Origin of the sequence: Lyngbya aestuarii BL J (assembly GCF_000478195.2) — a bacterium.
Taxonomy (GTDB): domain Bacteria; phylum Cyanobacteriota; class Cyanobacteriia; order Cyanobacteriales; family Microcoleaceae; genus Capilliphycus; species Capilliphycus aestuarii.
This window is the reverse complement of record NZ_AUZM01000042.1, coordinates 1-57024: the sequence shown is the minus strand read 5'-3', so window position 1 is coordinate 57024 and position 57024 is coordinate 1. Positions and strand designations below refer to the sequence as shown.

The 57024-nt window shown below is 41.4% G+C and carries 42 protein-coding genes and 2 pseudogenes; 24 read left to right on the top strand and 20 right to left on the bottom strand.

The window, feature by feature from the left end; all coding sequences use genetic code 11:
• The 3 genes from M595_RS17410 to M595_RS17400 all read left to right on the top strand — a co-directional run.
• A partial coding sequence (locus M595_RS17410) for a ShlB/FhaC/HecB family hemolysin secretion/activation protein (protein ID WP_023067652.1) occupies window positions 1-1033 on the top strand: 1033 nt, incomplete at its 5' end.
• A gap of 868 nt (window positions 1034-1901) precedes the next feature.
• Window positions 1902-3026 (top strand): THUMP domain-containing class I SAM-dependent RNA methyltransferase, encoded by a 1125-nt coding sequence (locus M595_RS17405; protein ID WP_023067662.1) that lies wholly within the window; start codon window positions 1902-1904, stop codon window positions 3024-3026.
• Between the two features lie 13 nt (window positions 3027-3039).
• A complete protein-coding gene (locus M595_RS17400) occupies window positions 3040-3798 on the top strand; it encodes a carbonic anhydrase (RefSeq protein WP_040484271.1) in 759 nt (252 codons plus the stop codon).
• 105 nt (window positions 3799-3903) lie between these two features.
• On the opposite strand, the gene M595_RS17395 is transcribed toward M595_RS17400, so the two are convergent.
• The gene (locus M595_RS17395) at window positions 3904-5136 is read right to left on the bottom strand and encodes an RNA-guided endonuclease InsQ/TnpB family protein (RefSeq protein WP_023067644.1); all 1233 of its coding nucleotides are present in this window, start codon (window positions 5134-5136) and stop codon (window positions 3904-3906) included.
• A 260-nt stretch (window positions 5137-5396) separates the two neighbouring features.
• Here M595_RS17395 and grxC point away from each other — a divergent pair, with 260 nt between their 5' ends.
• The 6 genes from grxC (at window position 5397) to M595_RS17365 (ending at window position 12459) form a co-directional block, all read left to right on the top strand.
• The gene (gene grxC, locus M595_RS17390) at window positions 5397-5654 is read left to right on the top strand and encodes a glutaredoxin 3 (protein ID WP_023067629.1); all 258 of its coding nucleotides are present in this window, start codon (window positions 5397-5399) and stop codon (window positions 5652-5654) included.
• Between the two features lie 103 nt (window positions 5655-5757).
• Window positions 5758-6729, top strand: coding sequence for a glutathione synthase (gene gshB, locus M595_RS17385; RefSeq protein WP_040484270.1), 972 nt, complete (start codon window positions 5758-5760; stop codon window positions 6727-6729).
• A 46-nt stretch (window positions 6730-6775) separates the two neighbouring features.
• Window positions 6776-7888 carry a Gfo/Idh/MocA family protein gene (locus tag M595_RS17380; protein WP_023067660.1) on the top strand — a complete coding sequence of 371 codons (1113 nt, stop codon included), beginning with the start codon at window positions 6776-6778 and terminating at the stop codon, window positions 7886-7888.
• A 229-nt stretch (window positions 7889-8117) separates the two neighbouring features.
• Window positions 8118-9065, top strand: coding sequence for an ABC transporter ATP-binding protein (locus M595_RS17375; protein ID WP_023067655.1), 948 nt, complete (start codon window positions 8118-8120; stop codon window positions 9063-9065).
• 38 nt (window positions 9066-9103) lie between these two features.
• A complete protein-coding gene (locus tag M595_RS17370) occupies window positions 9104-10870 on the top strand; it encodes an ABC transporter permease (RefSeq protein ID WP_152983591.1) in 1767 nt (588 codons plus the stop codon).
• Window positions 10871-10926: 56 nt separating this feature from the next.
• On the top strand, window positions 10927-12459 hold the full coding sequence (locus tag M595_RS17365; protein ID WP_023067666.1) for a hypothetical protein: 1533 nt from the start codon (window positions 10927-10929) through the stop codon (window positions 12457-12459).
• Here the strand turns inward: M595_RS17365 and M595_RS33090 are convergent.
• From M595_RS33090 to M595_RS17350, 4 genes and pseudogenes are all read right to left on the bottom strand, one after another.
• A pseudogene (locus M595_RS33090) lies at window positions 12456-12803 on the bottom strand (globin domain-containing protein); the annotation flags it as partial. The gene M595_RS17365 and the pseudogene M595_RS33090 overlap by 4 nt on opposite strands.
• A gap of 111 nt (window positions 12804-12914) precedes the next feature.
• Window positions 12915-13241 (bottom strand): annotated as a pseudogene (locus M595_RS33085) (cupin domain-containing protein); the annotation flags it as partial.
• A gap of 243 nt (window positions 13242-13484) precedes the next feature.
• A complete protein-coding gene (locus tag M595_RS17355; protein ID WP_023067633.1) occupies window positions 13485-15617 on the bottom strand; it encodes a pentapeptide repeat-containing protein in 2133 nt (710 codons plus the stop codon).
• 36 nt (window positions 15618-15653) lie between these two features.
• Window positions 15654-15980: a hypothetical protein gene (locus M595_RS17350; protein WP_023067673.1), complete on the bottom strand. Its 327-nt coding sequence runs from the start codon at window positions 15978-15980 to the stop codon at window positions 15654-15656.
• Window positions 15981-16262: 282 nt separating this feature from the next.
• On the opposite strand from M595_RS17350, the gene M595_RS17345 reads away from it, so the two are divergent.
• Window positions 16263-16676: a hypothetical protein gene (locus M595_RS17345; protein WP_023067659.1), complete on the top strand. Its 414-nt coding sequence runs from the start codon at window positions 16263-16265 to the stop codon at window positions 16674-16676.
• 180 nt (window positions 16677-16856) lie between these two features.
• Here M595_RS17345 and M595_RS17340 read toward each other — a convergent pair whose 3' ends face one another.
• Window positions 16857-18806 (bottom strand): heavy metal translocating P-type ATPase, encoded by a 1950-nt coding sequence (locus M595_RS17340; protein WP_023067646.1) that lies wholly within the window; start codon window positions 18804-18806, stop codon window positions 16857-16859.
• Between the two features lie 361 nt (window positions 18807-19167).
• Here M595_RS17340 and M595_RS17335 point away from each other — a divergent pair, with 361 nt between their 5' ends.
• The 3 genes from M595_RS17335 (at window position 19168) to M595_RS17325 (ending at window position 23058) form a co-directional block, all read left to right on the top strand.
• A complete protein-coding gene (locus M595_RS17335) occupies window positions 19168-20445 on the top strand; it encodes a hypothetical protein (RefSeq protein WP_040484275.1) in 1278 nt (425 codons plus the stop codon).
• A 204-nt stretch (window positions 20446-20649) separates the two neighbouring features.
• Window positions 20650-21240, top strand: a complete 591-nt coding sequence (locus M595_RS17330) for a TIGR04376 family protein (protein WP_023067631.1) — start codon at window positions 20650-20652, stop codon at window positions 21238-21240.
• A 183-nt stretch (window positions 21241-21423) separates the two neighbouring features.
• Window positions 21424-23058 (top strand): alpha-D-glucose phosphate-specific phosphoglucomutase, encoded by a 1635-nt coding sequence (locus M595_RS17325; RefSeq protein ID WP_023067651.1) that lies wholly within the window; start codon window positions 21424-21426, stop codon window positions 23056-23058.
• A gap of 142 nt (window positions 23059-23200) precedes the next feature.
• Here M595_RS17325 and M595_RS17320 read toward each other — a convergent pair whose 3' ends face one another.
• Window positions 23201-27667 carry a PAS domain S-box protein gene (locus tag M595_RS17320; protein ID WP_023067640.1) on the bottom strand — a complete coding sequence of 1489 codons (4467 nt, stop codon included), beginning with the start codon at window positions 27665-27667 and terminating at the stop codon, window positions 23201-23203.
• 424 nt (window positions 27668-28091) lie between these two features.
• On the opposite strand from M595_RS17320, the gene rbp reads away from it, so the two are divergent.
• The gene (rbp, locus tag M595_RS17315; RefSeq protein ID WP_040484269.1) at window positions 28092-28394 is read left to right on the top strand and encodes an RNA-binding regulator; all 303 of its coding nucleotides are present in this window, start codon (window positions 28092-28094) and stop codon (window positions 28392-28394) included.
• 89 nt (window positions 28395-28483) lie between these two features.
• On the opposite strand, the gene M595_RS17310 is transcribed toward rbp, so the two are convergent.
• From M595_RS17310 to M595_RS17300, 3 genes are all read right to left on the bottom strand, one after another.
• Entirely contained in the window at window positions 28484-29206 is a 723-nt protein-coding gene (locus tag M595_RS17310) for a hypothetical protein (protein ID WP_023067668.1), read from the bottom strand.
• A gap of 97 nt (window positions 29207-29303) precedes the next feature.
• Window positions 29304-29660: a hypothetical protein gene (locus tag M595_RS17305; protein ID WP_023067635.1), complete on the bottom strand. Its 357-nt coding sequence runs from the start codon at window positions 29658-29660 to the stop codon at window positions 29304-29306.
• Window positions 29661-29815: 155 nt separating this feature from the next.
• Window positions 29816-30217, bottom strand: coding sequence for a COG3650 family protein (locus M595_RS17300; protein ID WP_023067630.1), 402 nt, complete (start codon window positions 30215-30217; stop codon window positions 29816-29818).
• A gap of 210 nt (window positions 30218-30427) precedes the next feature.
• Between M595_RS17300 and M595_RS17295 the strand changes: the two genes are divergently transcribed.
• Window positions 30428-30766, top strand: a complete 339-nt coding sequence (locus tag M595_RS17295) for a hypothetical protein (protein ID WP_040484268.1) — start codon at window positions 30428-30430, stop codon at window positions 30764-30766.
• Here M595_RS17295 and M595_RS17290 read toward each other — a convergent pair whose 3' ends face one another.
• Window positions 30767-31906 carry a quinone-dependent dihydroorotate dehydrogenase gene (locus tag M595_RS17290; RefSeq protein WP_023067647.1) on the bottom strand — a complete coding sequence of 380 codons (1140 nt, stop codon included), beginning with the start codon at window positions 31904-31906 and terminating at the stop codon, window positions 30767-30769.
• Window positions 31907-32064: 158 nt separating this feature from the next.
• Between M595_RS17290 and M595_RS17285 the strand changes: the two genes are divergently transcribed.
• From M595_RS17285 to pip, 6 genes are all read left to right on the top strand, one after another.
• Window positions 32065-34872, top strand: coding sequence for a GAF domain-containing protein (locus M595_RS17285; protein WP_040484267.1), 2808 nt, complete (start codon window positions 32065-32067; stop codon window positions 34870-34872).
• 337 nt (window positions 34873-35209) lie between these two features.
• Window positions 35210-36871: a signal recognition particle-docking protein FtsY gene (gene ftsY, locus M595_RS17280; protein ID WP_023067639.1), complete on the top strand. Its 1662-nt coding sequence runs from the start codon at window positions 35210-35212 to the stop codon at window positions 36869-36871.
• A 183-nt stretch (window positions 36872-37054) separates the two neighbouring features.
• Window positions 37055-38560, top strand: coding sequence for a PP2C family protein-serine/threonine phosphatase (locus M595_RS17275; RefSeq protein WP_023067672.1), 1506 nt, complete (start codon window positions 37055-37057; stop codon window positions 38558-38560).
• On the top strand, window positions 38547-38771 hold the full coding sequence (locus tag M595_RS17270) for a hypothetical protein (RefSeq protein WP_056041137.1): 225 nt from the start codon (window positions 38547-38549) through the stop codon (window positions 38769-38771). Before M595_RS17275 ends, M595_RS17270 begins: the two co-directional genes overlap by 14 nt.
• Before the next feature lie 75 nt (window positions 38772-38846).
• The gene (gene argH, locus M595_RS17265; protein ID WP_023067656.1) at window positions 38847-40241 is read left to right on the top strand and encodes an argininosuccinate lyase; all 1395 of its coding nucleotides are present in this window, start codon (window positions 38847-38849) and stop codon (window positions 40239-40241) included.
• A gap of 187 nt (window positions 40242-40428) precedes the next feature.
• Window positions 40429-41370 (top strand): prolyl aminopeptidase, encoded by a 942-nt coding sequence (gene pip, locus M595_RS17260; protein ID WP_023067664.1) that lies wholly within the window; start codon window positions 40429-40431, stop codon window positions 41368-41370.
• A gap of 291 nt (window positions 41371-41661) precedes the next feature.
• Here the strand turns inward: pip and M595_RS17255 are convergent, their stop codons facing one another.
• The 4 genes from M595_RS17255 to pheT all read right to left on the bottom strand — a co-directional run bounded on the left by M595_RS17255 (window position 41662) and on the right by pheT (window position 45852).
• Entirely contained in the window at window positions 41662-42042 is a 381-nt protein-coding gene (locus M595_RS17255; RefSeq protein WP_023067665.1) for a DUF2780 domain-containing protein, read from the bottom strand.
• Window positions 42043-42118: 76 nt separating this feature from the next.
• The gene (locus M595_RS17250; protein WP_040484266.1) at window positions 42119-42538 is read right to left on the bottom strand and encodes a hypothetical protein; all 420 of its coding nucleotides are present in this window, start codon (window positions 42536-42538) and stop codon (window positions 42119-42121) included.
• A gap of 505 nt (window positions 42539-43043) precedes the next feature.
• Window positions 43044-43313, bottom strand: a complete 270-nt coding sequence (locus tag M595_RS17245; RefSeq protein ID WP_023067653.1) for a YciI family protein — start codon at window positions 43311-43313, stop codon at window positions 43044-43046.
• 73 nt (window positions 43314-43386) lie between these two features.
• Complete coding sequence (pheT, locus tag M595_RS17240) at window positions 43387-45852, bottom strand: phenylalanine--tRNA ligase subunit beta (protein WP_023067643.1); 2466 nt, start codon at window positions 45850-45852, stop codon at window positions 43387-43389.
• Between the two features lie 418 nt (window positions 45853-46270).
• On the opposite strand from pheT, the gene M595_RS17235 reads away from it, so the two are divergent.
• The gene (locus M595_RS17235) at window positions 46271-47914 is read left to right on the top strand and encodes a serine/threonine-protein kinase (RefSeq protein WP_023067675.1); all 1644 of its coding nucleotides are present in this window, start codon (window positions 46271-46273) and stop codon (window positions 47912-47914) included.
• A gap of 23 nt (window positions 47915-47937) precedes the next feature.
• On the opposite strand, the gene M595_RS17230 is transcribed toward M595_RS17235, so the two are convergent.
• From M595_RS17230 to M595_RS17215, 4 genes are all read right to left on the bottom strand, one after another.
• Entirely contained in the window at window positions 47938-48519 is a 582-nt protein-coding gene (locus tag M595_RS17230) for a serine O-acetyltransferase (RefSeq protein ID WP_023067637.1), read from the bottom strand.
• 77 nt (window positions 48520-48596) lie between these two features.
• A complete protein-coding gene (locus tag M595_RS17225) occupies window positions 48597-49589 on the bottom strand; it encodes a glycosyltransferase family 2 protein (protein WP_023067648.1) in 993 nt (330 codons plus the stop codon).
• Between the two features lie 160 nt (window positions 49590-49749).
• A complete protein-coding gene (locus M595_RS17220; protein WP_023067649.1) occupies window positions 49750-50397 on the bottom strand; it encodes a sulfotransferase family 2 domain-containing protein in 648 nt (215 codons plus the stop codon).
• 290 nt (window positions 50398-50687) lie between these two features.
• A complete protein-coding gene (locus M595_RS17215) occupies window positions 50688-51545 on the bottom strand; it encodes a sulfotransferase domain-containing protein (protein ID WP_338041652.1) in 858 nt (285 codons plus the stop codon).
• Window positions 51546-52169: 624 nt separating this feature from the next.
• On the opposite strand from M595_RS17215, the gene M595_RS17210 reads away from it, so the two are divergent.
• Window positions 52170-53861, top strand: a complete 1692-nt coding sequence (locus tag M595_RS17210) for an alkaline phosphatase family protein (RefSeq protein ID WP_023067661.1) — start codon at window positions 52170-52172, stop codon at window positions 53859-53861.
• A 633-nt stretch (window positions 53862-54494) separates the two neighbouring features.
• Window positions 54495-56669: a calcium-binding protein gene (locus tag M595_RS30200; RefSeq protein WP_023067638.1), complete on the top strand. Its 2175-nt coding sequence runs from the start codon at window positions 54495-54497 to the stop codon at window positions 56667-56669.
• Window positions 56670-56813: 144 nt separating this feature from the next.
• Here M595_RS30200 and M595_RS17200 read toward each other — a convergent pair.
• On the bottom strand, window positions 56814-57024 hold a 211-nt coding region (locus M595_RS17200; protein ID WP_023067669.1), incomplete at its 5' end, for an IS200/IS605 family transposase.

Sequence of the window (57024 nt, the reverse complement as noted above, 5' to 3'; positions counted from 1 at the left end):
CGCAGATACCTTTAGTTTACAACTAATTGCTGATAATGGTCGGATTCCGAGTGTGGGAAGTTTTCGTCGAGGTTTGAGTGTTACAGAAGCTAATTTATTGGGATTTGGCGATCGCATTAATACTGCTTATACGAATACCGATGGTAGCGATCGCTATGATATCAACTACACTTTTCCAATTAATGCCCGCAATGGTACAATTCGTTTTGATTATTATGGCACAGATTCGGAAGTTATTGAAGAACCATTTGATCGCCTGAATATCACCGGAGATTCTGATCGCTTTGGGTTAACGATTCGTCAACCGATTTATCAAACTCCGACTCAAGATATTGCGGTGGGATTAACCCTTTCTCGGGAAAATAGCCAAACCACTATTTTAGGAGAAGAAGAACCTCTTTCTGTGGGTGCTGAAGAAGATGGAAGCACCAAAATTTCGGCAATTCGTGTGTTTCAAGAATACACTCGAAGAACTTCAAGATCGGTTTTGGCTGGGCGATCACAGTTTAGTTTAGGTGTGGGTGCATTTGATGCGACAATTAATAATGAACCGCCCGATAGTCGATTTTTTACTTGGCGAGGTCAAGGTCAATATGTGCGATTATTAGCGCCCGATCTGTTGTTGGTGGTGCGATCAGATATACAATTATCGACTAGAGCGTTGGTGCCGTTAGAACAGTTTCCTTTAGGGGGTTATCAGAGTGTGCGAGGCTATCGTCAGGATGTTTTATTAACGGATAATGGTGTGTTTTTCTCTGCTGAAGCTTTGTTTCCAGTCGCTCGTTTTGGCGAAGGAAATGTATTGCAAATTGTGCCGTTTTTTGATTTGGGTCGAGGCTGGAATGTTGAGGAAGAAGATAGCCAAGAAAATGATACGATTGCCGGGATTGGATTGGGTTTACAATTGCGTTTAGGAGAACGGTTTAACGCTCGAATTGATTATGGAATTCCGTTCAATGAAGTTGATGATCGAGACGAAAATTCTTTACAAGAAGCCGGGGTTTATTTCTCAATTACTTATACGCCGTTTTAATTGAATGAAGGCAGAATAATTTAGGCAAAAGGCAGAAGGTATAGCGCGAAGCGCTCTCGCAATAGGCAACAGCTCATCTGGCAAAAGTGAGACTAGAAAAGATTTTCAGCTTCTTAAAAAGTTAGGCGGGACAGAAACCGACACCGCCACGGCAGTTGCTAAGATTACGAAGTTCCTACAACGGGGGGAACCCCCGCAACGGACTTCGCGCTCCACGCAGGCGTGACCCCAAGACCGCACTGCCTCAACTTTCAGCTTTTACTAATGTCCTAACCATAATGCGTAGTGCTATAAGATCTCCCCCAACGGGATAGCCATTCCCCATCTCCCCATCTCCCCATCTCCCCATCTCCCCATCTCCCCATCTCCCCATCTCCCCATCTCCCCACCTCCCCACCTCCCTACCTATACAATTTGTTGTGGACTTCAGGGGAAATGGCTGTCTGTTGTCCCACTTCCGAGGCGGAGTCAATCTTTAACTGAGAGTTTCCCTGCAACTACAACAGTGATGATATAAGGATTTTAGGATCTTGCCCAAAAAAATCCTGATGAGAGTATTGACAAAAGGATAATGGTTTGGATACAGTTACAAGCGTGTGAGGAGCGAACCAGTTAGGACACCGAGACGAAACACGGCCAGTCGCCGGTGTCCTTCCTGAAAAAAGTAAATGACGTCTCTGTTAAATTTGTATGTCATTCCTGTGTGTGTGGTGTGAGGATTTTCGATGCGGTCGGAATGTCTGGCCGCTTTAGTTTTATCTCATGTATGTTTTTAAAGCCGAGTGTTTTGTAAGTCAATCTGGGTTTATAGTTTAACAGTGCATCCTAAATTTCTAAATCTATCTAAAGTTTTAAGTTCGTCTATTGGATGAGCCAATATTTTGCCAAAGTCGCCCGGAGTTTAGAGTTGATCGCAGCTCAAGAGTTGGAACGCTTAGGTGCAAAGGCGATTCGTCCAGACTTTACTGGGGTACACTTTGAAGGGGATCGTGAACTTCTCTATCGGGTGAATCTTTGGTCTAGAACGATTTTTCGGGTGTTGGTTCCGATTCATCACTTTGCTTGTGGCGATGCCAAACAACTCTATCAAGCAGTTCAAAGCCTTTCCTGGGAACAGTATATTCAACCCGATGATACATTTGCCGTTCACTGTACAGGTCGAAATCGCGCTTTGAATCACACTCATTTTAGTGCGTTACAGGTCAAAAATGCAATAGTTGATCAGCAACGTCAACAGTGGGGCGAACGTTCGAGTATTGATACTGAAGATCCTGATGTGATCATTAATCTTCACATTGATCAAGATCGGGGAATTCTGAGTTTAGATAGTTCTGGAAATAGTTTACATCGACGGGGATATCGGCCAGCGATGGGGAAAGCGCCCCTAAAAGAAACTCTAGCCGCAGCGTTGCTGGAGATGGCGCAATGGCAGCCAAATCTGCCGTTTTTAGACCCGATGTGTGGTTCTGGAACCCTCCCTCTAGAAGCAGCTTTGAAGGGGTTGAACGTTGCACCCGGACTGTTTCGAGAGACGTTTGGGTTTATGAGATGGCAAGATTTTGATGGGGACTTATGGGACTCGTTGTATCAAGAAGCCGAAGATAGTCAATTATCAGAGTTAAATACTATTATTACCGGATGCGATCGCGAGGGGGAAATGTTAGCTCAAGCCCGTTATAATGCTCACCAGTGCGGGGTTGAAGATCAAATTCGTTTAACTCAAGCAACGTTATTTCACCTTGAACCTCCGGCTGATCACGGTATAATTATCTGTAATCCTCCATACGGAGAACGACTAGGAGATGTGAAACAGTTAGGAAGTCTCTATCAACAGCTTGGAGATATTTTTAAGCAACGTTTTCAGGGGTGGACTGCATTTATTCTAACTGGAAATAAAGCACTCTCTAAACAAGTTGGACTGAGAACCGCGCAACGAATACCTGTTTATAACGGGACGATTGCTTGTACTTTGCTGAAATACGAACTTTACTAAACAATAACCTCCAATGAATAGAATTAAAAGTTGGATGAGGTACTTGATCATCTTTATTGTGACGGTGCTAATTATTCCCGTCGCTTGTTCAACAACTCAGCCCGAAACAGGTGAATGGGGCTATCGGGGTGAAATTGGGCCAGAAAATTGGGCGGCTTTAAATGAAGAATTTGCCCTCTGTGAAACCGGACTGCAACAATCTCCAGTTAATATTGACACCGAAGCTTTAACACCGAAACCAAAAATAGAATTTAGTTACGATTATACGCCGCTAAGAGTGGTTAACACCGGTAATACCATTCAGATCGAGTATGAACCTGGAAGTACCATAAAAGTTGATAACAAACAGTATGAATTGAAGCAATTTCACTTTCATACGCCCAGTGAACATCAGTTAAATGGAAAAACCTATCCGATGGAAGTTCATCTGGTTCATCAAAGTTCGGATGGTGAATTAGCAGTCATTGGAATTTTGATAGAAGAAGGAACGGAAAATCGATTTATTTCTAGTTTATGGCCTCATGTACCGGAAGAAACCCGAGAAAATCCGGTGAGTGGAGTCGCGATTAATGCTAGTGCATTACCGCCGGAAAATCAAGTGTATTACAATTACAAGGGTTCGTTAACGACACCGCCCTGTAGTGAAGGGGTAAACTGGATAGTGTTTGAAAAACCGATTGAAGTTTCTGACGAACAAATTAAGCAATTTCAGTCTCTTTATAATGAAAATGCTAGACCTGTTCAACCTGTCAATGATCGTCAAGTTATTTAACAGTAAATCGGGAACAAAGAAAATCGTTTTTCTGATCCGTCAATCTGCCAATCCTCAAAACCTAACACTGAAGATGAGTTGAATCTAACTACTATTGGTAGTGAACTACCCATCGCTAACCCTGTCGGGTATAGCGTGGGCTTCTGATTTCACAGGGGATTGCGTCAGCTTAGACTTGCGCCCAAGCTTCGGACTCACATCCCCTCCACCAGCAGCAGTCCTGGTTCCCAAGACCGATAAAATCCTGATGCCTTCTGCTCTGATATTTGCTGAGGCGTTGCCGTCTCTATCGTGGTGAATGCCACAACTAGGGCAAGTCCAAGACCTAACCTCTAGCGGCATCTCACTTACTTGATAATGACAGTTTGAGCAGAGTTTTGAACTGGGAAACCATCTATCAATCTCTACCAATACTTTACCCTCTTTTTCCAGCTTGTAAGATAAGAAATTGACGAACATTCCCCAGCCTACATCAGAGATTGCTTTGGCTAGTTTATGGTTACGAACCATGCCCTTGGTATTCAGACTTTCGACTACTATGACTTGGTTTTCGTCAACTAGCTTTCTGGATAGCTTATGTAAGTAGTCTTGACGGACATTCCTAACTCGTTCGTGAACCCTAGCTACCAGTTTTCTGGCTTTATCTCTTGACTTGCTTCCCTTCTCCTTTCTAGCTAATTTTCGTTGCTTTCTCTTGAGATTGCGCTCAGGTTTGGCTAAATGCCTGGGATTAGCGTATTTAGAGGTCTTGACCCCATCATTGACAATAGCGAAATCCTTTAACCCTAAGTCAATTCCTGCTACTTTACCATCAGTATTAGTCGGTGGTTTATCTCCTTCTAACTCCATTAGTACAGAGGCAAAATACTTACCCGATGGCATCATGCTAATCGTTACTGTCTTGATTGTTTCCTCAATTGGTCGGTGTATTTTAGCTTTGACTACACCAACGCGACCCGGAAACTTTAGGCAACCATCAACAACCTTAACCGACTGGGGATACTGAATAGATTGCTTGTTTTTCTTGGCTTTAAACCTAGGATATTTCGCCCGACGTTCAAAGAAGTTTCGATAAGCAGTTACTAGATTTAATGTTGTTGCTTGTAATACCTGAGAATAACATTCAGATAGCCATTCAGTATCCTCCTGTTTTTTGAGCTTAGGCAAAAATTTGTTCAATGCGGACTGACTCAAGCTTTTGCCCGTCGCCTGGTAAGTTTCAATGCACAGATTGAGCGCACGATTCCACCACCAACGAGCGCAACCAAAGTGTTGAGCTAGTATCTCTTGCTGTTCAGTTGTCGGATACAGTCTAACTTTGACGGCTTGATGTCGCATTGTTTATCACCTGCTCTTACTATTATATACATTCCTAGTAGGATTATTCCGGATTGTTTGTAAATTTCATCTGGATTGACCGATAAAATTTCCTTGGGGGATGTCCATGGATGAGGGGCTGTCTGCGTGGGTTTCCCGCGCAGTTTATACGCCCCGTCCCAACGCCAAATCAAAAATTATGGCGTGGGACTTATGGTTCCTCCCCCAAACCCCCACCATCAGTTAAAATTAGAAAACGTTACTCACTGACTCATAATATTATGGCCGCTCAAGTCGAAATTTATACTTGGAGTACCTGTCCTTTTTGTATACGGGCGAAATCACTCCTCAAAAAGAAAGGTGTAGACTTCACCGAGTACGTCATTGATGGGGATGAAGAAGCGCGAGACAAAATGGCCCAACGCGCAAATGGTGGCCGTTCCGTCCCGCAAATTTTTATCAACGATCAACATCTGGGCGGTTGTGACGATATTCATGCGTTAGATGCCCAAGGAAAGCTTGATCCATTGTTAGCTTAGTTGAGGGGGTTCAGGGGTAGGAATTGTTGGAAGGTGTCAACGATCGCGGTAGGATAAAAAATGCTACTTGAGAGTTGCTCCTTCACCAATACCCCTAACATCGATGAAATTTGCATTCATCATTGACCCGATCGAAAAGCTGAACCCTGGCCACGACAGTAGTGTGGCGATTATGGAAGCCGCCCAAGCCTTGGGTCACGAAGTCTGGATCACCCAGATGCCCCAACTAACGGTGACGCAAGGGAAAGCCTGGGCGACTTTAATTCCGGTTCGTCTGACTCCGGTGAAACGAGAAGGCGATCGCTGGATTTCGGCTGAACTTTGGTTTTCGTTGGATCAGCCACAGTTACTCGCTTTAGAAGAAATGGATGCGGTGTTTATTCGGACTGATCCGCCTGTGACGGTTCCTTATTTATATGCAACTTATATTCTTGATTATATTGACTCCACAAAAACTTTGGTGATTAATTCACCTCACGGGTTACGGGCGGCGAATGAGAAGATGTATGCTTTACAATTTACTGAAGCGATTCCAGAAACTATTGTCAGTCAAAATAAACAGGTGATTCGGGAGTTTGTTGAGAAACAAGGTGCGGGAGTTTTGAAGCCTTTGGGCGGAAAAGCAGGGGAAGGAATTTTATTTTTGGAAGCAGGCGATCGCAATTTTAATTCTTTAATTGAAATTAGCACTAAACAAGGTAAAGAACCGGTGATGGTACAGACTTTTTTACCTGCCGCCAAAGAAGGCGATAAACGGATTATTTTGTTAGACGGTGAACCGATAGGGGCGATCAATCGGATTCCGACGGGGAAAGAATTTCGCGGAAATATGGCAGTGGGTGGACGAGTGGCGCCAGCAGAAATTACGGATCGGGAACGAGATATTTGTCTGCAATTGGCGCCAAAATTAAAAGAAGATGGATTATATTTTGTCGGAATTGATGTGATTGGCGGTTATTTAACGGAGGTCAATGTGACCAGTCCAACTGGAATTCGGGAGATAGATTTATTCGATCATGTTAATTTAGGAAAACAGGTGATTGAATGGATTGAAAATCGAGCAAAAAATAAGTAATAAATCCCTAGATTAAACGATAAAACTAACAAATTAGAGTTGAATAATGACAAATAAAATTGGAATTGCAGTCATCGGTACAGGGTTCGGAAAAAAGGTTCATATTCCTGGACTTCAAGAACATCCACGTACAGAAGTTGTGGCGGTTTATCATCGGGATATTGAAAAAGCGAAAGCGATGGCATCGAGTCATAATATTCCCCATGCGGCTAGTTCAGTTGAGGAGATTGTTGCTTTACCCGATGTCACAGGTGTAGCGATTTCGACACCGCCTTTCTTGCATTATGAGATGGCGAAGATTGTTTTACAAGCGAAGAAGCATTTACTGTTAGAAAAACCGACAACGTTGAATGTGAATGAAGCCCAAAAACTCTATCAATTAGCCCAACGAAATAACTGTGTAACGACGTTAGATTTTGAGTTTAGATTTGTTCCCACTTGGCAGTATTTGGCTGAACTTTTGAGTCAAAATTATGTGGGTGAAAAACGGTTAATTAAAATTGATTGGTTAGTTTCAAGTCGGGCAAATCCTGAACGGGGTTGGAATTGGTACGCCCAAAAAGAAAAAGGGGGTGGGGCGCTTGGGGCGATTGGTTCTCATGCGTTTGATTATATTGATTGGTTGTTTGGAAAAGTTAATCGAATGTGTAGTGTATTAAGCACCTCTATTCCGTCTCGTCCTGACCCCTCAGAGGGCGGAAAATTAAAGCTTGTAGATGCAGATGATACCTGTAGTTTAATTTTAGAATTAGCCGACGGAACGCCTTGTCAGGTGAGTTTGAGTTCGGTAACGTATCAAGGACGCGGACATTGGGTAGAAGTTTATGGCAGTGAAGGAACGCTGATTTTAGGAAGTGATAATCAACAGGATTATGTACATGGTTTTAAGTTGTGGGGAAGTAAAAACGGAGAGGCGTTAGCAGAGATTTCTATTCCTGAACAGTTACAGTTTCCGCGTGTTTATCCTGATGGAAGAATAGCGCCCTTTGTGCGGGTTGTTAATCAATGGGTCAACGGAATTGAACAAGGAAAATCTTTGGTTCCCTCAATGCGTGAGGGCGTTTATTCACAGTTGTTAATGGATTTAACTCACGAGTCAAGTGAGACGGGAACTTGGGTTAATATTCCTGATTTTGAAAAGGTTTTAGCGGGAGTCTAAAATAGGCTACAGAGTGCTGTTTTAGTTCATCGTTTTTGAGTTAAAACAGTTATAAAATATTTTTTCAATAGTCGGCAGAAGCATGAAGTCTTTCCCTGCCGGCTTTAATTTAATTAATTTCTGATATTTTAAGCTTTTTATTTCTTCTTCCGTAAACCTGATGACGAATCCTGTAGAGAGAGGCTAGGCTGGATTCAGATCAACAATTGACTCAACGCTTGAAGATGATATGACAGAACTAGCAATTGAAACACGCGGACTGACTAAACAATTTGACCGTCATCTGGCGGTGAGTGACTTGGATTTACAAGTGAGAGTGGGTGAAGTTTACGGATTAATTGGGCCAAATGGTGCGGGCAAAACAACCTTATTGCGAATGTTAGCCACGGCAGAAGAAGCCACCACAGGCGAGATTTACATCCACGGTGAACGTTTAAAACGCGATCATACCAATTCAAGTCTTAAACAACGTTTGGGCTATTTACCGGATGATTTTCCTCTCTATAATGATCTCACAGTTTGGGATTATTTAGATTATTTTGCCCGACTTTATTATTTACGGGAACCAAAGCGATCGCGGCGTTTGTATGATGTGTTAGAACTGGTACAACTCACGAATAAACGCAAAAGTCAGATTTCGACTTTATCGAGAGGAATGAAACAGCGTCTCAGTTTAGCGCGAACAATTATTCACGAACCGTTAGTGCTATTACTAGATGAACCTGTTTCGGGGTTAGATCCTATTGCTAGGATGCAGTTTCGGGATATTATTAAAAGCTTACATGAAGCCGGAATGACAATTATTATTTCCTCTCATGTATTGAGTGACTTAGAGGATTTTTGTACCTCAATTGGCATCATGGAATTGGGCTATTTAGTTGAAAGTGCATCTCTACAAGAATTATATCAAAGATTGAGCCATCAATATATTTTGATCGGGGTTTGGGGTAAGCTTGAAGGGTTAATTGAACAGTTAAAAAATTATCCTCAAGTTGAAGGATGGGAAATTATTCCTCAGACTCAAAAAGTGCGAGTTCAGTTTTCGGGTTCTCAACGCGATTGTGCTAAACTGTTGCGTAAGTTAATGACTGAAAATATTGCAATTACTGAATTTGCTCCGACTCAAGAAAGTCTAGAATCGATTTTTCTCAAGCTGGAACATAAGCAAGCTTCATAGCCTTAAGAATCGACTAACTCATTATCCGAAAAAGGAACATGAACATGAAAATTCATCAGTTGAATCAAGTTTGGGAACTTAATCCCCAACTCTTTCGAGAAATCAAAGGACGGTTTAATCGACGTAATTTAACTCTGGCAACTGGTGTTTCTCTCTTGGCTCAATTGTGTGTTTATTTTTCCTTTTTGAGCCGAGAATTCAGCATGAATGTGATTAGCCTAAGTAGTCGGTATTGCAATCTAAAAGAAACTTATGAACAGTATAATCAACAATACACACAGATTCAAAATCAACTCTATTCTTCACCCACCAATGATCTTTCTATTAACCGTGAGGCGTTAGAAGTCAAGCTGTCTGAACTCAGTCAATTAATGAATGCTAACTGTCCGCCTGATGCCATTAATTCTTCGTTATGGTGGCGTGACTACTGGACTGAAATTTTTATGATGTTGAGTGTATTTGGTTTCTTTGCATTAATTGTCATCGGAAGCTATATGCTCATCAATGATTTAGCAACAGAACAACGACGAGGAACTCTCAACTTTATTCGGCTTTCTCCTCAGACTTATAAAAGTGTTTTTGTTGGGAAAATATTAGGTGTACCCAGTTTACTCTATGTAGTCGTTGCGTTATTCATTCCCTATCATATTGGGTCAGGAATATCAGCCGGAATTCCCATACTAGAAATTTTTAGTTTCTATGCAGTTGTAGTTGCAAGTTGTGCCTTTTTCTATAGTTTATCACTCCTATTTGGATTGATAACTGCTGGACAGAATGGCTTTCAAGCTTGGTTAGGGAGTGGTTCAATTTTCATATTCTTGATGCTTGCTAATAGTAAACCTATCTATCAGGATGGTAGTGATTGGCTAAACTTATTTTGTCCGTCTTTTTTTCTGCGCTACTTAATTTATAGTACAGGTTCATCCTACTTATATTTCCCGTTTAATCAGGAGAGTATTCAAGTCTTTAAATGGTTTGAACTGCCTTTAGGAACATCAGGAATGTTGATTCTGTTATTCTCCCTGTTCAATTTTTGTTTGTGGACATTTGGGATTTGGCAAGGACTCAAACGGTGCTTTTATAATCCTGATGCTACTCTTTTCAGTAAACAACAAAGTTATTGGATTACTGGGTGTTTAACGGTGATGAATTTAGGGTTTTTAATCCAAGATTTTGAACTTAAAACTCAGTCTTCTATTATCGTTGCTTTTGTGTTTAATTTCCTTCTATTTTTTGTATTGATTGCGGCTTTGTCTCCGCAACGGCAAACATTACAAGATTGGGCGCGATATCGCCGGGAACGAGTCAACGGAAAAACAAATCTCTTATCTGATTTAATCCAAAGAGAACGAAGTCCTGCGGTTGTTGCAATTGGTCTTAATCTAGTGATTGTAATGACTTTATTTGGACTGACAATGTTATGGGTTGGTTTACCCGATGAACGCTTGCAAATACTCACCGCTTTGCTGTTAAATGTAAGTTTAATTTGGCTGTGTGCAAGTTTAGCTCAATTGGTACTTTTAATGAGAACTCCCAAACGAGGGTTTTGGGCAGTTGGAATGGTTGGGGCTGTACTCATTTTACCTTTAATAGTTTTGGCTTTTCTAGGACTAGAACCCAGCAAAGAACCATTTGTATTTTTACTTTCTTCTTTGTCTTTTACCGCTGTTGAATATGCAACAATTCCATTGGTTTTGACTGCTATTATTAGTCAATTGATGGTTACAGTTTTATTAAACTTAAGGCTTACTCAACAACTTAAAAAAGCAGGTGAATCAACTTCTAAAGCTTTATTAAGTGCTTAAATAAACAAACGGGGTGGGTTTTCTGACCTGCCCTTCATTCATTGGAGAAATAAACCATGACTCAAACTGTATTTAAACCCTTTAGAGAATTCAATCCTCAACTTTTACGAGAACTTAAAGGTCGTCTGAAATCTCGTAATATCATCGCTGTCGTTGCTCTTTCTCTCCTTGCTCAAATTGGGGCTGTTCACGGTTTAAAGTATGAGTGGTTTGATATTTTTCTGGTTCTGAGTTTAGGTGCAATGTCGGCTACTTTAGCTATTGGAACCTTTATATTAGTTAGCGATTTAGATGAAGAAGAACGACGAGGAACCCTAGATTTTATTCGACTCACTCCTCAGTCTGCGACTCATATTTTTATCGGAAAATTGTTGGGTGTTCCCTGCCTTTTATATCTGGCAATTGCTTTAGCCCTACCCTTACAGTTTTGCTCTGGATTGCTTAGTAATTTTAGTTTTATAGATATATTAGGATTTGATGTTATCCTAATTTTTAGATGCGTTTTTGTGTTAAGTTTAGCCATTTTTTTTGGGTTAATCAAGGGCAATATAGTCGGATTAAAGCCTTGGTTAGCAAGTGCATTTGTGCTGTTTTGTTTATTTGTTTTTCTGGTAATGTTTCCGACTACGCCCACTCTCAATAATGGATGGGATGCCATTAAACTCTTTTCTCCTTCTCCCCTGTTGCCTTATTTTTTACCTGAATATCCTCAACAACATATTTTTGATAGAAACGTTCAATATTACATCACAGGACTACACAAACTGCGTTGGTTTTATCTCCCCATCGGTGCAAATGCTTTGAATTTAAGCTTGTTTTATATCGTTAACTATGTTGTTTGGACTCGACTCACTTTCCAAGGAATTCAGCGTCTTTTTCATAATCCAATTTCCACAATAATTAGCAAACGGCAAAGTTATGTAATCACAGCCTGCTTTACTCTTCTTTGTCTAGGGTTCTCAATACAAAACTTTGGATTAGCCAATTATCAAGACTTACTTGCTCAAAATTTCTTGTTCTTTTTTGGGTTAATTGCTGTCCTTTCTCCCCATCGTTTAACCCTTAAAGACTGGATACGAGACTCAGTAAAATTGACTCAGAAAACCGATTTAATCTCAGATTTAGTTTGGGGCGAAAAAAGTCCGGCGATTATCGCTATTGCTATTAACCTGCTCATTGTTTCAGTTCCGATTGGTGTTGTCACACTTTTGACTATTAATTCTTTTCCAGCCAAAGATATACTGTTGTTCGGATTGTTTTTGAATGCCAGTTTCATTCTACTCTTTGCCAGTTTAGCTCAACTAATGTTATTAATGAAAACCAAAAGACGAGCATTATGGACAACTGGCATTCTCAGCACTATGATTATTTTACCCCAAATTGTCTTTAGTCTTTTGGAAATTTATCCTCATCAACAACCCCTACCTTTTCTATTCACTGTACTCTTTTTTGCAGGATTCCGACAAGTGGATTTAGCTTCTATCTTGTGGGTTTTTGTCAGCCAAAGCTTAGTATTAGCAGTCTTAAATTTGCAATTTGTTCGTCGGCTAAAAACGATAGAAAAATATTCTAAACTTTTAGTCTCTTAGGTTTCTTGTTCATAGATTTGATGTTCTCGCTTGATGAACACTTCTGCTAAAAGTTGATAAGCTTCTTTCCAAGCTGCCATGACTTCATCTGTTGCAACTTCACCCAAAACATCTTTCATTGCCTCTAACAAACTCTCACCAACCATAGAATACTGTTCGGGTTGAACATGGGTTTCAACATGACGATGAGCGACTTTTTCAACCATTGATTTTAAGGCTTCTAAATCATCAATGTGAGTTGCAGAACTGTAAATTGCGGTAGCTAATCGAGCGGGTTGAGAACCATCTTTTTGGTCATTCATATTGAACTGTTCTTTGACTTCGGGATGATTTTTAAACATGATTTCATACATCCGGCTTGTAATCTGCTGACCTTGTTTTTTTAATAAAGGAGCGGTAGATTTAATTAGTTCAATTGTTTCGGGACTAACAAACTTTTTGACTTGAGGCTGTTCAGAAAGGGTAAGAACAAAAGCTAGATTTTCTTCGGCTTTTAACGCATGGGGAGCATGAGCAGGCATAAACACGAAAACACCAGGAGTTAACGGGATTTCTTCTCCATTTAGGGTTAATTTTCCAGCTCCCTCAAACACCATTACTGTTGCATTACGAGCCGAAGTATGTTCTTCAATATCAGTCCCTTTTGCCAAACAAAACAGGGTGTATTGACAGTTTTCATCTTTGAGAATAACCTTGCTTAAAATTCCTTTTTCGGGATATTCAATTAATGCTTGTAAATTCGTGTTGTAGGGAGCGTTGGGTGTTGCAATTGTATTTGCCATGATTTTTCTCCTGTGTTTTCTCCATTGTTACCGCCCAATCTCAAATCTTACTTATTCTTGGCTTTTGCGGTAAACTGGTTGTTATATTTACTGTAGCGAAATATTTTTGCTTTAGAAGAAATTGACAGTTAATATGAAATTTAAAAAAGAATGCTACAGATGTTATAAATAACTAAAAATCCCCCGAAGATCGGGGGATTTAGGGGGATTTAGGGGCTAAAATGAGAGGGGTGGAGATTCTATTTATTTTTTACAGTCGGGATGAATAGCGCCTTGATTACAGAGATAACTAATTTGTTCTGAACTCAGATTTTTACTCCGAGAAAAATTAACTCCTCTCATGCGGTTTGATTGATTATCAATTCCCACAGGTTCAATAATTGAATCTTGATTATTCTCCTCTATTTGATTCACAAAAAAGACAGCATCTTGAAAATCTACCCCTCTTAAATTTGCCCCTCTCAAACTGACTAAAGTTAAGTCAGCATTTTGTAAATTGGCATTTTTGAGGTTAGCATTTCTAAAATTCGCGCCAGTTAATAACGTCGAACTTAAGTCAGCATTCCTTAAATTTGCTCCCTTTAAATCCGCTCCGGAAAGATCAGCATTTTGTAACTGACTATTTTCTAAATCCGCCTCAATAAACACAGCCCCTTGAGCATTCATTTCATTGAGACGAGCATTTTTGAGATTCGCCTCAGAGAGATTGGCATTGGCTAAATCTGTCCCTGTAAATTTAGCATTATTCAGCTTGGCTTGCTCTAAATTGGCTCCAATTAATTTAGCACTGCTGAAGTTTGTTCCGGTTAAATCCGCCTCGGATAAATCCGCTTTATTTAACGTTGCTCTCAGGAGATTAGCCCGTCTCATATTAATATGACTAAGAAAAGCACCTGTGAAGTTCACTTCAGTTAAATCCGCCCCACTCAAGTCAGAAACCCAATCATCAAACGTTTCATAACGACCATCTTCTCCCGGCCCGTAAAAGCTGCTATTTTTAAAACTAGCATTGGTGAGAATACTACTTCTAAAATTAAACCCCGATAGATCAATTTGATCCAAAATTAATGTAAATTGAGTGGGAGGTGTCATCGATTGACCGAGATCAATACGACTGAGATCAACATTGTGAATATTCCCTTCGTGAACGGTGAGAATTTTGGCGATCGCTCTTTGGGTGGCTTGTAGACGTTGAGCCACTAACTGTTTATCTTTAGCATTTGCCCCAAATTGCATCGAGTCAAGATCATTTTTTAAAGCTTGATTTAACTGTCGTAAATAGGGCAATGCAACCGGCCCGGTACTGACGAGCGCTTGTTGAGCAGAATCTAATAATAACGGGTTGCTTTCTTGTCCCAAATAATCCACTAATAACGGAATTGCCCGATAATCATTCAACGTTCCCAAGGCTAAAATTGCCCCTCGACGTTGAGCCGGATCTGTGGGCGCACTGGGCGATAATTTACTCACCAACGCTAGAAAAACTTCATTATCTTGGTGTTGAAATTCTCGACGATTGGCTTGATTTTGAATATAAACCTGAGTTCCCACAAACGTCCCCAATACAGCGGCCATACTCGCGCCACTGACGGTTAATAAAGTAATGCCAGGATGTTGGCGCATCCAAGCCCAAAGATTGAGGGCAATTTTGCCTTGTTCAGAGCGGAAGACAATCGCCCGGACTGCTTCTTGTTCACTACTCCAGTCGTAGCTGGTAAAGGGATTATTCGTCGGTAGTTGCACCTCTCGCACCCGAGTTCCCGCCCAAAGATCATGTCCGGTACGACCTTGAAACCGTCTGGCGATTAACCCATCAGCTAAAATCATCAAACCCGATAAACCCGTGAGGATAATCAAATTGGGAAAAGCACCCGTGACTCGCCAAATAATATAAGCAATTCCCACCGGAATTCCCCAACGCCCTACACTTTCGCGATAGAAAGCACGCAGCAAGCCAGGAGGGGCGACAGAATTAGTCTGAATCACTTGTACTGCAAACCAACGTTTGGGCAGAGTTTGTCCCCGTGTCGCCAATAGATAAACCTGCCATCCTCCGACTAACGTGGGAGTCAACAACGCTCCCCACCAAAACAGATTGGTTAAAGGACTCACTTGGGGATTGCGATCGCGGACAGGTAAACCGAGCGTTGCGCCGATGACTTGGCCTGTTGTCCGAAGAACGGGACTGAGAGGAACCTCTGGAGTGCGGTTAGACAAGGCACCAATACCATAGGGGACGGCTCCACTGGCGACGACTAATGAAACTTCTACAGCCCAAGCCCCGCACCTACGAACCCACAGGGGAAGTTGTCGGACTTGAATTTGCCAAGACGGATTGGATGGACTGACATCTCTGCTTGCTGTTGGGCTGGTCATAGTTGGGTGGTTGATTTCAAACGGATCTCGCAATTTCTATTTCGAGAATTTGGATGATTTAAAGATTTGGTATCCTATGTACACGATTACACCGACAACTGCAAGACTGATCGCCAAAGAAATTAATTCAGCCAGGGTTCGCAGTAGGGTTAACCCCATTGCCAAACCCACGACAACAATGGCGGCTTGTCCGAGTTTGGGGAGTTCTTTAAACCAGACCAGAAATTGATTATAGAGGGTTTTGACCGTTGATCTGAAATCAGACGGAGATGATTTTTGACTCACGGGTTGAGGTTGCTTGAGTTCGGCTTCTAGCTCCTCTAATCTGCGCTTTACGTGATTATCGTCTTGTTGGTAACTCATAGGATTGTGTTTGATTTAGTTTTAGAGTTCAAGTTCAAAGTGTAAATTTTGGATTGACGGACAAGCTAAATTGGGATCAGTAACGAATGATCTCAGTGGGTTACAGTGATCAGGGGTTCACTTGAAAATTTTAGGAGATTTAAGCACAGACTGTTAAAACAGAAAGTTAAAAAAATCGCTCTTTTTAACCTTTGTCATACCTAACGCGCGCAAACTTACCTGCTGAACATTCCTACTGCCTGTATTTTACTAAAGGCGTTGTTGCTATTGAGAGGAGAAGACATGAAGTTACGTTATTTTGCCATTGTCGCACTGACTGTCGCTATTAATCTCGGATCTACTCATCTCGCCCTTGCAGATCAACAAAGCCTTTCTCCGGGGGCTAATATCACGGCGGCGGGAACTTCCGGTGGAGAAAGCAATAGCGGAGATTGTGGTTTTGTTGCCGCTACTCCCAATCATATCATTGATATTGCTGAAGATTTGCCCTATGTCGTCATCAAGGTACAAACTTCCGGAGCTCCGACGTTGTTGATTGAAGGGCCGGCTGGGCGCTATTGTGTGTTACCAGAAGGAGGGGGTGGAAATTTACAATTTTCGGGGTATGCTCCTTCTGGCACTTATAACATTTATGTTGGCGATCGCGAACAGGGTCAGCATTCCTACAATTTATCTATTTTAGGTCGAGCCAACTAACTCTAGAAATACCAAGTCAATTCTACATCTGGGTACGTTTTCTAATTCAATCAAGAATATAGAGAAGTCATCAAGTTTTAGGGGGTGAGAATGACTTCAGGTTTAAACTTTCACTGTTCGCAGGACGTTCAGAAACTGATCTTGAGAGTATTTTGGGGAAATCAGGCTGATTTTATCCGGTTAATTTTCGGGGGAAGTTCTCAACACTCGGCTAGCATTTAAAATTGCTAATAATGCTACACCCACATCAGCAAAAACCGCCTCCCATAATGTCGCTATTCCGACTATCCCTAATAAAATAAATATCCCTTTTACCCCCAACGCAAAGAAAATATTCTGCCAAACAATTTTGTGAGTTTTTTTGCCAATTTTGATCGCTTCTGCCACTTTAGAAGGTGCATCGGTCATAATCACAATATCAGCCGTTTCTATGGCTGCATCTGAACCTAATCCGCCCATTGCTATCCCTACATCTGCCCTGGCAATTACCGGAGCATCGTTAATCCCATCCCCGACAAAAGCAACTTTATTTTTGTCTCCTGTTTGGTGGAGAATTTGTTCAAAAGAGTCTACTTTATCTTCGGGTAAAAGTTCAGCTAAATAGTGGTCTAAACCTAATTTTTCAGCCACAGTCTGAGCAACTGTTTTATTGTCTCCTGTGAGCATTATTGTTTGTTCAATGCCGATTTGTTTTATGTTGAAAATTGCCTGGGCTGCGTCTTCTTTGAGTTGGTCTGCAATGATAATATAACCTGCATACTGACCCTCAACAGCCAGATAAACGACCGTTCCACCGACATCACAAGTATCATGGTTAATATTTTCTCGATGCAAAAGGCGATCATTTCCCGCTAAAATAACCTGATTTTTCACTTTTGCTTTAATTCCATGACCTGCAATTTCTTCATAGTCACTCACGATTTTATCGTCTATTTCTTGACCATAGGCTTCTCGAATTGATTGGGCAATCGGATGATGAGAATGAGATTCGGTATGAGCGGCTAACATGAGTAATTCCGTTTCAGTGTAGCTGTTTTTAGGAACAATTTCACTGACTTTAAATACGCCTTTTGTTAACGTTCCTGTTTTATCAAATACAACCGTTTTTACCGCAGTTAAGGTATCTAAAAAAGTCGCTCCTTTGACCAAAATCCCATTTTTAGCAGCCCCTCCAATTCCCCCAAAATAACCAAGCGGAATACTAATCACTAATCCACAAGGACAAGAAATGACTAATAAAATTAAAGCCCGATAAACCCATTGTTCAGAGGTTGCACCGGGAATAAACAGAGGCGGTAATAGGGCAACAGCAAGGGAAAGAAATACAACAACCGGGGGATAATATTGAGCAAATCGAGTAATAAATTTCTCTGTTTTAGCTTTTTTGCTGCTAGCATTTTCAACTAAATTGAGAATTTTAGCAATGGAAGATTCACCAAAGTTTTTACTAACTTTTAGCGTTAAAACTCCGGTTGTATTGATCATTCCGGCTAATACCGTTTCTCCAACTTTTACCGTTCGGGGTACGGGTTCTCCGGTTAAAGCTGAAGTATCAACTTGAGAATTGCCTTCAATAATCTCCCCATCTAAAGGAATTTTTTCACCGGGTTTAACCAGAATAATATCCCCAACGTTAACGGTTTCTGGAGAAACTTGTTGAATAGAATCATTAACTTTGAGGTTGGCAGTATCTGGACGAATTTCTAATAGAGATTGAATCGAACGACGAGAACGACTAACTGCTAAATCTTGAAATAATTCTCCCACTTGATAAAATAACATTACGCCTACCGCTTCGGGGAGTTGGTGAATGGCAATTGCACCCAATGTCGCAATCGTCATTAGGAAGTTTTCATCGAATATTCGACCTCGTAAAATGTTTCTTCCGGCGTTACTGAGAACCGTCCAACCACTAAAAAGATAAGCGGGAATAAAAACAAGATATTCACCGATAGAGTAAGGAGTAGCGTGAAGTTGTTCTTGAAAAATTAACCCAATTCCCAAGAGAAAAACAACACCTAAAATTGGCAAAAGCTCTGTTTTGAGGTCAAACGATGCAGACGGACTCGAGTTCTGTTCGGGACTGTGATTACAACTACAGCACCCTTGAGATTTTGACTGAGTATTCATTGACAATTTTCCTCCAAGTTAAATACATGAACAGTCTTTCATAAGTATTAGCAAAAAAACGTATTTTTGACAACTATCCTCAAAGATAAAAACTATTTTTTGATAATTGTAATCATTGTCTTAAAACAAACTAAAGTTGTCCGAAAAACAGTGAATCGATGAATTCAACTCTAATCTGGAAGTGTTGGAGGTTGACCCGTCAGGTGAGACTTAGGGACAAACCCAATCTTTAAATTATGTGAAATCAGCCCGGTTTAGGGATTTCGTAGTAGAATAAACAGCAACTCATTTATAATTTTGATCAACCGAGTTAAACGAGCGTGAGGGGGAGTGCAGAGTGATGCCTCAAGAAACAAAAACGATGAATCAGACCAAGCCCGCACTGTCAGACGAACAACTTCTCAAAGATCCAGCATCCGTCGAGATCTATGCTGATCAACTGATGGACGATATCTTTGAGGATGTCGAACGAGTGATCGACGGTGGCACGAAACTGCCGAAAGATCCGGTAGAACCGGAGTTCATCTCCCTCAAATCAATCAAAGTTCCTCAAATTATTCTGCCGCCCGTGGTACGTCGGGATGGGGTTGGGGAAGATGGGGCGATTGATACCGATGTCAAACTGCGAGACGCCAGCGCCGGAAAAGACCAATCTTTTGATCGGATTTTACTGGGAACAGCTTTTGCATCTTTGCTCGTAACGTTATCGCTGTGGGTAGCCACTCGCGGAGGCTTTAGTCGTTTATTCGCGGCAGCACCGGTGGCGGTTCCAGCAGACAAACCGTTAACCGCCAAAACCCAAGCCGATATAAAATTTGGGAACTATATTGAACGTTCCCTCGCCACGATAGAACAGGATATCCCCCAAACCATTCCTCTGTTACCGCCCTTTCCCGGTACGCCTCCGGTTGAAAACTTAGAGTCTATTCCGGTTCCCAGCACAGTTCCCAATTCCAACACCAGTCCTTTGGGGTCTGAAACCAACAACTTGATCGCCGCAATTAACCGAATGGCAGATTCCATTCAAGACGCTTCTGATCGCACGGCTAGGCTGTCAAACCAAGTGATGCAGACGCTACAACAGCAAGCCCAACAGCAAGCCCAACAACCCCAACCCCAAGCCCAAATCAGCACTCCCACTCCAGGTGGACAAACTTCGGGGACAGTTTCTACACCCGCCACTCAAACGGCTCAAACCCAAGAACCCGCACCCCAACCCGCACCCCAAGCCACTCAACAGGCGGAAGCTGAACCGCAATCTCAACCGGAACCGCAACGGCAACCCGCAACGGCTTCTGTGTCTATCCCGACTCCCGCAACAGCCCCCGCACCCGAACCCGCACCCGAACCCGCTTCTGAACCTGCATCTGCACCTGCACCTGCGGCTGAAGAACAACCCAGTGAAGCCGCCGCCGCAACCACAAACCCAACTCAGGGATCAATTCATACATTAGTCGGAATTTTGGAACTGGGCGATCGCTCGGCAGCTTTGTTTGAAGTCAACGGCGTCGCCCGTCGGGTGTATGTCGGAGAAAGTATTGCCGCCAGTGGGTGGACGTTGGTAGAAGTCGTTAACCAAGAAGCGGTAATTCGTCGCAATGGGGAAGTGATGACAATCTACGTCGGACAGCAGTTTTAATTGAACTTGACGATCGAATATAATCAACAATGAAGGGTTATACGATTTATCCCCCCGGCTATATCCTTCGGATAGGCTTCGCCAACGCCACCCCCCTTTCAAAGGGGGGCAGGGGGGATTAATTAGATGCAGCTTCATAAAGAATTGGTATAATCTCGTTTTATTTTTAAGTTGAAGTTTGAATTAAATTATTGAATTAAATTTATGGGTTTATTTGACGATTTCAGTCGATTTTTAGAAACACGATTAGAGGAATTTTTACGAGCAAATCCTCATCTAGAATTGCAAGCTTTAGAAGAACAACTTCGCGAACAACAAGAAGATACATTACGTTTAATTGCCGATCTTCAACGTCAGGAAAAAAGTTTACAAGACGAAATTCTTAAAATAGCTCAAGATATTCAACGTTGGCATGAACGAGTTGGCAAAGCCGAAGCCGCTAACCGTCAAGATCTCGCCCAAGCTGCTAAAGAACGAGAAGCGGTATTATTGCGTCAGGGAAATCAACGCTGGGGACAGATGCAGGGCGTCAAACAGCGCATCGAACAATCTAAAGAACTTTATCAACAAATTAAACAACGTCGCCAGGAAGTCAGCACCAAAGCCGCAGAAGCCGCTAAAGCACGTGCCGAAGCTAAAACCACTCAACAGCAACAAAAATGGGAAACAAAAGCATGGAATCAGACGCCTAATTATAACAGTTTTAGTGCCGCAGCAGACCCGTTAGAACAAGAATTTAAACGTTGGGAAACCGAAGACGAATTAGAACAGTTGAAACGCAACATGAAACAATAAACTATGAATTATGAAAAAGGTACTTCTGACTTCTGACTTCTAACTTCTGACTTCTATAATCTAGGGCCATTGCCGACAAATATCTCGCATTGCTGTTGCCTATCCCTCCCCAGATAGAAAAGTTGAAGAAAAGGCGATCATTGCCGATACAATGTGGGCAGAAGTTCCTGCTATAAGATTGGTATGAATATACGCACGGTTTCAACTCAACCCTTTTCTGATCAAAAGCCTGGAACCTCTGGGCTACGCAAATCGGTTCCTGATTTTCAAAAACCCCATTATCTAGAAAACTTTATTCAATCTATCTTCGACACCCAAGAAAGCCTCGAAGGTCAAACCCTGGTCGTTGGGGGAGATGGTCGCTACTACAACCGCCAAGCCATTCAAATTATTCTCAAAATGGCAGCCGCGAACGGTGTTGGACAAGTGTTGGTCGGCTGCGGGGGTATCCTCTCGACTCCGGCTGCATCCTGTATTATCCGCAAAAATAACGCCTTGGGCGGGATTATTCTCTCGGCGAGTCACAACCCAGGTGGCCCTAATGGAGATTTTGGCGTTAAATTTAATACCAGCAATGGGGGGCCAGCACCGGAAAAAGTCACCGAGGCTATTTATGAACGCACTAAAGTAATTGACGCTTATAAAATCTTAGAAGCGGCTGATATTAACTTAGAAAGTCCGGGCAGTTTTAAACTCGGTAGCATGGCGGTTGAAGTCATGGATTCTGTGGTTCCTTACAGGTCATTAATGGAGTCTTTATTTGATTTTGATCAAATTCGTCAAATGCTGACTTCTGGTAATTTTAAGATGTGTATGGACTCGCTCCATGCTGTTACCGGGCCGTATGCTAAAGCGATTTTTGAGAAACGTTTGGGTGCGCCAGAAGGAACAGTTCAAAACGGAGAACCTTTAGAAGATTTTGGCGGCGGACATCCCGATCCAAACTTAGTTTATGCCCATGATTTAGTTGAAGTTTTGTTTGGTAAAAATGCACCAGATTTTGGTGCGGCATCTGATGGTGATGGCGATCGCAATATGATTTTAGGTCGCAACTTTTTTGTCACTCCCAGTGATAGTATTGCGGTATTAACGGCTAATGCTCATTTAGTTCCGGGTTACAAAAACGGTTTAGCCGGGGTTGCCCGTTCAATGCCGACTTCTCAAGCTGTTGATCGCGTCGCGGCAAAATTAGGAATTGATTGTTATGAAACCCCTACAGGTTGGAAGTTTTTCGGCAATTTACTTGATGCGGGAAAAGCCACACTTTGCGGCGAAGAAAGTTTCGGAACGGGTTCAAATCATATCCGCGAAAAAGATGGTTTGTGGGCGGTTTTGTTTTGGTTGAATATTCTCGCTGTGCGCGGAGAATCGGTTGAGGATATTGTTAAAGAACACTGGAAAACCTACGGCCAAAATTATTATTCTCGCCATGACTACGAAGAAGTCGAAACTGATCCGGCGAATAAATTAATGGAAGGTTTGCGTTCCGGTTTGGGCAGTATGAAAGGTAAAAAGTTCGGACGCTATGAAGTCGAATACGCCGATGATTTTAGTTATACTGATCCGATTGACAATAGTGTTGCCAAAAATCAAGGGGTTCGTATTGGGTTTACTGATGGTTCTCGGATTGTTTTCCGCCTGTCTGGAACAGGAACAAAAGGGGCAACATTACGGGTGTATTTAGAAAGTTATGAATCGGATGCCAGTAAACATGGTTTAGATCCTCAAGACGCTTTAGGAGATTTGATTTCAATTGCCGATGAAATTGCTCAAATTAAGGCGATTACTGGCCGTCAAGAACCCACTGTGATTACCTAAATTTTGGGATTTTTAGAACTTTAATGATAACTTCCCCCTTGCCTGATAAAATCAAAGGTTAGGGGGTAAAATCAAATCGTTAATTGACTCTGAAGATTCATGATTCAGATTAGATAAACTAAAATTTATCACCAATTAATCTTTATTTTTCGATAAAACTTTTGATAAATTTTTGTAACTTTTCAATCTCAAAATCATCAGACATTTTTTGAACAGCATTTGCAAAACCCGCAAACTTTTTATCTTGATTTTTAAGTTTTTTAGCCTCTTGAGAAATTTGTATAATACGACCTCTTTTGAGTAATTCATAAAAAGTATTCAGTTGTTCTTGTGCAGGTGGAACAATGGCAATTTCAGTTTCTTTAGACTCTAATTGTTCATCTTTTTTATAAATCCATTTTAGTTTTAAATATTTTTTGATCTGTTCTAGTAACTCGTCTGCTTGTATCGGTTTAGGTAAAAAATCATTACAACCTGCTTCTAGACTTTGCTGTTGATACTCTGAAGAAATTGAAGCAGATGTGGCAATAATAATAACATTTTTTAAAGGAGAATGTGGTTTTTCTTGATGTAAACGTAACTTTTTAGTCAGTTCCCAACCATTCATTTTAGGCATAACTAAATCTGTAAAAATTAGGTCTGGATTAAAGATATTGGCTTGTTTTAAACCTTCTCGACCATTCGATGCTTCAATAATGTGAAAATCCAATGGTTTTAGTAAGTTCACAAAGATAGAACGATTTTTTTCACGATCATCAACAATCAAAATCTTTCGTCGTTTTCCTTGATAACCCTGAATTTCTTTAAAATCAGAAACAGTCGTTTTGGAAACCGAAGTCGAAGTCAGTACATCCAACGTAAAGGAGAAAATACTACCTTGATTTAAACAACTTTCTACCTCAATTTCACTTTCCATAAGCTGAAGAATTTTTTGAGTAATTGCTAACCCTAATCCAGTTCCTTCGCCTCGCTTAGAAGCTTCTCCAACCTGTTCAAAAGGTAAGAAAATTTTCTCTAATTGTTCAGGTTCTATCCCAACTCCAGTATCTTCTACTTGAAATTTGAGAGTACAATTTTTCTGTTTATTTTCTAAAACAGAGTTGGGATCGGGTTCAGAATGATCATTCAAAACTTCAACTTTTAACGTGACTGAACCCTGATCTGTAAATTTAATAGCATTACTCAGAAGATTTAATAACACCTGACACAATCTTTTGGAGTCTAAGTGAATAGAACTCGGTAGATTTGAACTCGGACTATAGATAAAATTCAAGCCTTTTTGTTGGGCTTTAGTTTGAGACATCTGAACTAAGATATTTAGAAAATTAGGTAAGTTTATTTCTTCAGTATAAAGATCCATTTTACGGGCTTCAATTTTTGATAAATCTAAAATATCATTGATTAGCATTAAGAGATGAGAACCACACTGATATATAACTTCCAGATTTTTTTTATCCGGAGCAGTCACGCTTGTTGAACTTTGTAGAACTTGGGTATATCCTAAAATTCCATTTAATGGAGTTCTCAATTCATGGCTAATATTGGCTAGAAATTCACTCTTAGCCCGACTTGCTGCTTCGGCTAATTCTTTGGCAACTTGCAATTCATTGGTGCGCTGTTCAACCCGCAATTCTAGTTCTAGATTGGCTTTTCGTAAAGCCATTTCTGCCTGTTTTTGTTCAGTAATATCACGAGTAACTGTTGCTAAACATAGGGGTTCTTGTGTTTCGTGATCGCGGACTAAAAATACATTATAATCAACGGGAATTCCTACATTTTTTTGAAGATTTTTAAAGCAAAATTCACCTCGCCACATCCCTTTTTCCATAACCTGAGGTAAAATTGTTTCACGCAAATATCGTTGATCTTCGGGAAACAGATGATCCTCAATTTTTACTAAAACTCTATCTACATCCAGACCAATTAATTGACAGCCTGCTTGGTTGAGATAAATGGCTTTTCCTTCTAGAGAAGCAATACCAATAAAGTCACGGCTATTTTCAATTAAAGCTTCAAATTTTTGAAGTTTGACTTCGGTTTTCTTGCGTTCACTAATATCAAAAGCAGTACCAATAATTCGATAAATTTTATGAGTTTGATCAAAAATTGGATTGAGAGTAACAATCCAAGAAATGACTTGATCTTCTTGTATTTTTCGGGAGGTTTCAAAGGTGATTGATGCTTCTGTTTCTAAACATTGAGTGAATTGATCGCAGATAATTTTACCTTCAACTTCACCTAAAATATCCTGTGGAGTTTTACCCACGTTTGAGATACTTTCCAAGCCGATAATCCCTTCTGCGGCTAAATTCCAACCTGCATAGTAAAATTGATTATCCTCTGAGACATCAATGACAATAATAGGATATTCAACCCCTTCATAAATACTGCTTAAAAACTGTTCTCGCTGGCTGAGTTTATCTTGATATTTTAGAAGTTGTTGAGTTCGTTGCTGAACTCGTTTTTCCAAGTCATTATTAAGCTGTTTTAAAGCTTTTTCAGCTTGTTTACGATTGCTGATATCGGTACAAACAACCGTCACAATAAAACAATCATTTTCCGCATCGAGTCGAGCAAAAAAACTTTCACAAATCCAGCGGATGGTACCATTTTTGTGAATAAAACGATATTCTATTTTTCCTTTACAACCATCATAAAGCTGTCTAAATAAAGGGTTAATTTGAGTTTCTATATCCTCATAAAAAATTCGCGATCGCCAAAAATTAGCAGGATTAGTTAGTTCTTGAGAAGTATATCCAAAAACAATTTCACTACCCGTAGAACAGTAGTCATATTCTGAACTTAAATCAGGATAAAGTCGATAACTCGCTATCGTAGCCGTGGCATTATTGAGAATATCATTGAGTTTAGTTTCTGACTTGTGTAATGCCTGTTTAAGCTGCTTTCTTTGAGTAATATCAGTGGCAACTAAAATCACCGCTGTAACCTGTTCATTTTGACAAATAGGAGCCAAACAAACATCATAGTTTGCTTCCCCATCAACCCCAACTCCTGTGACTTCAATTCTCACTACTTCTGCTGATTGAAAAACTTGCTCTATAGCAGCTTTTTGAACTTTTTTACTCTCTGAATTTACAAACTCGTTGATATTAAAACCAATCACATCTTCATAAGAAAAGTTAGGTAATAAACGATTAATAAAAACAATTTTTCCTTCTCGATTTAGCTTGACAATAAAATCTGGAATATTATCTAAAACTGAGCGTAAATTTTCCTCAGACTGTCTTAAAGCTGCTTCTGTTTGTCGAATTGTTGTTAGATCAGAAATAATCCCTTGATAGCTTTTTACCTGATTTGCTTCATCTCGAATAATATGAACGGTATCTCGCAAATAACGAACTTCCCCACTGGGTTGTATAATGCGATAATTCATTTCTAGTCGATCTTGTATAGAAGTAATTTTCAATAAAGCTTGACTCACATTATCTCGATCTTCTGGGTGAATACAACTCAGTAAACTCTGTGGATAGTGAGTTCCGAAAAATTGACGAGAATATCCAAAAATAGACTCAATTGCTGCATTATAATAAAGGGGTTGTAAATTTCTGTCAATTAGATAAATTCCGTCGCTCATATTTTCGGAGAGAGAACGATATCGACTCTCTGAAAATTGTAATGCTATTTCAATTTTTTTTCGATCAGTAATATCCGTAACTGTCCCGACAAATCCGATAATTTCCCCCGCTAAATTGTGTTCAGGAACAGCTTGCGCCAAGACCCAAAAAATTTGACCTTCAGAGTGTAAATAGCGACATTCAACCTGATATTCTGGAGATTGATTTTGTTGCCATCCTTGGGTAAAACTATTCCATTCTTCTTGCATCCAATTTTGATCGTCAGGATGCAAAGAAATTGCCCAACCTTCTCCTAAAATTTGATCGATAGATAATCCAGTGAGTTGAGCCGTTTTTTCATTAGCATAGATACAATTTCCAAAAATATCTGTGCGAAATATACCAACGGGACTCACGTCTAATATTTGATTTTGACAAGGGTTTTCAAGCGGTTGACAGTGCTGAACTTCTTGCTGTAACACTTGAGCATTTTTGATAGAAATTTCAGCTTGTTCTTTTAAAAGTTGTAGCGTGTATAGGTAATTATCATTAACATTTTCTGAGACGGGATAATTTTCTAAATACAAAATTCCTAGAAGTTGCTCCTCATTCAGTAAAGGAACACACCAAATCGATAGCGGTTGCTGCTTTAACAAATAAGGATCGTGATCTGTTGAGATCAGTTCACCTGAAAGAATGAGAGGTTCTAAACTTTTAAAAACCCTTTTAATAATGCTCAGAGGAACTTCAGTTTGTTCCAAGTTTTCTGCTTCTAGAGAAAGTGAAACCAACTCACAGGATTGACTGGCTATACATCTAGCTTTCAGAACTAAACTATCAGCTTCCTGTAAAATCAGCATTACTTTTTCTGCACCGGAATATTCCAACAATACATTCATCAGAGTAGAAAACAAGTCAGGATAGTGAATTTTTGCTGAAATGGTTTGAATGGCGCGAAAAATTGCTTTCCACTCCAAACCTTCCGAAACGGAATAAGTATGAGCTGCTTGAGTTTGAGGAGAATATTGATCCATGGGTTCATCCTTCTCGTTTTAATTGCGATCATGGTGTTGAAAGCGATCAGATCATCACATCCAACACAATCTCTTTTCTTAAAATAACCCGAAACGTTTTTTTAGGAATTCCCCAGCCTCGGGAGCATATTCTTGAGGATAATGACTTGTCACTCCTCCTTAACCCCAAGCTTCCAGTCATCTCCCGAACCTGTCCAAAAAAGTTAACAATTCCTTTAGAATAACCTTCCTGTCAGCATTTCTTGAGTTTCTAGCCCATTGACGATCCCTCCATGTCTCAAAAATTTATGTTATAATGAGATCCGAGTATAGTTTCGGTTGCAGTTTTTGTTTTCAGTGTTGACAGTTTTGTTCTGCTTCATTTTTTCCAAGCTTGCCTCCGAATATTCTATCTCTACAACGGTTTGATTGAAGGAGGTAACTTATGTCTGTATATATTGGTAATCTTGCCTACGAGGTTACGGAAGACGACCTTAAGTCTGTGTTTACAGATTATGGTTCGGTTAAGCGCGTTCATATCCCCACGGATCGCGAAACAGGTCGCTCTCGCGGCTTTGCGTTTGTCGAAATGGATACAGATGCCGAAGAAACATCCGCTATCGAAGAACTCGATGGGGCGGAATGGATGGGACGCGATCTCAAAGTTAATAAAGCCAAACCTCGCGAAAATAGCGGTTCCTTTGGAGGAGGCGGTCGTCGCGGTGGTCGTTCTGGCGGAGGTTACTAAGACGGGCTACTGAGCTTCTAAAGCTTTTATTTAGTATCCTATCGTAGTCTAGAAAGACAGGATCTTACCTGTCTTTTTTAAGTTTATTCTTATCTAATTTTCACGGTCAATTTATAAGTTGCATTTCCCCGAGTTCCCCCCACAATAATCTCATAACGACCCGTTGCAGGTAAAATCAAGCTAGACAGAGTTTCTTCTGAGTTGAGTATTTCTCCATTGGGCGCCATCACTTCAAAAACTGCATTATTTTCTAACGAACTAATATTAATTTCCATCTTTTGACCTTCTTTTGCATCGAGTAAATAAATATTTCGACTCCCTCGAACAACTGAATTTTCTACTGTCCCCGAACTCGCCCCTCTCGCAAATCGAATTCTGGAAACTAAGCAAGGAACTCTTTGATAAACCTCTCTCCCTGTATTGAGAAAATCATCTTCTAACTGCCACGTTTCTTGACTATTTTGAGTATCGAGTTCAATTTTGGTGATCATATTTAGTTTTAAATCCTTTCCTTGTTTTGTTCCTTGTAAAGTTTGAAAATAAGACGTATAGTATCCGACTTCTTCATTATGAATTGTCGCATTTACATGACCACTAACCTTATTTTCTTTCTCAAGGTAAATTCGAGCCACTGAAGATAGGGTTTCATTTTCTAAACTAAAACAATAGCCAGAAAGTTGATTATTACTTTGATTTTGAGCAATAGAAGTTGATCTTTGAAGGCGTTGTCTAGAGGTAGATTGAGCAAAACTGAGCGCAGAACTGACACTCAACACCAATAGAACTAAAATCAGTAATTTAAGCGATCGCATCGTTATTCACTTGTCTATTTAAAGTCGTCTTTATACAATTACATGATTAGTAGAATAGATTCCTGAAAAATTTGCAAATTGGGATAAATTTAATCATTTACTCAACCACAAACACATCAACCTTCATCGCACTTTCAACTTCTTGACTTTCGACAATATATTCTTGAATATAAGCACAATCTACTGTAAAAAATTCAGTTTCACTATCAAAAAAAACGGTTTTTAAAATCATATAAGCCATATTACTAACATAGGAAACTTCTACAGGTAAAAACCCAATTTCTATATGACTTTCCGTTTGAATAATATACTGAATTGTCACCAAAATTTCGACATCATCATCAATCTTTAATACAGGTGCATTTTCAACCACTCCAGAATCTTTAAAATTTTTCAGAACAATCACCTGTCCCGGCTTGAAGTGATAAGTCGTTTGAGTTGAATTAATTTTCATATAATTAAAAGGTGAGGGAGTCAATACCGATAAAAACTTAGGGACAACAATACCATGAAAACTGCCCTAAATTATTATAATTCTAAGTGATAATCTTCTTTCTGTAAATTGTTAAAAAAATTTACCAATTCATCTGAAGTTTAAGCAGTGTTAACTTATTGTTTTTCCGCACATCCTTCAAACACTTGATTTCCCAAAATAAGCGTTGCATTATACGAATAGGTGTAATCAGCCATTCCATCATTACAGGTATCGTCTTGTCTCAAAACCAAAAAACCGCTAGGATTTCCCTGAAGCCGATAAACTTGAATCAAAGAAGCTGGACGTGAAGATGCACTCATCGGTTCGATATAGGGGTATTTTTGCTCCTCTGCGGTTGGTGATAAGAAAATAATTTCATCGCGACTAATTTCTACCCTCCAAAATGGTACAGTACCGCGAGCGATCAACCCCTCACTCGGAGTATTATCAGCATAACTCTCTCGTAGACTGAAGCCGAAACCCACCACGCCTAACCCTAATAAAATCATGCCAAATAAAAAGGATTTTGTATTCATCTCAATCTGACTGCTTAGTGGTCTAAATCAATCTACGCCTCCTCAAACTGCAATTCTGAGCAATTTTGGAATTAAGAGTACCCGGGAACAGTCAAACAATTATCTCATTGGGACTTTTGCGAACTCTCTCTAGAGACGCTTATTTTAAACCATGACCCCCTTGATGATACATTAATCTCATGATTAAGCTTGTCATCGGTTGCATCTTTTATGGTTAGACCCAAAGTAGTGATCATTACCAATGCGGGAGTGTATTTGGCGGCTCTCTATCCGGCTTTAATGGGAGCTATTTTTACATTAGGGTTTGATTTAGCCTTTGAGCCTGAAGACTCGTTAGACGTGAATATCGAGACAGGTTTGAGTTTAATTCTCACAAAAACCTTGTTTTATTCAATGGCAACTTTTCCGATTATAGCCGCGTTTTGTATTGCTTTAGCATGGAGTTTGTATAAAATTAGAGTAATCAAGCCCGCCGTTTATATTAGTTTTATTCCTTGGATTAATATTATTTTATTTATGTTCACAGGGTTATGGATTTTAGTCTTTTAATCAATCATTCTTATGTTGTAAACCCACCGCTTGCGAAATCGATTCAAGTCCCTGCTGTTCTAACTTTTCTAACAATCCTGTTAAGATATTCCGAATCATTCCCGGCCCTTCATAAACCCAACCCGTATAAACTTGAATTAAACTCGCACCTGCTGTAATTTTTTCCCAAGCATCAGCAGCCGTAAAAACACCCCCAACTCCAATAATCGGTAACTGTCCTTGTGTTTTTTCCCAAATCAAACGAATCACTTCTGTAGACCGTTTGTGTAGGGGTTTTCCACTAATTCCCCCGGCTTCTTCAGTCGGAGATTTTCCAGTTTTTGTAATTATTTGAGTTCTTAAACCCTCCCGAGAAATCGTGGTATTCGTTGCAATAATTCCCGCTAACTGATACGTTTTTGCCAGTTCCAGAATATCAGAAATTGCCTCATCTTCTAAATCCGGCGCAATTTTCACCAATAATGGTTTTTGGGCTTGATTTTCCTGTTGCAAACTGTGTAAAATCTTGCTAAGTTGTTCAGCATCTTGTAGCGATCGCAATCCTGGTGTATTGGGAGAGGAGACATTAACCACAAAGTAGTCACCGCAAGCTTTCAAATCTCGAAAACTTCCCAAATAATCATTAGAAGCATCTTCTAAAGGAGTGACTTTGGATTTACCTAAATTAATCCCAATGGGAATCGATAAAGATTGACGAGTCTCACGACTTTGTAAACGAGTGGCGAGGGCTTTTGCCCCCTGATTATTAAACCCCATACGGTTTAAAACCGCTTGATCATAAAGTAGACGAAATAATCGCGGTTGGGGATTACCCGGTTGAGGATGAAAAGTAACCGTTCCCAACTCAGCAAAACCAAAACCCAAACTTCCCCAAATTCCGGCCGCCACTCCATCTTTATCAAATCCTGCTGCTAAACCCAGAGGATTATTAAACGGTAAACCCCATAACGTTTGGGCGAGACGGTGATCTGACAGACAAAAAGAAGACCGAATTTTTGACTCAATCCAACGAGAAGGAAGCTGAGTCGAAGTGCGATCAAGCCAACTCAACAGGTGTAATGTTTGATGATGCGCCCACTCTGGATCAACGTTCAATCCAGAAAATAAAATAGGTCTGATCACACTTCGATAAATATCCAACAATTTCTCCTAAAATCTTCTTAACGGCATCATCAAAAATAAAACCAACAACTCTATTGTTTCCAACTATGCAGCAAAACGATTAAAAGTTTTCTGATCGCCACTCACCGTTGTGAGATTTTAATCAAATTCAAATTTTTTTAAAGAGTTTAATTCCTATGGGGCAGCATTCAAATTCAACCGATCGGGTGCAGGCGATGACCCTCAGTCAAGTTCTCCAAACATTGCGAGAACAAGACAACGTAGATATCCTATTGCAAATCAGCTTATCCTATCTGCAAGCGAAATTCAACTATCGTTTAATCTGGATTGGCCTGTACGATCGCCTCGACCATCAGTTAGTCGGTAAAGGGGGAATCACCCCCGATGAGGAAAGAAGTTTTCTCAAACAACGATTTCCTCTGATCGCCGGAGATTTATTTGAACAAGTGATCATTGAGTTACAACCCATTACGATCGCCGACTTACAAACCGAAACCCGAGTCGGAGAGTGGTGTAAACTCGCCCAAACCTATAATATTCACTCAACCCTTCTCTATCCACTGCGACACAAAGATCGGGGCTTTGGCTTAGTCTTACTCGGAACAAGTGAAAAAGATCGCTATCTCGAAACCAACGAAACCGAATATCTTTCGATCATCTTAGGGGGATTAGCAACCGCACTGTATCACATCGAAACCGATTGGCAACGTCAGCAAACCAAACATCCGAGCGCCTCCCTACTGAAATTATTATCTGAGTTTCGTCGTTTTGTGCGTCTCGATCACTATCTCGAAGCCGTCGTTAAAGAAACCCATCGATTTATTCAACCCACACGCACCAATATTTATTGGTATCATCAAGACGGACGTTACTTTTGGCGACGCAGCAGTAACCTCAAAAAAACACCAGAAGCCATAATTACCCGTGCGGCTTCCGGAATTAATCTCCAAGATTTGACCGAGTTCTATCAAGCTTTAGCCAGCGATCGCTTAGTTTCGATTGGTCAATCTCACAGCACCCTCAAAACCGAAATCACTCGACGCTTAATGCGAGGAATGCGAGTCCGATCGTTACTCGCCGCCCCGATCATTTTTAACCGAGAACTCCTGGGATTTTTAGCGATCGAAGGAAAACACCCTCGCATCTGGCAAACCACCGAGAAAACCTATGTCCGAGGAATGGCTCAACTCCTGGGCGTAATTGCACCTCTAGCGGACATGAACGATACAATCAAAAAAATCAAGCAAAATCACGCCTTAACCGCAGAAATCACCCGAGCCATTGTCACCAATGAAGACTGGCACATTCTCCTTTCCAGTAGTGCCGAGCGCTTGTGTCAACGCTTAAAGAGCGAATACTTTTTTCTACTCGAAGAACGACCCACCAACCACCAGTTTGATCTCCTGTATCAAAATCCACTGCCGGATCATCGCTTGCTCACCACCCCTCTAGCAATGCTCACCCGCGCGAGCGAACAGCAATTTCAAGACAGAGGCATGATCGCAATTGAACAATTGGATGACAACCCCAGCTTATCAGCTTGGAGTGAACCGTTACGAGAAATTGGAGTGCGATCGCTATTAGTCTGTCCCACCGATGATCATCCCGGCATCAAAACCCCAACAAGACGTCGTTCACTGCTCGTTATTGGTCATACCAGCCCTCGCACCTGGACTCAAGCCGAATCAGCCTTAGTGAAAATAGTTGCCCAACAATTAGGGTTAATCTTGCAGCAATGGCACCTCAACCATCAGGTGGAAGTTCAACATCAACTCAGCCAGATGAGTGCGATCGGTTGGCAAATTAGCCAGCAAACCGATGAAATTTGCGAGTTAGAACGTCGCTTTACCGAACAAATTGCCCTCAACTTGTCGAGTCATTTGTTGCTCCTTGTAACCTGGACAGAAAGCCAGAAACAAGGTGAAATTGTTCAGCGCTATGAACACCAACAGCCCGTTGTTTCGCAAACAAATATGACGATAGATGTTGAGCAGGACTCTTTGATTCAACAGGTTTTAGGAACGGAAGGGATTTTTTGCCAAGACATCAACAGTCTACCGACAATCACCCGTCAGTGGCTAAATTGTCCATCCGATTGTGATCAAATTTGGGCGATCGCATTACGAACTCATTCCCAACATTTATCTACAGGTGTACTGATTCTCAGTTCTCCTTATTTAGAAGATGAATCTCAGCAAACCCGTCAGCTTTTAGAGGGATTTGTGACTCAGTTCGCCTGGATGCGACGATCGCTGAGAGTTCAAACTAGCTTGTCTCAACAGCGAGAAGAACTCGAATGGCTCAACTGGTACAAACAACGTCGTTTAGAAGAACTTTATCGTGTAGTCGGAAGTCGAATCAAACAACTCACTGAACTCAAACAATCCCCTTTTCCCGATATCGATGAACATAAATATCAATTGACGAATTTGCGCTATCAACAGCTTATCCGTCAAATTAGTCAGACTTTAGCTTCGACTTCATCATTACTCAAACGGGAGCAGTGGCAACTTCATAATCGCCATGATTTGATTGTTGTTTCTAACTTATTACGACGAGTTGGCGATCGGATTGAACCCGTGATGAAAAATCGCCAACTTTTGCTACAAGTTCAACAACAGAGGAATCTCTCGTTAATCGCCGATAGTCTTAAACTGGAACTGGTTTGTTATGAATTGTTGCTGATCGCTTGTTATCGAGCACCGTTAAAGGGGGTAATTGACATTAACGTTCAAGCATTAGATGAACAACATTTGGAATTTGTGGTTATGGATCGGGGTCTGATCCATCCTCACCTGATTCGGGATCTAGAAGCGGGTCGATCTTCGGATTTGCTGAAGCCTTCTACCCTAGATCGTCCACCCGGTCAACATTTGATGATTGTAGAGCGTATTCTTCACAAAATGGGAGGTCAGTTTCAACTCCAAAAACTTGATTCGGGTCAAATTATCACTCGGTTGATTTTACCGATCAATATATCATAACTTCCTTGTTGGTAAAGCTTTTTCAAAGCAAACCTGTAAAAACTGTAAAGATTTGGTCAAGTTTACGGTTGGGAATCTATTGTCAGTGATTTCTATTCAGCAGAGGAGGTTGCCAATTTTAAGTAATTACTCATACTCTTGATTCAAAATAAATCTGATCACTCTATCTTTAGTCGTAGTCTTCATATTGGTCAACAGTCAGAATAAGTGTTACAACTATCAAGGAGTCATACGGTCTAATTGCAATTGGATTCAAAAAAAGATTCATTATTGGGCAAAATTCTGACAAACTATTAATAATTTAGAAATAGTCTCACATCGAGAGCGAGTCAGTGCAATGGTTTTCAATTGGTTTCGTCGTAAGTTTGATACGAAGGACGCAACTTCCCCATCAGCAGAACAATCGGTAGATCCCGAAAGTCCCTCTGAGGAGGAACGCCAAGCCGAACCTCAACCGTCTGAGGAAGAACAGTCCCCACCGACAACCGCAAAAACAACATCGGCTGATGATTATCTCCAATGGGCAAAAACAGCTTACCAAAATCTGCAAACCCAACAAGAACAACAATCACAGCCTCAAGAGATCCAAACCGAACCGGAGTTAGAGACTCACGCTGTAGAAACGCTAGACGAACAACCCACTCCGGAACCGCCAGAGGAGATCCAAACCGAGGAAGCCGAAAAAACAGACATTGAAGCCGTAACCGAACCAGCGACTGTACCAGCGACTGTCGTTGAACCGGAAATAGGATCAGTGATTCCTGCCGATTCTCCCGAACTTTCCTCAACTGAGGTTCCCGAAATCCAAGCAGAGGAAGCAGAGGAAGTCGAAAAAACGACCGCCGCCGAAGCCTCCTTACCCATCTGGGCGCAATCTCAAGCCGAACGTCAAGCCCGAATTGAACGTTTAAAAGAAACAGCCCAAGAAGAACCCGAACCCGTCACCGCCCAAACTTCTGGTGAAGCCGTTCAACCTGAACAGTCAGCGATGACATTTGATGAGATGTTTATGTGGTCGGCGGAAGTTTTGGCCAATCAAGGTCGTCGTCCTGAAGATGTCGCTCTTGAAGAAATTACCTGGTTGCAAAAACTGTGGCGTGGATTAGGGCGAACTCGTCGCAACTTGCTCAACCAACTCAAAGCGATCGTCGGTCAGGGGCCATTAAACCAGGAAGCGGTAGAGGAAATTGAATCCTTACTCTTACAAGCCGATGTCGGTGTTGAAGCTACCGATACCGTAATTGCCGCACTCCAAGAGAAAATTCGCACCGAAATTCTCCCTCCCGAACAAGCAATTGCCTACCTCAAGCAAATTCTGCGAGAACTCCTCGATCGACCCTATCAAAATGGTTATAGTCCTTTATTTGCTCCCCAGAAAGACACTTTAAATATTTGGCTGATCACGGGAGTCAATGGTGCAGGTAAGACGACAACCATTGGAAAAATTGGTCACATTGCGACAAAATCTGATTATCGTTGCCTGATTGCCGCAGCAGATACTTTCCGAGCCGCCGCCGTCGAACAGGTTAAAATCTGGGGTGAACGCAGTGGGGTTGATGTCATTGCCAATCCCGGCAAGAATACCGATCCAGCCGCCGTTGTCTTTGATGCAATGGAAGCCGCTAGATCCAGAAACATCGAACTGCTTTTGGTTGATACGGCCGGACGCCTGCAAAACAAGAAAAATTTGATGGAAGAACTCAGTAAAGTGCGCCGGGTTATTGAAAAAAAAGCACCCGATGCGATCGTAGAATCCCTACTCGTACTCGATGCAACTCTCGGTCAAAATGGTCTGCGTCAGGCTGAAGTTTTTGCGGAAGCTGCTCAACTCAGTGGTGTAGTCTTGACAAAATTAGATGGAACTGCTAAAGGTGGTGTTGCTCTAGCAATTGTCCAAAAGTTAGGTTTACCCATTCGTTTTATTGGTGTGGGGGAAAGTATCGAAGACCTGAGACCTTTTTCAAGCTATGAGTTTATAGAAGCTTTACTCAGTGGCTAAGTCGAATTTTTTAGTTAAGCAGTTTTGTTGAGATTTGAGATGAGGGAAACCCGGCTTGGCTGCCCAAAATTCAGAAATCCTTGAATGACTGATTGATGATCTTCTTGAGCGTCGGAGTAACCCCCTAAAATCCGAGTGACTCAGTATATCCCATTTTTGTACAAACCATTATCTGAACCAGATATGACTGCTCTGCCCTTGCCCCATCACTCTGATCGATTCTCCACTGGAGACGCAACGCGAACGGCTGAGTCCAATGCTCGTCAATCAACCCCGACGGAAATTACCCCCGTCAGAACGTTGAAAGAATTGGTGGCTCGTTTGCATCGGGAACAGCAGAATGTAAATGAATTGTTGAGTTCTCTCGGATTTGCCCTCCGTAGTTTTAAGAATCTCAATCAATTTTTAGAATTGACTCCCCTCGTTGCCAGTCGGGTTACAGATGCCGATGGCGGTGCCCTTGTTTTGTTTAAACCAAACGGCCAAGTCCGTTTTCAACGGCTGCACTGTCAAGAAGGCCGTCAGTGCCACGATATTCGTCAAGCCCTAGAAACGGCGACTCGTCAAGTCAGCGTTGGGCCTCTCAATTCAGTGGATCGGATGCCCAAAAATCTGCTCAAATCCTATATTGCTAATCTTGATTACCAAGTCAGCAATTTTTTAGGGCCAGAGGTGCAAGTGTTTGGGACGGCAATTTTAGTTAATAATATTGAACGCGGACGGCTGTATGTCTTTAGCCATGATCCGAACTATCACTGGACACCCACACGCCAAAAATTAATGCGTCTGGTTGCCGATCAAACCGCAGTTGCCATTGCCAATGATGAACTAGCAGTTTCTCTACGGGAAAAAGAACGCCTTGATCGCGAGTTAGAAATTGGCGCCGAAATTCAAGTCCGTCTGTTACCCCGAAAATGCCCGAAAATTCCCGGTGTAGATGTTGCCGCTCATTGTCAAACGGCTAACCGAGTCGGTGGCGATTATTATGATTTTATTCCTTCCAACTTCGATCAAAGAGAAAGTCGCCCCTCTGCCACTTCTGAGTCGATAAGTCAGGAGAAAATTCAGGAAAATTGGAGTATTGTCATCGGCGATGTTATGGGCAAAGGCGTCCCGGCGGGGTTAATTATGACCATGACTCGGGGAATGTTACGGGCAGAAGTTCTCAACCGCCACAGTCCCGCCAAAATTCTTGAACACCTCAATCGCGTCATGTACGCCGATCTCGAAACCTCTAATCGCTTTGTAACTCTATTTTATTCAGAGTACGACCCGACCACTCGTATCCTGTCTTACAGCAACGCCGCTCATCATCCGCCATTGTTATGGCAAGCAGCGACGCGATCAATTCAGCAACTCGATACCTTGGGAATGTTGATTGGTTTAGATGCCGATACTCGGTATTCAGAGGCACAGGTTCAACTTCATCCGGGAGATATCATTGTTTATTACACTGATGGATTCACCGATGCCGCTAATCAAAAAGGCGAACGCTTTGATGAAGAAAATCTGCAAAATGCCTTTGAATGGGCTTGCCAAAATTACAATAGCTCACAAGCGATTCTAGATTATATTTTTGAGCAAGTTCAACAATTTGTTGGCCCCGGTAGTCACAATATTGATGATATGACGCTCGTTGTTGTGCAGGTTCAACCTTCGACCGAGGAAAATTGCCATGATGCTTCTTGATGTAGGATGTGATGGAATGATAGGTGTGAATACTCTTTCTCACTGGTTCTGGCAGTCCTCATCAAACTACACGGTAATCGCTCAACAAAGTGATGTAGACCTGGTGGCTAACGTCCAAAAAGTCTGGAATAATTTGCTCCAAACAGGTCAACTTTGGGCGCTTTTAATCGGAGTCGGCGTCGGGTGGTGGATTAGGAGTGTTTTGCCTTAAAAGGTGAAAATTCTCGTTTTTCTCACCCCTAGCCTTGAGCAAGATTTAATTCTTAATTCTTATTTCTTATTTCTGATGACCAATCCAAAAACATGGAGTGATCGGTTTAAAACCGCTTTGCATCCAGCGATCGCCACTTTTAATGCCAGTATTGGCTTTGATATCGAACTGATCGAGTATGATCTGAGCGGTTCTATTGCTCATGCCAAAATGTTGGCTAAAACTGGGATTATTTCCTCCGATGAAGGTGAAAAACTGGTTGCAGGTTTGGAACAAATTCGTCAAGAATATCGCCAGGGAAATTTTCACCCCGGAGTTGAAGCTGAGGATGTTCATTTCGCTGTTGAACGCCGTTTAACTGAAATTGCCGGAGATGTCGGTAAAAAACTCCATACGGGACGCTCTCGCAACGATCAAGTCGGAACGGACACTCGCCTCTATCTTCGCGATCAAATTCAACAAATTCGTTCTCAACTCCTCGACTTACAACGGGTTTTACTCGATCTGGCAGACGTTCACGTTGAAACGCCTATCCCCGGTTATACGCACCTCCAACGCGCCCAACCTGTGAGTTTAGCCCATCACCTTCTAGCCTACGTGGAAATGACTCAGCGCGACTGGGAACGCCTCGGAGATGTCTATAAACGGGTTGATATCTCCCCCCTCGGTTGTGGGGCTTTGGCGGGAACGACTTTTCCCATTGATCGCCATTACAGTGCCGAACTATTGACATTTGGCAAGGTTTATGCTAATAGTTTGGACGGCGTGAGCGATCGCGACTGGGCGATTGAATTTCTCGGGGCGGCGAGTTTGATTATGGTTCACCTAAGTCGCTTATCTGAGGAAATGATTTTGTGGGCATCCCAGGAATTTAGTTTTATTAGCCTCAAAGACAACTGTTCGACGGGTTCGAGTATTATGCCCCAAAAGAAAAACCCCGATATTCCCGAATTAGTACGCGGAAAAACAGGGCGTGTTTTTGGGCATTTACAGGCTATGCTGGTGATCATGAAGGCTTTACCTTTGGCTTACAATAAAGACCTGCAAGAAGACAAAGAAGGCTTATTTGATAGCGTTAAAACGGTTAAAGGCAGTCTAGAAGCGATGACCATTCTGTTAAAAGAAGGAATCGAATTTAAAACTGAACGTTTAACCCAAGCTGTTAGTGAAGACTTTTCTAACGCTACCGATGTCGCCGACTATTTGGCAACAAAAGGGGTACCATTCCGCGAAGCTTATAACTTAGTTGGAAAGGTGGTTATTACCTGTTTAGAAGCCGGAAAACTACTTAAGGATTTAACCTTAGAAGAATGGAAAAGTTTGCATCCGGCGTTTGAAAATGATATTTATGATGCGATCACTCCTAAACAAGTGATTTCCGCCCGTAATAGCTACGGAGGAACAGGGTTTGAACAGGTTAGATCATCACTTAAAGCTGCACGCGATCGCTTAAATTCAGCTTCAAATTAAAGTCGTGAATTGAAAACAATGGTACGTTTCGATAATAGGGCGTATTCTTAGAAAGAAATCTTCTCAAAGTCCCCCAGAATACCCCCATCATTGGGGGTCACGGGGGCGGGAGATTTAGGGGGATATAGCATCTACTGTACCCTTTTTTTATTCAGATAAATTCAGGTGAGTTTTCTAATTTTTTGCCATGCGAGAACTTTATCCCCCCATTGAACCTTATATCCAAGGCACCCTAAAAGTTAGCGATCTTCATACCATTTATTTTGAACAGTCGGGGAACCCAAAGGGAAAACCTGTTGTTGTTTTACATGGTGGGCCGGGGGGTGGTTGTTTACCCGAATATCGTCAATATTTTCATCCCGAAAAATGGCGAATTATTATGTTTGATCAACGAGGGTGTGGGCGCAGTATCCCTCACGCTGAACTTCGGGAAAATACAACTTGGGATCTGGTTGCCGATATTGAAAAATTACGAACTTGTTTGGGAATTGAACAATGGGTGGTTTTTGGGGGAAGTTGGGGAAGTACCTTGTCTTTAGCCTACAGTCAAACTCACCCAGATCGCTGTAATGGTTTGATTTTACGAGGAATTTTTCTATTGCGATCGCCCGAAATTCGTTGGTTTTATCAAGAAGGAGCAAGTTATATTTTTCCTGATGCTTGGGAAGAATATCTCAAACCTATTCCTGTAGAAGAACGAGATAATTTATTGCAAGCTTATTCTCAACGTCTTAATAGTGAGGATTTTAATATTCGTTTAGAAGCAGCGAAAGCCTGGTCTATTTGGGAAGGAAGTACCAGTAAACTCTATGTTGATGCTAATTTAAAGCAAAAGTTTGGTCAAGATGAATTTGCGATCGCATTTGCTCGGATCGAATGTCATTATTTTGTTAATGGAGGCTTTTTAAAACCGGAAGACCAACTCTTAAACAATATAGATCGGATTCGTCAGATTCCCAGTACAATTGTTCAAGGACGTTATGATGTGGTTTGTCCGATGAAAACCGCTTGGGAGCTTCATCAAGCTTGGCCGGAAGCAGAATTAATAGTCGTTCCTGATGCGGGACATTCAATGAGTGAACCGGGAATTCGTTCGGCGTTAATCGAAGCGGGCGATCGCTTTGTTTAGTCGTTTTTTAATTCCCCTAAATTCCCCTTAAAAAGCCCCCTAAATCCCCCTAAGATCGCAGGGCTGTTTCATTCTAAGTTAAAAATTGTCGGGGGTGATGGGGTGGTGGGGAGAGGATTTTTTGGAGATGAAAAATAGCTTTTTATTAATAAAAATTCCCCCCCGGAACCCTACCTCCCTACCTCCCCACCTCCCTACCTCCCCACAAATCAAGTTTTAGGGCTAGAATGAAACGGCCCTGGGGCTAGGGGGGATAAACTCAGAGTAGAAAATATTCAGTTTATACAGAAGCTATTTTAAAACTTGTTCTAGTAACTGACTCGCTCCGATGCCCCCTTTTCCTTGAATATAAGACAGGATAATCGGCACAAACATATTAATCATACTGGTATTTAAACCCAGTTTAGAAAATCCACCGGCTAAATTCGCCAGATTTCCCACCGATGCAGGCGCTCCCATCGCTGAAGCTAACCCCCCTAAAACACTCGCCATTCCCCCAGATTCAGGAGCAGCACTGAGGAGTTCACCCATACCCGGAATATACTGAGCAATTTGATCAAATTGTTCGTTTTGCAATTTTTCCTGAGCCAGTTGAAAGAGGAGTCCGGCTCCTCCTTTGGCTTGTTGTTCCTGCACCCCGAGTTGACGAGTCAAGATCTCAACCAGTTCCATCTTGTTTTCCCAATACGATATACAACTTTTATCACAACTGCATGAAGTTGCTCAACTGGGTTCACGAGTTGTCGGTTTAATATCGATCCTGAGTCGTCAATGAAAGTGACATCGCTGAACGAACGAAGCTATAACTAACATTTTGCCAATGAGGATTACAGACTCTATTTTCGACGACATCGAAATGAACTAAAAACCAACGGTCAACTAAACTTCCCCGTTCGAGGATGCGTTCAAAGTACATGACTCGCTCGGGATCGATGTAGTATTTTTGACAAATTTGGTCTAATAAAATCTCGAAGGCTCGACCGATGCTAATTCCGTTGTTCCAAGGTAACTCTGTAACGGTGATCACTTTACTCCCATCGGGCTTACAGTGAATGGTCACATCACATTTACAGATGCTACCGGGCCAAAGTTCACATTTAAATAACATTCTGGCAATATCCTCGTTTAAACGACAAACACTATAGGGATCATTCTCTCCTGTCTTCATTCTCTCCGAGAAAGTTGATGAAGTAAACCTTAAGATACAAAAAAATGTACGCAGTGAACAGAATGATGACTTTTAAGATTTGCTTAATCTATTCTACCAAGGAAGGATCAGTAATTGCCACAATCGTCGGGTATAAAAAAAGTGTTAAGTTTTGATAGATTTTTATCTAAAGTAAATAAGCAAAATTACTCATCTAAAATTCTCTCGACAAAACAAAAAATAATACGGGAGAAAGTTAGCCAGTGGTTTTAACGACGGGTTGAATAGCAACACTCGCATAATATCAACAGCAGCTTTAACAACAAATCTCTCTAAAAAAACTCGCCCCAGTTATACACCTCATTGAGAAGGAGAAATTATAGCGATTATGATAGAGTTTTTGTCGGAGATAGAAGGGGGTGAATATTCGATTAGATCTAAATATTTGTCGGGAAAATGGTATTATATCGATTGAGAGAGTTAGACGTTAATCCTGATGAAATTGAGTAAAATTAATTCCTAGATTTTAGAATACCTGAATCCATTCTTTCACTTCGTATTCTGTCCAAATTCCATTCAGCCAATACACATCAGATTCAATCAGTTGTCGTACAATTTCTTCGTTTTCTGCTTCATAGATTCCAAAAACTTTTGTTAAATCTTGAGTGGGGCAAATTGTAACCACAATTCCGGCTTCCTTTTGTTTTTTAATTCCCTCTAAATGAGCTTTTCGGTAGGGTTCTCGCTTTGATAAAACATGATCGCAGTAGGTTCCAAACAGAAGATATTTTGGCATTGTTTTGAGGATCTAATTTTAAGTTAGAGGCTAGTTTTATGATTCTAACCTCTAAACAACAAACTCAACTTAATTAACTTCTGAGATTGACATTAAAATGCTTGACTAACGCCTCACGAACCTTTTGCTGTTTGGGTTCAACTTCTTCTTCAGTTAACGTGCGATCGCTAGCTCGATAAACCAGACGAAAGGCTAAACTGCGTTGACTTTCAGGAACGTGTTCACCCTTATATTCATCAAACAGTTTAATAGATTCTAACAAATTTCCGGCTGCTTTAATCATACATTTTTCTAGATCAGCAACGGAAACTTCCTCCGAAACAAAGAACGCAATATCGCGATCAGAAGGCGGAAAAGTCGAGAAAGAACCAAATTTCCGAGTTAAATTATCCGCTTGAGTCATGGCTGCGACTAAAACCGATAAATTCAACTCAAATAAATAAACTTCTTTGGGTAAATCTCGTTGTTCTTGAAGCTGAGGATGAAGCTGACCAAAAACACCTAAATGATTTCCATTTAACTCCAAAGACGCTGTTCTTCCGGGATGTAATTGTTTAATTTGAGTTTCTTTTTGGTATTCAACTGACAAATACAACCGTTTAAAAATAGCTTCCAGGATTCCTTTTGCTTCAAACCAAGTAATGGGTTGTTCTCGTCCACCTCGCGTCCAATGTCCTTGAGTGGTATCACCGCTGATTATTCCCGCAACCACATCTTTTTCTTGAAAAGTTTCTGTTTCTTTCCAGAAAACTCGACCAATTTCAAAGCCATTTAACGGCCCATTTCCATTTTCTAGGTTGAATGCAAACGCATCAATTAAACCGGATAACATTTCGGTTCGTAAAGCGGAATATTCCACAAATAAAGGATTAGAAATTACAACTTGATTTTCTCCTTCTTGTTTAACTAAAGAATAGTGCATTAATTCTGTTAGTCCCTCGGCTCGAAATGCGGCTCGAAGGTGTCGCAAAGCCAACTGATCTTCGGTGAGATAACCCGGTACACTTTGATGGGGTAAAGTATCAGAAAAATTATCATAACCATATAGACGGGCGACTTCTTCAATTAAATCAATTTCCCGTTCTAAATCTCGCGCGCGATAGGCGGGAACTGTCACAGTCCAAACAATATCTTTGTTCTCTTTGATGGGAGTTTGACGCATCGAACCACAACCCAAAGCGGTGAGAATTCCTTCGACTTCTTCCGGTTGTAGGAAAGATTCAACTAACGTATTTTCTCCTCGTTTTAGAGAACCTAAAATTTGATTAATCCGACTCAAACGCAGAGGAACTTGAGAAGAAGTGACATCATCAACGATACTACTTGCTGACTCTTGTTGTGTGGAAACTCCACCCGTGAGTTCTGTAATTAATGAAATCGCTCGACAACAGGCAAGAACTAATTCAGCCGGATTAACACCTCGTTCAAAACGAGTAGAAGCTTCTGTACGCAGTCCTTGACCCCGTGCTGAACGGCGAATTGCCACAGAACTAAAGACTGCCGCTTCTAACATTAAATTCTGCGTTTCTTCGTAGACTTCGCTATCTTCACCGCCCATAATTCCGGCAAGAGCAATCGGTTGATCATTAGCAGTAATCAGCAGCGTTTCGTCTTTAAGTTTGCGGGTTTGGCTATCGAGAGTTTTAAGAGATTCCCCCGATTTTCCTAACCTTACCCCAATCGTTAAATCCTCAGAAGCGGTAATTTTTTGTAGTCGATCTAAATCAAAAGCGTGTAGAGGTTGTCCCCATTCCAGCATAATATAATTTGTAATATCGACCACATTATTAATCGGTCGTACACCAGAGGCTTGTAAACGTTGTTTGAGCCACTGAGGAGAGGGGGCAATTTTAATGCCTTCGATGATTGTACCCGTATAAATGGGACAGGCTTGGGATTCACTCACCTCAACCGCTAATTTCAAAGACGCTTTTTTGTCTTCGATCAAAAGCCCTGTCGCTTCCGGAATGCGTAAAGAAGCCGCCGTTAAAGCCGCGATTTCCCGAGCAATTCCCACCATGCTTAAACCATCGGCTCGGTTCGCAGTTGCGGTGACATCTAAAATGACATCATCCAAACCGAGTAAAGGTCGAATATCACTTCCTAGCTTGGGGTTTTCGAGATCAAAGGCGTGAATTCCATCCGAGTCTTTTTCTAACCCTAATTCTGCTAAAGAACAGATCATTCCCTCAGAAGGAACGCCCCGCAGTTTTGTTTTTTTAAGTTTGAGATCAACCTGGGGTAAGTAAGTCCCGATAGTCGCGACAGCGACAATTAAATCAGCCTTGGCATTGGGTGCGCCACAGACAATATTAAGCGGTTCGCTGTCACCGATATCAACTCGACAAACTCTGAGTTTATCGGCGTTGGGGTGAGGAGTGGCTTCTAAAATTTTTCCTAAAACAACGCCATCAGCCCAAGTGCTGCGATCTTCGATGTCTTCAACTTCAAAGCCAGCTACAGTTAACGTTTCAGCCAACTGTTCGGGAGTCATTTCGATGTCTACTAATTCTCGCAGCCAATTTAGAGAAATACGCATTCTTTTATCAGGGGTTCAGTGTTCATGCTTAGAGGTGGTCTAGACCTTACAGCTCAAGGTCTGTGTCTGAAAGTGGACTCATTTTAGATGAATTCCTTGATCATCAGTATTGGGGTTGAGTTGAGGGAGTTGAATTGTCCAGTTCTCATCATAAAGGAAAGAGGAAGGTTCAGCACCCGTCAAAAATTGAGCCGATAGGGTTAAGTTTTCAGGAAATTCTTATTTCTATAGTGAATAATAGAGACAGGGGGAAACTATCTATAGACATGATATCCGTGTATCTGCTGGTTGTTATATGACCTGTCGGCGCTCAACCCACTGTCGCTCGTGATCAGTTTCTCGAAAGCCGGATGATGTCGGCTTAAGGGCTGTTTTGTCTGTCTCCGCTAAACTTGAAGTTGAAGCATTCTCGAAGACTATGAGTTACTGTATCAATCCAGCTTGTTCCCATCCTGAAAACCCGGAGGATGCGTCTCAATGTCAAACCTGTCGGTCAAAGTTGGTGTTGCGAAATCGCTATCGTGTGATCAAGCCTTTGGGTAAAGGTGGGTTTGGTGCCACTTTCTTGTCAGAGGATCTGTCCTTACCGGGTTCTCCCAAATGTGTTGTCAAGCAACTCCGCCCTGTGGCGAAATCAGCCCGGATTTTAGAAATGGCACGTCAGCTTTTTCAACGGGAAGCAACGACTTTGGGGAAAATTGGTGATCATCCTCAAATTCCTCGACTGCTTGATTATTTTTCAGGAAAGCAGCAGTTTTATTTGGTTCAAGAATATGTTGATGGTCGTAATTTAAAAGAAGAAGTTCAGCAATCGGGTGTATATACCGAAGACGAAATTAAAGCATTTCTACGAGAAATTTTACCCATTCTCAGCTATATTCACTCCCACGAAGTCATTCACCGTGATATTAAACCCGCTAATATTCTCAGACGCGCTCAAGATAAACGATTGGTTTTGATTGATTTTGGGGCGGTGAAAGATGAGGTTAAACAGGTTACAGAATTTGGGACAGGACAAACGGCGTTTACCAATTTTGCCATCGGAACATCGGGTTTTGCACCCCCAGAACAGATGGCTCTACGGCCAGTCTATGCGAGTGATATTTATGCGGTAGGGATGACTTGTGTTTATTTGATGACGGGAAAATCTCCGAGTTCTCTTGATCATAATCCGATTACTGGGGAAGTGTTGTGGCGTGCGCTAGTGTCGGTGAGTGATTCTTTTGCAGCCATTTTGCAGAAAATGTTGGAGATGTCTGTTTATCAACGTTACCAGTCGGCCGAAGAAGTTTTAGGTGCGTTGGATCATGAAACGGAGTTCTACAGTGACTTTTCGGGTGGATTATCTATTCAACCTGAGTCTCGTGTCTCTGAAGCACCCACACAAGTTGAGACTCATCAACAAGATAATCAAACGACGATCTATTGTGATGACGAGAGTACCGAGTTACGACCATTTGCATCTCAGGCAAAACAAATTCGAGAGCGCAATGCTCGGCGTCGGAAAAAAGAATACACCCAACTCGGAGAAAATTTTGCGTCTGTTGATGGGGGGATCAGTGCGACTCAAGGCGCTCCAACGGCGACTATGTTTACATCTGCCAATACTCAAGCGAGAAACAAATTTCATCGTTGGGATGAAGCCAGTTTACATGATGCTTATATTAGAGGCGAACGCTATTTTACCGATTGTGATCTCCAGGGTCTAAACTTACGAAGTGAAAAATTCTCAGGTGCTTACTTTACCAAATCTCGCTTAGAACAGACAAATTTTCAAAATGCGGATTTATCTAAAGTGGATTTTACGCGAGCGTCTCTCTCAGATGCGATTTTTAAAGATGCCAATTTAACTCATGCTCGCTTGAGTTATGCCAATTTAGAAAATGCTGATTTCCGGGGTGCTAATCTCACCTACGCAAATCTGAGTTATACAAATCTGCGAGGGACTAACTTGTGTGGAGCTAATTTAACTCATGCTTTAGTTTCTGAACAACAACTTGCTCTGGCTAAAACAAACTGGCGTACTATTCTACCCAATCGAAAGCGGAAATTTGGATTATAAATTGATTTAAGGGTGTACTTCTACTAGAGATTTTCGGAATCTTCTAACGTTTGTGGGGAATGATCACTGCTGTCTGAGTTTTTAGCTGGAATAATCCGAGCGGGAATACCGACGGCTGTGGCTCCAGGAGGAACATCACAAATCACAACAGCATTTGCCCCAATTTTAGCATGATCGCCAATATAAGCTTGTTTGAGAATTTTAGCCCCAGCTCCGATATCAACATGACCCCCAATTTGAACCCCTTTGGTAATAGTTACTTGCTGTAAAATTAGACAGTTAGGCCCAATCGTGGCTTGAGGATGAATAACAATTCCATTGGGATGAGTCAGCACTAACCCTCCACCCAGTTGACAGTTTAAAGGAATATCGGCACCAGAAGCTACACTCCAAAATCGATGCTCTAGGACGTGTATATTTTTGAAGAATTTAGCAAAAAGTCCACCTTGTTTTTGCCATTTTTGATATTGACGAATTGATTTAATCAGTTGTCGATTTGGAGACCACCAATTTTTCAACTTTTCTCGATTCCAATCGGGTTCTGTTGCTGAAACTTTGGATTTTATTTTGGGGCTAATCTGATTCGACTCTAGAGAAGTTTCCATACTTTGAATACCAATAATAAATTGAGAATATTTTCAGGATTTCGGACGTTCTAAATCATAGAATCTTCAACAAACCTTTACTCTGTTTTGTATTCTACCAATGTCCGGCGACGACCCAGTAAGCGATTGAAATGAAATTGCATCTGGCCTTGCAGTTGAGGAAATTTACCCAAAACACAAGAGAGGGCATAAAGTGCTGACTCACGGTTAGAATAGCTCCGTTGTTGGGTATAATACCGATAAATTCGGTAGGTCAAATACGGATAACCAAGCAATAGTAATAAACTCAATTCATGGGTCGGAAAAGCAAGTACCAGAGCCAATAACGGAATAAACAATCCCCACAGCCAAATACTTTTGCTTTCTTTTACCCAATGTCGTTGGGGAGATTGACCGTGTAACCAAGCCCCTTCTGCGTAAGCATGACCCGCTCTGAGCATCCGTTTCCACCACTGATTCCAACGGGTCATCTGAGCATCATGTAAGGTCATCTCAGCATCGAGGCGGAGAATTTTCCAGCCCTGTTGACGTAACCGCACACACAGTTCGGGTTCCTCTCCGGCAATGATAGAGTCATTAAACCCCCCCACTTGTTCAAATGCTTCAACTCGCATCATGGAGTCACCCCCACAAGCTTCGGCTTCCCCAACTGGAGTATTCCATTCAATATCACATAACTGATTATAAACCGTAGATTCCGGAAAACGTTCTCGGCGACGTCCGCAAACCACCCCAACGTCAGGTTGAGCGAGTAGTTCTTGTTGAGCTTTTTCCAGCCAACCTTCGACCACTTCACAGTCACCATCGACAAATTGCACAAATTCGATTTGGGGGTGAGTTTGTCGCAGATGTTGAAATCCGGCATTGCGGGCGCGAGCTGCTGTAAAGGGAATAGACAAATCTAGTTCGATCACCTCAACGCCCAGTGATCGCGCCATCTCTACACTACCATCTGTCGATCCCGAATCGACATAAACAATACAATCTACCTTCTCTAACGCTGAAAGTAGACATTGACGCAAGCGTTGACCTTCATTACGTCCGATAGCAATTAGTCCGATCTGAGTCAAGTTTCAACCTCCACAATTCCTGAGATGTTTCGGGGTTTGATGAAGCCTATTCCCATATTAGTTATTTTAAAGCTTCAATGAAAAATTGAATATTAGACCTTAAATTTCATGTGGGTCACAATTCCCAATCTATTAGATCTTGGCATTAGCCTAACACAATCTAGAACGTATAGTTGAAAATCTCTATATCTTTCTGATATAGATTCTGCACGATCTCTCTTGATTCTGTATCATAATACTCAGTGTAGTGCAAGCGATTGCTTTTGTTCGTATGTGGTATTTTCTTAACTCTTATCCCCAATATTTTGGTCTTTACTCCTGACTGATCCAGTATCTTATAAGCATCCTGTTCAAAATTTTCAAATTTTCCAATAAAGTCAACTAAAAGGCAACCTTGATCATCAAAAACAAACTTATACTGAGGCTCCCATTGAACGTGATTTTTTTTCTGAATTAGCGAGAGGTATTGCTTGAAGCAATCATCTTCTGACATTCCCATAAAATCTCTGAGAGACTTTCTTTTTTTCATGTATAAAAACTGAGATATTGCTTTATCCCAAGGGTTGCGAACAACCGTAAACTTAAAAAAACTGTTAAAAACTTGATCTCCCACTTCTTGCCTAATTTGGGTAGAAAGAAGATGTTGTAATCCTCCAGTCTGATACTTATTGTGAAATCCGCTGATAAATCCCATCCACAAATTAGATTCTGTTCGATCTTTTGCCCTTGGCCAAATAATATTTTCTAGGCTTGTACCGCCAGTCTTTGGAATGTGAACGAATATGCACTTATGTTTGTAAGAAATCATACTTACTTCTCTGTCTTTTCAACTTCAATATCTAGAATTATACAAAGATCAAACTTTCACAAACCATCAGGTTTTGTAAAAATTATAGATTTTGAATGTAAAGATTTAGTAAATGCACAAGACTGAAGATTGACCCTAGAGCTATCAATTAGTATCTAAATTCAAGCAGACTGAAGTGTATTGATCTTAATTCTATACATATCTTCAGCCTATTGTTTCCTTGTTCAAACGATCATCGTATTCTGTCGAGAAGATCGCACAAACTGTTCATCTATCAATAGATTGCAGAACTACCAGGTATAGCGATATCCTAATAGGTTGTAAAGTTCTTCATTGTAGGGAATAAAATAATCTTTGAGCTGCTGAATCCCTTGAAGTTCAGATTCACTTTTTTCAACCTTATACTTTCCAGAATTGTATTTTATCTCCTTGAATTCTTGCAGTTTTTCAGAGGAGAAATATTCCAGACTGAGAAAGTCACAGATACTATTGAGTAAATTGTCTAGATCATCTTTAAATTGATCGAAGTTTAAGATGAGCAAGTTCTCTTTGTCAAAATGCTTGTAGTAATTTTTCAATTGGTCAGCATACTTACCCCGATTAATATAATCATAAGGATATTCTATTTTGATACCCTTTTGTTCTTCTTCAATTGCTTCTAGAAAAGTTCTTTGATCCGCTATATTTCTGAGATGAGTATGAGGATTTTTGGAAAAGCTGTGATACATTTGCCATGCAGAATAGGCTCGATATACTGGATTTCTGAGGATAGCAATCATTTTAATGTTACCTAAATCTTTCTTGATCAGCTGAGGAATATGCTGAAAATAAAGATCTTCAGGTGTTGCATCAAGTGTAAGCTTATTTTCTTTTTGTTTTTTAGAGGGAAAGTAACCTAGATACCATCCAAAACCTCTCTGATAATTTGGGAATTCATCAAAGTAGTGAATTTCTTTAAAAGAATTATTTTTAATCACGTCCGAATGCTGAATCAAGTAATTGTAAAGTGATGTTGTTCCAGCTTTTTGCGTTCCGAGTATCAAGAAATCCGGACGAGATTTTATCATTGGATACGCTACATTTTTGATCAAATCTTTAATCATTTTATTTCTCTCGTTTTCTTCAGATAATATTGTTGTTAATTTCAACAGCATTTGGGCAGTTAAACAGATTTTGCAGAATTCAAAGGGCAGAGAGTTCCAGGTTAATTACCTCAGCACTCAGCGATCATCCCTCTACACTACTTTCTGTTTATCCTGGACACATATACAACAGCGAAACAGACTTTCTTCCGAACAGAAAGCAAACACTTAAAGATCCACTCAGTTAGAGATTGAGTTCTGGACGTTCCCTTAAGATATAGAGTATAATATAATTGTGCATCTTTTGACAAAACAGACTCACCATTGAAGTCATGTAAATGCAGAAGTCTTTATGGTCTAACCTGTCAAGGAGCTTGGCTCCATTTATAGTTATCGAAAACAGTGATTAGGTCTTTAATTGAATACGGCTCATGGAAGTTTCACCCAAAGCAAGCCAAGTTTAGGTGAAACTGAAAACGTTTTTTATGAGCTATAACCATCCATGCTTTTCTTGTCGAGAGTTGAAAGCTCTACTGAAAATTTACTGTTAAGCTTGTACACAAGCATCAGGCATTTTGACCATGCCTAAGAGTCTGATGAATTAATCAAAAGTTCTGGAAGATTCCCCGAGGCTTGAGCCAGGGGAGTTAGTCAAAGAAGCGTAATACTCAATCAACTGAGGCTGATTTCATGCAAAACCCGAAGAATCCTGTTATTGCGATTGGATTAGACGCCGCTCAACCTCCTTTACTCGAAGAGTGGATGTCTAAAGGATATTTAAAAAATCTAAGTCGTCTACGTGAACAAGGCATCTATAGCCGTTTAAGAAACTTCAAAGACTCAAACGTCGAAACAGCTTGGACAACCTTTGCTACGGGTTGTCGCCCCCAAAAAACAGGGTATTGGGCGGCAATGGGGTTTCGCGAAGGCACTTATGAAACTGAAACTCGCGCGGCTTATGACTACAAGGAATTCCGTCCCTTTACCGCTTTGGGAGAAGATTATCGAGTCATCACCTTTGACGTTCCCCAACTGCGACTGAACACTCAAACCCAGGGCTTACAAATAGGAGCTTGGGGCGCTCACTCTCCTCAAATCCCCAGTAGTTCTATACCGGAATCCCTGTACCAAGAAATCATTGACAAACATGGCCCCCATCCGGGTCTACACAACGATTATGCCGTTTGCCTGGATGTAAAAACCACCATGCAACTCGAAGAGCGATTTGTCACTGGGATTGAGCGGCGTTCAGCCATTTGTCAGGATTTGCTTCAGCGTCAGCCTTGGGATTTATTCTTAACCGTATTCAGTGAATCTCATGGCGGTGGTCACGTTTTCTGGCATCTGAGTCAACCGGATCATCCCCTCCATGAGAAACTGCGACCCCAGGTTTCCCACGACCCCCTGCTTGCCGTTTACCAAGCGATGGATAAAGCCATTGGTGAGATCTTAACCCAGGCGCCAGAAAATGCTCATGTGGTTCTGTTCTCCGATCATGGTACTGGGGCGGCAACGATTGACTTACCGAGCTTTATTTTCTTACCAGAGTTTCTCTATCGCTACAGTTTTCCCGGAAAATGTGGGATTGGGGATGGCAAAACCTCCGAACCCTTACCGCCACCGATTACCAAAATGAAGTGGAACTTTTGGGAGCGGCATTTGTGGGGTCAGAAGAACGATCCTAACCCGATTCGACGCTTCCTTCGACGAGAAACTCCGACTCGGATTTTTAAGTTAATTGAACCCTATCTTGATACTCGGGGCGAGTTTGATTTAATTTCTCCGTTCCAACTCAAACGTCAGGGAGAAACTGTGGTTCCTTGGAACCCGGCTCAATGGTACAAACCGCTCTGGCCTAAAATGAAAGCTTTTGCGATTCCCAGTTTTGCTGAGGGTTACATCCGGATTAACCTCAAAGGTCGCGAACCCAACGGAATTGTCGATCCTTCCGAGTACGATGCTGTTTGTGACGATCTCTGTGAAAAGCTTCACGCTCTCAAAGATCCTCGCAAGGGTATTCCGATGGTGAGTCATATTGTTCGCACCCGAGAAAACGCCGCTGATCGTAATCCGAAATTACCCGATGCAGATTTAATTGTCGTCTGGCAAGAAGAATATGCGACTGATGTGATGGAAAGTCCAGAATATGGACGTTTTGGCCCCTTGCCACCCTATCGTGCCGCCAGCCATCGCTCCGAAGGATTTATCCTAGCAACTGGCCCTGATATTGCACCCGGATCTACCTTGTCTTCGGGTCATGTTCTCGATTTAGCCCCTTCTATTTTAGATTTGATGGGCGCACCGATTCCAGAACATATGGAAGGTCAACCTTTACCTTTGCGAACCAATCAACCTGTTGCTAGTGGGGGCATTGAGTGCTGAATTGATTGATCGCAACCATTAGCGGATCAACTCATCTCTTAATTTCTATTAACCCAAAAGAGCGATAAATGTTAGTACATGGCTAATACTAGCCAAGAAAGAGTGACTAACACTGTCGCTCTTTTGATGTGTCTAGAGAACTGATCTCAGTATCTTTACAGAAACATTACAAATTTAGTACGAACACTTTACATATTCACCTGTATTTTCACAGAAAGCAAATGTTACTCTGATACCATGTCCGTATCCGTCAGGTAGATACCTTTTATAAAAAGCATCAACTGCTTCTAAAAGGGATTGTCACCCGATTGGATTAAGGTCACTTACAAACCGGACTTAGTATAAGATTAAATACAGTTTATATAAACTGTATTTCCTCATCTCCGAAATTATGGTATATAGATTTCATCTGCAACGTTTCCACAGAAATATGTAGATCATACAAAATTAAAATTTAATTCACCTCTATATAACAACAAACTATAGCAATTAGTAATTATTTTTGAACTCCCAACCCGCTTGATGACCTTACTATAAGCTTTCCTTGGTTATCAACCTTCACGAATAAAATCAAATTGCTATACATACTTATCTTTTGAAATATACCCATTCAATTTGAGCAATTAACAAGCAATGGCAATTCTTAGTTTTACAGGACAAGCACAAAAAATTGATATCAGTGATTTTTGGTTGGATGATGCCTCAGACAAACCTGCTACTTATTCAAGCTGGTGGGCTTCGACAGACAATAGATTACAGTTTTTTGACGAAGCTCAAAATGTTACCCTCTCAAAAGATATCAAAATTAGTGACCCCAAAGATTGGGATGATCTCAATAATTTAGGAACGATTGAGACAGGTACTATTGTTGATAGTCATTTCATCTATCAGAAGAATACACCAGGTACAGGAAGACAGTCATTTACAGCCACCTTCACTTTTGACAATCCGATTATTGGCTTCATGGCTGATGATGAGTTGTTTGGTAATGCAAACACCTTACAAACTCTTAATGGTAATGACGAACTGGTTGGTTATCGGGCTAGGGTATTACAAGATGGGAATACCCTAGAAGGGCCAAACAGTGGACTTCCTAAAGATACCGTCAGAATCTTGGGAGACAACAATAACATTTTAGAAGTTTCGTTTACGAGTCAATCTGCCGTTGACCCTCTGCGGGTGATTACTTTGGCTGATGTACCCGAACCTGAACAGCCGCCTGAACCCGAGCCTGAGCCTGAACCCGAGCCTGAACCCGAGCCTGAGCCGGAGCCGATTCCCGAGCCGGAACCTGAACCTGTTGCTGAACCGGAGCCGGAACCTGAACAGCCGCCTGAACCTGAACCCGAACCTGAACCCGAACAGCCGCCTGAACCTGAACCCGAACCTGAACCTGAACCTGTTCCTGAACCCGAACAGCCGCCTGTTCCTGAACCCGAGCCTGTTCCTGAACAGCCGCCGGAACCTGAACCCGAACCTGAACCTGAGCCGGAGCCGGAGCCGGAACCTGAGCCGGAGCCGGAACCTGAGCCGGAGCCGGAACCTGAACCTGTTGCTGAACCCGAACCTGAGCCTGTTGCTGAACCTGAACCCGAACCTGAACCTGAGCCTGAGCCTGTTGCTGAACCTGAACCCGAACCTGAACCTGTTCCTGAGCCTGTTCCTGAACCTGAACCTGAGCCGGAACCTGTTGCTGAACCGGAGCCGGAACCTGAACAGCCGCCTGAACCTGAACCCGAACCTGAACCCGAACAGCCGCCTGAACCTGAACCCGAACCTGAACCTGAACCTGTTCCTGAACCCGAACCTGAACAGCCGCCTGTTGCTGAACCTGTTGCTGAACCTGTTGCTGAACCTGTTGCTGAACAGCCGCCGATTCCCGAGCCTGAGCAGCCGCCTGAGCCTGAACCCGAACCTGAACCCGAACAGCCGCCTGAGCCTGTTGCTGAACCGGAGCCTATACCTGTTTCTGAAATGACTCCGAGTCCAGAGTTAAGATCAATTTTGAATGGAACAAATCAAGATGATAATCTGATGGGTACTCCCAAAAGTGACATCATTAATGCTTCATTAGGTAATGACACCATTTATGGTCTTTTCGCAGATGATCACCTTTTTGGTAGTAAGGGTAATGATCACATTTTTGGTAATGAGGGTAATGATTTATTAGACGGAGGTGAGGATAATGACAACCTTTTTGGTGGAAAAGGACAAGACTCTCTTCAGGGAAAAAGTGGTGATGATGTCATGTTTGGCAACCTTGATGATGATTACCTATATGGCTCAGATGGTAATGATTTGATCAATGGTAATCAAGGTAGAGATTGGATAAAAGCTGGAGAGGGAAGTGATACTGTATATGGGGGTAAAAATGATGATACCCTAGTTGGTGACAGAGGTAACGACAAGCTCACAGGTGATATCGGTCGTGATGTCCTGATAGGCGTTGACCCTGATATTTTGAGTGCAGGTCAGGGAGAAATTGATACTCTAACAGGAGGAACAGAGACGGATATCTTTGTCTTAGGAGATCAATTTCAGCTTTACTATGATGATGGTGATAATGCCACTCCGGGTTTAAGTGATTATGCACTTATTCAAGATTTCAACACTAACGAAGATATTATCGAGTTGTCTGATCAACAGCAAAATTATCGCCTTGAGACTCAATCTGGTCAAGGTTTACCGACTGGTATCGCTCTATATCACATAACTGGTCAGAGTCAAGATGAACTGATTGCTATTATTCAAAGCACTTCTTCCCTCAGTTTAGATGGGGATGACTTCAGCTTTTTGAATGGGAAATAGAAGATATTTCTTCTTTATAAGTAAAGCGAACAACAGATTTTCCTGTTCAGATGTAGGATAGAATCAAAATTTGAGGGCTTTTTTAGCTTCTTCCCCAAGAAGCCCCACGTCTGACCCGACAGAGCAGCGTGAGATGAATTGCGGTCAGGGTTTATCGGAATTAGGTTTGTTCTGATTTTCGATATATTGTCGCCGAGTTGAAATAGTTATTCCACCACAACTAGCAACAAAGTAAGAGCCATTCCATAAAACATCTTTCCAGTAAAAAGAATTTAAGTGGTCGGAAAATTCTTGTCTAAGCTTTCGAGACGTTACAGATTTGAGATTATTAACCAAATTACTTAAAGCAATGTCA

Coding starts and splice junctions, on each gene's coding strand:
- M595_RS17340 (WP_023067646.1), bottom strand. CDS start 18,806: ATGAATACTCAGTCAAAATCTCAAGGGTGCTGTAGTTGTAATCACAGT.
- M595_RS17270 (WP_056041137.1), top strand. CDS start 38,547: ATGATGCTTCTTGATGTAGGATGTGATGGAATGATAGGTGTGAATACT.
- M595_RS17355 (WP_023067633.1), bottom strand. CDS start 15,617: ATGACCAGCCCAACAGCAAGCAGAGATGTCAGTCCATCCAATCCGTCT.
- M595_RS17370 (WP_152983591.1), top strand. CDS start 9,104: ATGAACATGAAAATTCATCAGTTGAATCAAGTTTGGGAACTTAATCCC.
- M595_RS17275 (WP_023067672.1), top strand. CDS start 37,055: ATGACTGCTCTGCCCTTGCCCCATCACTCTGATCGATTCTCCACTGGA.
- M595_RS17330 (WP_023067631.1), top strand. CDS start 20,650: ATGGGTTTATTTGACGATTTCAGTCGATTTTTAGAAACACGATTAGAG.
- M595_RS17405 (WP_023067662.1), top strand. CDS start 1,902: ATGAGCCAATATTTTGCCAAAGTCGCCCGGAGTTTAGAGTTGATCGCA.
- ftsY (WP_023067639.1), top strand. CDS start 35,210: ATGGTTTTCAATTGGTTTCGTCGTAAGTTTGATACGAAGGACGCAACT.
- M595_RS17395 (WP_023067644.1), bottom strand. CDS start 5,136: ATGCGACATCAAGCCGTCAAAGTTAGACTGTATCCGACAACTGAACAG.
- M595_RS17310 (WP_023067668.1), bottom strand. CDS start 29,206: ATGCGATCGCTTAAATTACTGATTTTAGTTCTATTGGTGTTGAGTGTC.
- M595_RS17400 (WP_040484271.1), top strand. CDS start 3,040: ATGAATAGAATTAAAAGTTGGATGAGGTACTTGATCATCTTTATTGTG.
- grxC (WP_023067629.1), top strand. CDS start 5,397: ATGGCCGCTCAAGTCGAAATTTATACTTGGAGTACCTGTCCTTTTTGT.
- M595_RS17375 (WP_023067655.1), top strand. CDS start 8,118: ATGACAGAACTAGCAATTGAAACACGCGGACTGACTAAACAATTTGAC.
- gshB (WP_040484270.1), top strand. CDS start 5,758: ATGAAATTTGCATTCATCATTGACCCGATCGAAAAGCTGAACCCTGGC.
- M595_RS17345 (WP_023067659.1), top strand. CDS start 16,263: ATGAAGTTACGTTATTTTGCCATTGTCGCACTGACTGTCGCTATTAAT.
- M595_RS17250 (WP_040484266.1), bottom strand. CDS start 42,538: ATGAAGACAGGAGAGAATGATCCCTATAGTGTTTGTCGTTTAAACGAG.
- pip (WP_023067664.1), top strand. CDS start 40,429: ATGCGAGAACTTTATCCCCCCATTGAACCTTATATCCAAGGCACCCTA.
- M595_RS17230 (WP_023067637.1), bottom strand. CDS start 48,519: ATGGAAACTTCTCTAGAGTCGAATCAGATTAGCCCCAAAATAAAATCC.
- M595_RS17335 (WP_040484275.1), top strand. CDS start 19,168: ATGAATCAGACCAAGCCCGCACTGTCAGACGAACAACTTCTCAAAGAT.
- M595_RS17295 (WP_040484268.1), top strand. CDS start 30,428: ATGGTTAGACCCAAAGTAGTGATCATTACCAATGCGGGAGTGTATTTG.
- rbp (WP_040484269.1), top strand. CDS start 28,092: ATGTCTGTATATATTGGTAATCTTGCCTACGAGGTTACGGAAGACGAC.
- argH (WP_023067656.1), top strand. CDS start 38,847: ATGACCAATCCAAAAACATGGAGTGATCGGTTTAAAACCGCTTTGCAT.
- M595_RS17305 (WP_023067635.1), bottom strand. CDS start 29,660: ATGAAAATTAATTCAACTCAAACGACTTATCACTTCAAGCCGGGACAG.
- M595_RS17235 (WP_023067675.1), top strand. CDS start 46,271: ATGAGTTACTGTATCAATCCAGCTTGTTCCCATCCTGAAAACCCGGAG.
- M595_RS17320 (WP_023067640.1), bottom strand. CDS start 27,667: ATGGATCAATATTCTCCTCAAACTCAAGCAGCTCATACTTATTCCGTT.
- M595_RS17365 (WP_023067666.1), top strand. CDS start 10,927: ATGACTCAAACTGTATTTAAACCCTTTAGAGAATTCAATCCTCAACTT.
- M595_RS17300 (WP_023067630.1), bottom strand. CDS start 30,217: ATGAATACAAAATCCTTTTTATTTGGCATGATTTTATTAGGGTTAGGC.
- M595_RS17245 (WP_023067653.1), bottom strand. CDS start 43,313: ATGCCAAAATATCTTCTGTTTGGAACCTACTGCGATCATGTTTTATCA.
- M595_RS17380 (WP_023067660.1), top strand. CDS start 6,776: ATGACAAATAAAATTGGAATTGCAGTCATCGGTACAGGGTTCGGAAAA.
- M595_RS17285 (WP_040484267.1), top strand. CDS start 32,065: ATGGGGCAGCATTCAAATTCAACCGATCGGGTGCAGGCGATGACCCTC.
- M595_RS17350 (WP_023067673.1), bottom strand. CDS start 15,980: ATGAGTTACCAACAAGACGATAATCACGTAAAGCGCAGATTAGAGGAG.
- M595_RS30200 (WP_023067638.1), top strand. CDS start 54,495: ATGGCAATTCTTAGTTTTACAGGACAAGCACAAAAAATTGATATCAGT.
- M595_RS17210 (WP_023067661.1), top strand. CDS start 52,170: ATGCAAAACCCGAAGAATCCTGTTATTGCGATTGGATTAGACGCCGCT.
- M595_RS17255 (WP_023067665.1), bottom strand. CDS start 42,042: ATGGAACTGGTTGAGATCTTGACTCGTCAACTCGGGGTGCAGGAACAA.
- M595_RS17325 (WP_023067651.1), top strand. CDS start 21,424: ATGAATATACGCACGGTTTCAACTCAACCCTTTTCTGATCAAAAGCCT.
- pheT (WP_023067643.1), bottom strand. CDS start 45,852: ATGCGTATTTCTCTAAATTGGCTGCGAGAATTAGTAGACATCGAAATG.
- M595_RS17220 (WP_023067649.1), bottom strand. CDS start 50,397: ATGATTTCTTACAAACATAAGTGCATATTCGTTCACATTCCAAAGACT.